Source organism: Dactylosporangium cerinum (assembly GCF_042653625.1).
GTDB classification, from domain to species: domain Bacteria; phylum Actinomycetota; class Actinomycetes; order Mycobacteriales; family Micromonosporaceae; genus Dactylosporangium; species Dactylosporangium cerinum.
Map to the genome: position 1 here is coordinate 1 of NZ_JBHSIU010000060.1, position 57,671 is coordinate 57,671.

The 57,671-nt window shown below is 72.9% G+C and carries 47 protein-coding genes, 1 pseudogene and 1 riboswitch (1 of these 49 running past the window's edge); of the genes and pseudogenes, 21 read left to right on the forward strand and 27 right to left on the reverse strand.

The genetic code is table 11. From position 1 onward, the window contains the following. From ACFPIJ_RS41610 to ACFPIJ_RS41635, 6 genes and pseudogenes are all read left to right on the forward strand, one after another. A pseudogene (locus tag ACFPIJ_RS41610) lies at window positions 1–274 on the forward strand (hypothetical protein); the annotation flags it as partial. A gap of 10 nt (window positions 275–284) precedes the next feature. Beyond that, complete coding sequence (locus ACFPIJ_RS41615) at window positions 285–1,259, forward strand: hypothetical protein (RefSeq protein ID WP_380124073.1); 975 nt, start codon at window positions 285–287, stop codon at window positions 1,257–1,259. Window positions 1,260–1,639: 380 nt separating this feature from the next. Beyond that, on the forward strand, window positions 1,640–1,909 hold the full coding sequence (locus ACFPIJ_RS41620; RefSeq protein ID WP_380124075.1) for a CAP domain-containing protein: 270 nt from the start codon (window positions 1,640–1,642) through the stop codon (window positions 1,907–1,909). 930 nt (window positions 1,910–2,839) lie between these two features. After that, complete coding sequence (locus ACFPIJ_RS41625; RefSeq protein WP_380124077.1) at window positions 2,840–4,090, forward strand: glutamate-cysteine ligase family protein; 1,251 nt, start codon at window positions 2,840–2,842, stop codon at window positions 4,088–4,090. A 57-nt stretch (window positions 4,091–4,147) separates the two neighbouring features. Further along, a complete protein-coding gene (locus ACFPIJ_RS41630) occupies window positions 4,148–5,086 on the forward strand; it encodes a ribose-phosphate diphosphokinase (RefSeq protein WP_380124079.1) in 939 nt (312 codons plus the stop codon). 5 nt (window positions 5,087–5,091) lie between these two features. Next, window positions 5,092–8,712 (forward strand): BTAD domain-containing putative transcriptional regulator, encoded by a 3,621-nt coding sequence (locus ACFPIJ_RS41635; RefSeq protein WP_380124081.1) that lies wholly within the window; start codon window positions 5,092–5,094, stop codon window positions 8,710–8,712. Here ACFPIJ_RS41635 and ACFPIJ_RS41640 read toward each other — a convergent pair. Further along, window positions 8,699–9,334 carry a hemerythrin domain-containing protein gene (locus ACFPIJ_RS41640; protein WP_380124083.1) on the reverse strand — a complete coding sequence of 212 codons (636 nt, stop codon included), beginning with the start codon at window positions 9,332–9,334 and terminating at the stop codon, window positions 8,699–8,701. The two genes, ACFPIJ_RS41635 and ACFPIJ_RS41640, sit on opposite strands and share 14 nt — an antisense overlap. A 78-nt stretch (window positions 9,335–9,412) precedes the next feature. Next, on the reverse strand, window positions 9,413–10,654 hold the full coding sequence (locus ACFPIJ_RS41645; RefSeq protein WP_380124085.1) for an outer membrane protein assembly factor BamB family protein: 1,242 nt from the start codon (window positions 10,652–10,654) through the stop codon (window positions 9,413–9,415). 99 nt (window positions 10,655–10,753) lie between these two features. After that, window positions 10,754–10,820: riboswitch (guanidine-III (ykkC-III) riboswitch) on the forward strand. A 15-nt stretch (window positions 10,821–10,835) separates the two neighbouring features. Between ACFPIJ_RS41645 and ACFPIJ_RS41650 the strand changes: the two genes are divergently transcribed. Further along, a complete protein-coding gene (locus ACFPIJ_RS41650; protein ID WP_380124087.1) occupies window positions 10,836–11,090 on the forward strand; it encodes a CBU_0592 family membrane protein in 255 nt (84 codons plus the stop codon). A gap of 142 nt (window positions 11,091–11,232) precedes the next feature. Further along, window positions 11,233–11,649, forward strand: coding sequence for a cytochrome P450 family protein (locus ACFPIJ_RS41655; protein WP_380124089.1), 417 nt, complete (start codon window positions 11,233–11,235; stop codon window positions 11,647–11,649). Window positions 11,650–11,706: 57 nt separating this feature from the next. Here ACFPIJ_RS41655 and ACFPIJ_RS41660 read toward each other — a convergent pair whose 3' ends face one another. Next, entirely contained in the window at window positions 11,707–12,801 is a 1,095-nt protein-coding gene (locus ACFPIJ_RS41660; RefSeq protein ID WP_380124091.1) for an ROK family transcriptional regulator, read from the reverse strand. 106 nt (window positions 12,802–12,907) lie between these two features. On the opposite strand from ACFPIJ_RS41660, the gene ACFPIJ_RS41665 reads away from it, so the two are divergent. Then, window positions 12,908–14,188 (forward strand): YbiU family protein, encoded by a 1,281-nt coding sequence (locus tag ACFPIJ_RS41665; RefSeq protein ID WP_380124093.1) that lies wholly within the window; start codon window positions 12,908–12,910, stop codon window positions 14,186–14,188. Window positions 14,189–15,139: 951 nt separating this feature from the next. Here the strand turns inward: ACFPIJ_RS41665 and ACFPIJ_RS41670 are convergent. Together ACFPIJ_RS41670 and ACFPIJ_RS41675 are read right to left on the reverse strand one after the other, a co-directional pair. Then, a complete protein-coding gene (locus ACFPIJ_RS41670) occupies window positions 15,140–16,468 on the reverse strand; it encodes an FAD-dependent oxidoreductase (RefSeq protein ID WP_380124095.1) in 1,329 nt (442 codons plus the stop codon). A 58-nt stretch (window positions 16,469–16,526) separates the two neighbouring features. After that, window positions 16,527–17,885, reverse strand: coding sequence for a serine/threonine-protein kinase (locus ACFPIJ_RS41675; RefSeq protein WP_380124097.1), 1,359 nt, complete (start codon window positions 17,883–17,885; stop codon window positions 16,527–16,529). 276 nt (window positions 17,886–18,161) lie between these two features. On the opposite strand from ACFPIJ_RS41675, the gene ACFPIJ_RS41680 reads away from it, so the two are divergent. From ACFPIJ_RS41680 to ACFPIJ_RS41690, 3 genes are all read left to right on the forward strand, one after another. Next, a complete protein-coding gene (locus ACFPIJ_RS41680) occupies window positions 18,162–18,365 on the forward strand; it encodes a hypothetical protein (protein WP_380124100.1) in 204 nt (67 codons plus the stop codon). A gap of 176 nt (window positions 18,366–18,541) precedes the next feature. Continuing rightward, entirely contained in the window at window positions 18,542–19,918 is a 1,377-nt protein-coding gene (locus ACFPIJ_RS41685; RefSeq protein WP_380124102.1) for a condensation domain-containing protein, read from the forward strand. Beyond that, the gene (locus ACFPIJ_RS41690) at window positions 19,918–20,979 is read left to right on the forward strand and encodes a carbohydrate kinase family protein (protein ID WP_380124104.1); all 1,062 of its coding nucleotides are present in this window, start codon (window positions 19,918–19,920) and stop codon (window positions 20,977–20,979) included. Before ACFPIJ_RS41685 ends, ACFPIJ_RS41690 begins: the two co-directional genes overlap by 1 nt. Here ACFPIJ_RS41690 and ACFPIJ_RS41695 read toward each other — a convergent pair. Further along, window positions 20,960–21,769, reverse strand: a complete 810-nt coding sequence (locus tag ACFPIJ_RS41695) for a hypothetical protein (protein ID WP_380124106.1) — start codon at window positions 21,767–21,769, stop codon at window positions 20,960–20,962. The two genes, ACFPIJ_RS41690 and ACFPIJ_RS41695, sit on opposite strands and share 20 nt — an antisense overlap. Before the next feature lie 106 nt (window positions 21,770–21,875). Further along, complete coding sequence (locus tag ACFPIJ_RS41700) at window positions 21,876–24,089, reverse strand: MMPL family transporter (RefSeq protein WP_380124108.1); 2,214 nt, start codon at window positions 24,087–24,089, stop codon at window positions 21,876–21,878. 142 nt (window positions 24,090–24,231) lie between these two features. On the opposite strand from ACFPIJ_RS41700, the gene ACFPIJ_RS41705 reads away from it, so the two are divergent. After that, window positions 24,232–24,960, forward strand: a complete 729-nt coding sequence (locus ACFPIJ_RS41705; RefSeq protein ID WP_380124110.1) for a TetR/AcrR family transcriptional regulator — start codon at window positions 24,232–24,234, stop codon at window positions 24,958–24,960. 5 nt (window positions 24,961–24,965) lie between these two features. On the opposite strand, the gene ACFPIJ_RS41710 is transcribed toward ACFPIJ_RS41705, so the two are convergent. The 6 genes from ACFPIJ_RS41710 to ACFPIJ_RS41735 form a co-directional block, all read right to left on the reverse strand. Further along, entirely contained in the window at window positions 24,966–26,216 is a 1,251-nt protein-coding gene (locus ACFPIJ_RS41710) for a M48 family metalloprotease (protein WP_380124112.1), read from the reverse strand. Between the two features lie 78 nt (window positions 26,217–26,294). After that, the gene (locus ACFPIJ_RS41715) at window positions 26,295–29,795 is read right to left on the reverse strand and encodes an FtsK/SpoIIIE domain-containing protein (protein ID WP_380124115.1); all 3,501 of its coding nucleotides are present in this window, start codon (window positions 29,793–29,795) and stop codon (window positions 26,295–26,297) included. Continuing rightward, the gene (locus tag ACFPIJ_RS41720; protein WP_380124118.1) at window positions 29,792–30,973 is read right to left on the reverse strand and encodes a VWA domain-containing protein; all 1,182 of its coding nucleotides are present in this window, start codon (window positions 30,971–30,973) and stop codon (window positions 29,792–29,794) included. The genes ACFPIJ_RS41715 and ACFPIJ_RS41720 overlap by 4 nt, the downstream gene beginning before the upstream one ends. Then, window positions 30,970–31,920 carry an AAA family ATPase gene (locus ACFPIJ_RS41725; RefSeq protein WP_380124120.1) on the reverse strand — a complete coding sequence of 317 codons (951 nt, stop codon included), beginning with the start codon at window positions 31,918–31,920 and terminating at the stop codon, window positions 30,970–30,972. Before ACFPIJ_RS41725 ends, ACFPIJ_RS41720 begins: the two co-directional genes overlap by 4 nt. Window position 31,921: 1 nt before the next feature. Beyond that, the gene (locus tag ACFPIJ_RS41730) at window positions 31,922–32,881 is read right to left on the reverse strand and encodes an effector-associated domain EAD1-containing protein (protein ID WP_380124122.1); all 960 of its coding nucleotides are present in this window, start codon (window positions 32,879–32,881) and stop codon (window positions 31,922–31,924) included. A 6-nt stretch (window positions 32,882–32,887) separates the two neighbouring features. After that, window positions 32,888–33,895 carry a trypsin-like peptidase domain-containing protein gene (locus ACFPIJ_RS41735; protein WP_380124124.1) on the reverse strand — a complete coding sequence of 336 codons (1,008 nt, stop codon included), beginning with the start codon at window positions 33,893–33,895 and terminating at the stop codon, window positions 32,888–32,890. 83 nt (window positions 33,896–33,978) lie between these two features. On the opposite strand from ACFPIJ_RS41735, the gene ACFPIJ_RS41740 reads away from it, so the two are divergent. Next, the gene (locus tag ACFPIJ_RS41740) at window positions 33,979–34,908 is read left to right on the forward strand and encodes a hypothetical protein (protein WP_380124126.1); all 930 of its coding nucleotides are present in this window, start codon (window positions 33,979–33,981) and stop codon (window positions 34,906–34,908) included. A 3-nt stretch (window positions 34,909–34,911) separates the two neighbouring features. Here the strand turns inward: ACFPIJ_RS41740 and ACFPIJ_RS41745 are convergent, their stop codons facing one another. The 6 genes from ACFPIJ_RS41745 to ACFPIJ_RS41770 all read right to left on the reverse strand — a co-directional run bounded on the left by ACFPIJ_RS41745 (window position 34,912) and on the right by ACFPIJ_RS41770 (window position 40,622). Beyond that, window positions 34,912–35,529 (reverse strand): hypothetical protein, encoded by a 618-nt coding sequence (locus ACFPIJ_RS41745; protein ID WP_380124128.1) that lies wholly within the window; start codon window positions 35,527–35,529, stop codon window positions 34,912–34,914. A gap of 18 nt (window positions 35,530–35,547) precedes the next feature. Next, window positions 35,548–36,360, reverse strand: a complete 813-nt coding sequence (locus ACFPIJ_RS41750; RefSeq protein ID WP_380124130.1) for a GMC oxidoreductase — start codon at window positions 36,358–36,360, stop codon at window positions 35,548–35,550. Next, window positions 36,357–36,995, reverse strand: a complete 639-nt coding sequence (locus tag ACFPIJ_RS41755) for a response regulator (protein WP_380124132.1) — start codon at window positions 36,993–36,995, stop codon at window positions 36,357–36,359. The genes ACFPIJ_RS41750 and ACFPIJ_RS41755 overlap by 4 nt, the downstream gene beginning before the upstream one ends. Then, entirely contained in the window at window positions 36,992–38,983 is a 1,992-nt protein-coding gene (locus ACFPIJ_RS41760) for a sensor histidine kinase (protein ID WP_380124134.1), read from the reverse strand. The genes ACFPIJ_RS41755 and ACFPIJ_RS41760 overlap by 4 nt, the downstream gene beginning before the upstream one ends. An 18-nt stretch (window positions 38,984–39,001) precedes the next feature. Further along, a complete protein-coding gene (locus tag ACFPIJ_RS41765; protein ID WP_380124136.1) occupies window positions 39,002–39,694 on the reverse strand; it encodes a hypothetical protein in 693 nt (230 codons plus the stop codon). 124 nt (window positions 39,695–39,818) lie between these two features. Next, a complete protein-coding gene (locus tag ACFPIJ_RS41770) occupies window positions 39,819–40,622 on the reverse strand; it encodes an alpha/beta hydrolase family protein (RefSeq protein WP_380124138.1) in 804 nt (267 codons plus the stop codon). 115 nt (window positions 40,623–40,737) lie between these two features. Here ACFPIJ_RS41770 and ACFPIJ_RS41775 point away from each other — a divergent pair, with 115 nt between their 5' ends. The 3 genes from ACFPIJ_RS41775 (at window position 40,738) to ACFPIJ_RS41785 (ending at window position 42,688) form a co-directional block, all read left to right on the forward strand. Further along, complete coding sequence (locus tag ACFPIJ_RS41775; RefSeq protein WP_380124140.1) at window positions 40,738–41,550, forward strand: hypothetical protein; 813 nt, start codon at window positions 40,738–40,740, stop codon at window positions 41,548–41,550. Beyond that, window positions 41,447–41,929: a hypothetical protein gene (locus ACFPIJ_RS41780; RefSeq protein ID WP_380124142.1), complete on the forward strand. Its 483-nt coding sequence runs from the start codon at window positions 41,447–41,449 to the stop codon at window positions 41,927–41,929. The genes ACFPIJ_RS41775 and ACFPIJ_RS41780 overlap by 104 nt, the downstream gene beginning before the upstream one ends. Window positions 41,930–42,502: 573 nt before the next feature. Further along, window positions 42,503–42,688, forward strand: coding sequence for a hypothetical protein (locus ACFPIJ_RS41785; RefSeq protein ID WP_380124144.1), 186 nt, complete (start codon window positions 42,503–42,505; stop codon window positions 42,686–42,688). A gap of 344 nt (window positions 42,689–43,032) precedes the next feature. On the opposite strand, the gene ACFPIJ_RS41790 is transcribed toward ACFPIJ_RS41785, so the two are convergent. Together ACFPIJ_RS41790 and ACFPIJ_RS41795 are read right to left on the reverse strand one after the other, a co-directional pair. Next, on the reverse strand, window positions 43,033–46,242 hold the full coding sequence (locus tag ACFPIJ_RS41790; RefSeq protein ID WP_380124147.1) for a GH92 family glycosyl hydrolase: 3,210 nt from the start codon (window positions 46,240–46,242) through the stop codon (window positions 43,033–43,035). A 379-nt stretch (window positions 46,243–46,621) separates the two neighbouring features. Further along, window positions 46,622–46,897 (reverse strand): YggT family protein, encoded by a 276-nt coding sequence (locus ACFPIJ_RS41795; RefSeq protein WP_380124148.1) that lies wholly within the window; start codon window positions 46,895–46,897, stop codon window positions 46,622–46,624. Between the two features lie 88 nt (window positions 46,898–46,985). Here ACFPIJ_RS41795 and ACFPIJ_RS41800 point away from each other — a divergent pair, with 88 nt between their 5' ends. Beyond that, entirely contained in the window at window positions 46,986–49,367 is a 2,382-nt protein-coding gene (locus ACFPIJ_RS41800) for a putative bifunctional diguanylate cyclase/phosphodiesterase (protein ID WP_380124150.1), read from the forward strand. 63 nt (window positions 49,368–49,430) lie between these two features. After that, window positions 49,431–50,570 (forward strand): epoxide hydrolase family protein, encoded by a 1,140-nt coding sequence (locus ACFPIJ_RS41805; protein WP_380124152.1) that lies wholly within the window; start codon window positions 49,431–49,433, stop codon window positions 50,568–50,570. A gap of 13 nt (window positions 50,571–50,583) precedes the next feature. Here the strand turns inward: ACFPIJ_RS41805 and ACFPIJ_RS41810 are convergent, their stop codons facing one another. Together ACFPIJ_RS41810 and ACFPIJ_RS41815 are read right to left on the reverse strand one after the other, a co-directional pair. Next, complete coding sequence (locus tag ACFPIJ_RS41810; protein WP_380124154.1) at window positions 50,584–51,843, reverse strand: GDSL-type esterase/lipase family protein; 1,260 nt, start codon at window positions 51,841–51,843, stop codon at window positions 50,584–50,586. 163 nt (window positions 51,844–52,006) lie between these two features. Then, entirely contained in the window at window positions 52,007–52,480 is a 474-nt protein-coding gene (locus ACFPIJ_RS41815) for an RrF2 family transcriptional regulator (RefSeq protein ID WP_380124261.1), read from the reverse strand. 95 nt (window positions 52,481–52,575) lie between these two features. Between ACFPIJ_RS41815 and ACFPIJ_RS41820 the strand changes: the two genes are divergently transcribed. Beyond that, entirely contained in the window at window positions 52,576–53,328 is a 753-nt protein-coding gene (locus ACFPIJ_RS41820) for an SDR family oxidoreductase (RefSeq protein ID WP_380124156.1), read from the forward strand. Window positions 53,329–53,330: 2 nt separating this feature from the next. Here the strand turns inward: ACFPIJ_RS41820 and ACFPIJ_RS41825 are convergent, their stop codons facing one another. Further along, window positions 53,331–55,187: an Hsp70 family protein gene (locus ACFPIJ_RS41825; RefSeq protein ID WP_380124158.1), complete on the reverse strand. Its 1,857-nt coding sequence runs from the start codon at window positions 55,185–55,187 to the stop codon at window positions 53,331–53,333. A gap of 61 nt (window positions 55,188–55,248) precedes the next feature. Here ACFPIJ_RS41825 and ACFPIJ_RS41830 point away from each other — a divergent pair, with 61 nt between their 5' ends. Further along, entirely contained in the window at window positions 55,249–56,085 is an 837-nt protein-coding gene (locus tag ACFPIJ_RS41830) for an alpha/beta hydrolase (RefSeq protein ID WP_380124161.1), read from the forward strand. On the opposite strand, the gene ACFPIJ_RS41835 is transcribed toward ACFPIJ_RS41830, so the two are convergent. The 3 genes from ACFPIJ_RS41835 to ACFPIJ_RS41845 all read right to left on the reverse strand — a co-directional run. Next, on the reverse strand, window positions 56,079–56,552 hold the full coding sequence (locus ACFPIJ_RS41835) for a hypothetical protein (RefSeq protein ID WP_380124164.1): 474 nt from the start codon (window positions 56,550–56,552) through the stop codon (window positions 56,079–56,081). The genes ACFPIJ_RS41830 and ACFPIJ_RS41835 overlap by 7 nt on opposite strands. Window positions 56,553–56,616: 64 nt before the next feature. Continuing rightward, entirely contained in the window at window positions 56,617–57,252 is a 636-nt protein-coding gene (locus tag ACFPIJ_RS41840; protein ID WP_380124165.1) for a DUF998 domain-containing protein, read from the reverse strand. A 346-nt stretch (window positions 57,253–57,598) separates the two neighbouring features. Beyond that, window positions 57,599–57,671, reverse strand: partial view of a hypothetical protein gene (locus tag ACFPIJ_RS41845; protein ID WP_380124167.1) — the 3' end only. 320 nt of this gene lie beyond the right edge of the window; 73 of the gene's 393 nt are visible here — the last part of the coding sequence; its start codon lies beyond the right edge, outside the window; its stop codon occupies window positions 57,599–57,601.

Sequence of the window (57,671 nt, forward strand, 5' to 3'; positions counted from 1 at the left end):
CGCCACCGCCCGGGCCACCGCCGCCGCCACCGGCCGGTCCCCCGCCGCCGCCCGGCGCTGGGCCGCGGCCCGGCGCGGCCCGGTCGCCGCCGCCGCCGTCCGGGGCGGGGCCACCACCTGGGCCGACACTGTCGCCACCGCAGCTGCCCGGGGCGACGCCACCTCCATTGCCCGGGGCGGCGCCGCCGCTGCTGCCTGGGACCACGGCGGGGGATGTGGGGCCGTTCCCGACGTCGGCGGTGGGGGGTGTGTCGGTGGCGGGCAGGGGTGGTGAGCAGGGGCGGATGGGGGCACCGGTGGAGGAGTTGCGGGCGTTGTTGCCGGGTGAGCCGGGGGCGCAGCGGGAGGTGCTGCGGGACGCGCTCGGGTGGCTGGTGGCGCACGTCGACCAGCCGCAGGTGCTGGCGGCGCGGTGTGCGGAGCTCGGGCCGGTGGTGGCGCAGCTCGGGGTGGCGCCGCAGCGGCTGGAGAACCTGGCGGTGCTGTTCGTGGACATGCTGCGGGCGAACCCGCCCGGCGTGGTCGTGCGCCGCGACCAGGAGGAGGCGTGGGCGACCACGGGGCGGCTGGTGTCGCGGTGGATGGCGGACGGGGCCGCGGCCGGGGCCCACGAGCCGGCGTCCTGGAGTGCCACGGTCGTCCGGCATGAGCGGCGGCGGGCGGATGCGGCGGTGGTGGCGGTGCGGACGTACCTGCCGTATCCGTGCCTGCCGGGGCAGCTCGCGGTGGTCGCGTCGGGCCGGCTGCCGGGGCGGTGGCGGCACTGTTGGGTCGGCAACGTCCCGGTCGCGGACAACGTGGTGGAGCTGCACATCGTCCCGCACCGGGCGGACCCGGCCGGGGCGGAGCTGGTCGAGCGGACCGGGGTCGGCGACGTGCTGCTGTTGCGGCCGGCCGTCGGGGTGCCGGCGGCGGACCCCGGCTCGACCAGGCCGCTGCTCGTGGTCGCGGCGCGGGACGCGGTGGCGCCGGTGCGGGCGCTGCTGGGTGCGTTGCGGGCGGCCGGGGACCGGCGGGCGGTGACGGTGTTCTGGCCGGCCGCGGTCGAACGGGACCTGTACCGCCTGGCGGACCTCGCCCCAGAAGGCACCGTCGTGATCCGTGACCGGTTCACCGCCGGGCACGAGGACTGGACGGGCCACGACGCGTTCGTCGCCGGTGACCCGGCCGCGGTTGCCGGCATGTTGCCGCTGATCGAGGCCGTCCGGGTCCCGGCCGACCGGGTCCGGACCGCGGTGGACGGGCCCGCCGACGCATGAGTGCACAACCCAAAGAGGTCACCCGTTCGGGTGACTCCAACGGCCGGTCAGCGCCCGCGCCGAGCGTGTCGTAGCGCACGAACGGCCCGAAAATGCGAGTTTTGTCAGATTGGCAACACTGTCAGGGCGGTCCTCTAGTTTCGGCTCATCTGCCCTACTTCGTGGAGGTGAGATGGGAATCCGAAAGGGTGTCGCCGTCGCCGTGGTGGCGGCCGCCGTCGCGGCCGGTGCTGCGGTCCAGGCCGTTCCCGCGTTCGCGACCGACTACAACTCGGTCCGCGGCGTGGTCGCCCTGACCAACAGCGCTCGCGCCCGGGCGGGCTGCGGCCCGGTCACACTGAGCCCGCGGCTGAGCTACGCCGTGGCTGCACTCGAGGGACATGGCGGGCCGGGGCTACTTCTCCCACGGGTCTCCGGGTGGGGGCTCGCCCGGCTCGCGGGTGAACTCGGTCGGCTACCGATGGTCGTCCTACGGCGAGAACATCGCCTGGGGGCAGCGCAGCGCGAACGAGGTCATGGGCGACTGGATGCGCAGCCCCGGCCATCGGGCCAACATCCTGAACTGCCGGTTCCGCAACGTCGGGGTCGCGGTGGCGTACAACGGCCGGGGCGTGCCGTACTGGACCCAGGATTTCGCCAGCCCCCGCTGAACCAGCCACGCTGAAGCGCAGGACGAGCGTTCCCGCAGGCACCGACGACCGCCCGCGGGAACTCGTCAGGCACGATGTCAAACGACATCAAACGACGCCGAACGACGCCAACTACCGCGTCAATACCCAGGACCAGAACCGCCGACGCCGGCGCCGCGCCCCCTCCACTCGCGGCCAGATCTTCCTGAACGCGATGTCCCGCGCCCGGATCTTCCGGAACGCGATGTCCCGCGCCACGCTCCGGCCCACGGTCGATGCCAAACGGTGAGCGCCGCTCCCGTCGGACTCTCCACCGGCCGCCACGCGGCGATCGAATCGCGGCATGCGACGTCCCCCGGCGTGCAACGCGTCGAATTCGATCTCGCCCGCGTCGCATTCCGCGATCATTTCCGGCAGCCGCTTCGGGCGGGCAGCGCGCCGACGTTCCTGGCCGGAATAGGCATGATCGCTCTTTCCTCCAAACGTCGATGGAATCGTCGGTGGAAAGCGGCGAGAAAACCATAACATTCGATCTTGTTTAAGCGGGACGTCAAATTTGGTGCGGTCCGCAAGATCTGTACGCGAGAAGGGGGGCCTCCGCAGATCTTGCGGGATTCAGCCAGTTCACAGCCAGGGTTCACCACCTGTTGCCCGGCTGGGCTGGACAGAACGGGCGCCGGACCGCCTAATGGAATGCACCCCGCCGGACCCGCAACCCGGCGGCCCGCCGCAGCACCCTGCCCCACCCGCACGTCCCGTCGCACAACGCAACGTCCCGTCGCACAACGCTACGAGCCGCCGTCACTTTCCAGCATTCCCGCACCGCATCCACCCGCCGGGCTGTGCCGCGTCCGCCCACGGTTCGTACAACGGCATCCGGCGCCTCGAGCGTCACAACGTCACCTGCATCACCACCTGGGTAGCTCGCACCCTTCTTCCGGGAGGCCCGCCGTGAACGACACGACTTCCGCCATCCTCACCGAGGCCACCGCCGCCGCGTACGTGGCCGCCGCCGGGTTCCGGGTCGGTCCGGTCGGTCGGGTCGGGGTCGAGCTGGAGTACTGCGTGCGGGACCTGAGCAAACCGATGCACCGGCCCGAGCCGGACCACCTGCTCGATCTGCTCGCCCACCTCGGCAACCCGCTGCCCGGCGGCAGCGGCGTCACCATCGAGCCCGGCGGTCAGCTGGAGCTGTCCTCGGCGGTCGGCGCGTCGATGGCCGACTGCGTCGCCGCCCTCACCCGCGACCTCGCCCTCGTGCGGGGCGTCCTGGCCGGCCACGGCCTGATCCTGGACGGCACCGGCCTCGACGACGTCCGCGCGCCGCTGCTCGTGACCGACCACCCGCGGTACGTGGCGCTCGCCGAGTACCACGACCGGTCGGGGCCGAAGGGGCTCGACGTCATGTGCAACTCCGCCTCGATCCAGGTGTGCCTCGACGCGGGCAGCGACGACGAGGACGACTGGGGCGGATACAAGCGGCGCTGGTGGCTCGCCGACGCGATCGGCCCGGTGATGATGGCCGCGTTCGCCAACTCGCCGCACCGCTCCAAGTCCGGGCGGCGCTGGGTGTCGCACCGGCAGGGGCTGCGCTTCGGCACCGACGCCAGCCGCACCAGGGCGCCGCGCCGCGACGACGACCCCCGCGCCGCGTGGTCCCGCTACGCCCTGGCCGCGAAGGTCGCCATGGTCGCCGGCCCCGGCCGCTGGCACGTGCCGGCCGGGCTGACGATGCGGGCCTGGCTGCGCGGCCACGGCCCCCGCCCGGCCACCCTGGAGGACCTGGAGCGGCACCTCGGCACCCTCGTCCCGCCCGTGCGCCCGCGCGGCTACCTGGAGCTGCGGATGATCGACCAGCAGCCCGGCGACGGCTGGACCGTCCCCGTCGCGGTCGTCACCGCCCTGCTCGACGACCCGCAGGGCGCCGAGGCCGCGGCCGCGGCGACCGAGCCGCTGCGCTCCCCGCTGCGCCGGCACCGCGACTGGGTCGGCGCCGCCCGTGAAGGCCTCGCCGACCCGGCGCTCGGCGCCGCGGCCCTCGCCTGTTTCACCGCCGCGGGTGAAGTCCTGCAACGGCAGGGTGCCCCCCTCGCCGTCCGGGACGCGGTCGCGGAGTTCACCGAGCGGTACGTCGCCCGCGGCTCCTGCCCAGCCGAGGACCGCCGCGTGCAGCGCCGGAAGGTGCGGGTCGGGGCAGGCTAGTGTGACCTTGATCGTGTGGTATCAACACCATGACGACCACACCAAGGAGCAGAGCCTGTGCGGGACATCGCCGTGTTCAGTGGTAGCGCACACCCGGAGCTGGCGGAGGAGATCTGCACCCAGTTGGAGGTGCCGCTGCTGCCCGTGCGGGTCGACCGCTTCGCCAACGACTGCCTCGAGGTGCAGCTGCAGGCCAACTGCCGCGAGCGGGACGTGTTCCTCATCCAGCCGCTCGTGCCGCCGGTCCAGGAGCACCTCGTCGAGCTGCTGCTGATGCTCGACGCGGCCCGCGGCGCGTCGGCGGCCCGCACGACCGTCGTGATGTCGCACTACGCCTACGCCCGCTCGGACAAGAAGGACGAGCCGCGCATCTCCATCGGCGGCCGGCTCGTCGCGGACCTGCTCAGCTCCGCCGGTGCGTCGCGGGTGCTGACGCTGACCCTGCACTCGCCGCAGGTGCACGGGTTCTTCAGCGTGCCCGTCGACCACCTGCACGCGCTGCGGGAGCTCGCCACGCACTTCCGTGGCCTGGACCTCGCCAACAGCGTGGTCGTCTCCCCCGACCTCGGCAACGCGAAGGCGGCCTCCGCATTTGCCCGGATGTTGGGGGTACCGGTGGCCGCCGGCGCCAAGCAGCGGTTCAGCGACGACCGGGTGGTGATCAGCGCCGTCATCGGTGACATCGAGGGCAAGGACGTCATCGTCCTGGACGACGAGATCGCCCGGGGCAGCACCGTCATCGAGCTCATCGACCGGCTCCGCGAGCGCAACGTGGCCAGCATCAGGGTCGCGTGCACGCACGGGCTGTTCACCGACGGCGCCCTGGACCGGCTCGCGGCCCAGCCGGACGTGCTCGAGATCGTCTGCACCAACAGCGTGCCGATCCCGAAGGAGAAATGGGTCCCGAAGCTTCGCCTGCTGTCCATCGCGCCGGCGATGGCGGAGGCGATGCGCCGCATCCACAACGGCGAGTCGGTCAGCTCGCTGTTCCACTGACATTGGTGACGCCAGCCGGCCCGCCGGACGTCGGGGTCCTCGGGCCGTTGCGGGCCGGGATCGACGGCCGGCCGGTGGACCTCGGCGGGCCGCGGCAGCGGGCGGTCCTGGCCCGGCTCGTCGTCGCGGGCGGTCACGTCGTGCCGACCGACCGGTTCATCGATGATCTGTGGCAGGGGGTGCCACCGCCGAAGGCCCTGGCGGCGCTGCAGGTGTACGTGTCGAACCTGCGCCGCGCCCTGGAGCCCGGCCGTGCACCCCGCACCCCGGCGACCGTGCTCGTGACCGCAGCGCCCGGATATGCCCTGCACCTGCCGATTGCGGACGTGGACGCGTGGCGGTTCGAGGCGCTGCTGCGCGACGGCAGCGCGCTCGCGGAGCGGGACCCGGACCGGGCCGACGGGCTGCTGCGGGAGGCGCTCGCGGTGTGGGCCGGGCCGGCGTACGCGGAGTTCGCCGACGAGTCATGGGCGGTGCCGGAGGCGGGGCGGCTGGAGGAGCTGCGGCTGGTGTGCGTCGAGGCGGGCGGGCGGGTCGCGGTGCGCCTCGGCCGGGCCGCGCTGGTGGTGCCGGCCCTGGAGCGGCATGTCCTTGCGCATCCGCTGCGTGAGGAGGCGGTGCATCTGCTGGCCTCGGCGTTGTACGCGGCCGGGCGGCAGGGGGACGCCCTCGCGGTGCTGCGGGGGGCGCGGGAGCGGCTGGCGCATGAGCTCGGCGTGGACCCCGGGCCGGGTCTGCGGGCCCTGGAGGTGGATGTCCTGGCGCAGGCACCGCACCTCGACGCGGGACGGCGGCCCGGGGAAGTCGTGCACGGGACGGGTGGCGGCGCGGGCCAGGCGCCCGCAGACGCAACGCACGGGGCCGACGGCGACGCGGGCCGGACGCACGCAGACGCGACGCATCGGACTGGTGGTGACTCGGCTCAGGTGCACGGAGACGTCACGCATCGGACCGACGGCGACGCGGCCCAGGTGCACGGAGGCGTCACGCATCGGACCGACGGCGACGCGGGCCGGACGCACGCAGACGCGACGCACAGAGACGTGATGCATGGGACCGACAGCGACGCAGGCCAGGCACACGGAGACGTGACGCATCGGACCGACGGCGACGCGGGCCTGGCGGGCGGGCGTGGCTCGCGGGCCGACGCACCGGACCGGCCATGGCGGGAGGCACCTGCGGCCCTTCACCAGTCCCGCCCCGTATCTGGAGACGACCACTCGGAGGGGCTTCGTGGTACCCCCGGAACAAATGCCAACGCAAGGACCTTCGGACGCGAACGGGAGCTCGGGATCCTCGGCCGGGTGGCCGGCGAAGTGGTGCGGGGCGGGTTGCGGGTCGTCTGGGTCGGTGGGGAGGCCGGCGCGGGGAAGACGACGCTGGTGCGGATGTTCGCGGCCCGGCTCGGCTGGCGGGTCGCGTGGGGACGGTGCCCGGAGGTGGACGGGGCACCGCCGGCGTGGGCCTGGCGCGAGGTGCTGCGGGACCTGCCGCACGACGCCGACGTCCGGCTCGCGCAGCTGCTGAGCCCCGGCACCCGGGACGCACCGGCGGGTGGGCAGTTCGCCCTCGCGCAGGCGGTCGGCGAGCACCTCGCCGGGTTCGGGCCGCTGCTCGTCGTGCTCGACGACGTGCACCGCGCCGACGGGGAGACGCTGCAGGTGCTGCGGCACGTGGCGGTCGCGTTCACGGACCGGCCGCTGCTGGTGCTCGCCACGCACCGGCCCGGCGAGTCACGGCCGCACCTCGACCCGGTCCGGGCCGCCCTCGCCGGGCACCGCGCCGTCGACGTCGACCTCGGCGGGCTCGACCCGGACGCCGGGCGGGCGCTGCTGCGCAGCCTCGGCGTGCCCGGTGACGCCGTCGACGTGGTCGTCGAGCGGACCGGCGGCAACCCGCTGTTCCTCACCGAGACCGCCCGGCTCGTGTCCGCCGAGGGCGCCGACAGCGCCGTGCGGGCCATCCCGTCCGGGATCGGGCACGTGCTGCGGCGGCGGCTGACCCGGCTGCCCGCGACCGCGCAGACGGTGCTGCGCCACGCCGCCGTCCTCGGCCGCGACGTCGACATCGACCTGCTCGTCGCCGCCGACGGGTCCAGTGAGGACGCGGTGCTCGACGCGCTGGAGGCCGGGGTCGTGTCCGGGCTGCTCGAGGAGCCGGCGGCGGGCCAGGTGCGGTTCACCCACGCGCTGCTGCGCGACGTGCTGTACGACGACATGCCCCTGCTGCGCCGGCGCCGCCTGCACGCCCGGGTGCTCGCCGCGCTGGAGGAGGCCGGGTCCCCGGACGTCGCCGCCCTCGGCCACCACGCCCTCGCCGCCGCCACCCCGGCGACCGCGACCCGGGCGGCCGGGTACGCCGCCGCGGCGGCCCGGCAGGCCGCGGCCCTGTACGCGCACCGCGAGGCGGCGACCCTGTTCCGCGGCGCGCTCGACGCCGGGCCGCTGCCGCCGGCGCTGCGGCACGACCTGCTGTGCGGGCTGACGTCGGCGCTCGCCAACGCCGGGGACGTGCTCGCCGCCCGTTCCGCCCGGGCCGAGGCGCTGTCGTCCGGGACCACCGTCGAGGCGCTGACCGCGTATGACGCGCCGGTCGCCTGGACGATCCGGGCGGACCGGGCCGTGGACGTCGCGCTCGTCGCCTCGCTCGAGGCGGCCCTGGCCACAGCGGACAAATCGGACCGCTGCCGCCTGCTGGTGGCGCTGGTGTACGAGCTGGAGGGCGACGACCTGGCCCGCTGCGACGCGGCCAGCGCCGAGGCCCTCGCCCTCGCCGGGGACGACCCGCTGCTGCGCTGCCACGCCCTGAACGCCCGCTACTTCGCCGTGCTCAACCCGGCCCGCCGGCACGAGCTGCCGGCCGTCGGCGCGCAGCTGCTGGAGGTGGCGACGGCGGCGGGTCTCGTGCAGTTCCAGGCGCAGGCGCACCACGTGCTGTTCCAGGTCGCCCTCGAACGCAACGACCTCGCCGCCGCCCAGGAGCACGTGGACCGGGCGGTCCGGCACGCGACCGCCGGGCAGCTCGGCGTCGCCCTGTCGGTGCTGGCGCTGTTCGCCGCGGTGCGGGCGGTGTTCGCCGGGGATCTCGGCACCGCCGAACGGCTCTACGCCGACCTCACGGCCCGCATTGCCCGCACCGGCCAGCCGAACGCCGCGCTCGTCGGTGTGGCCGGGGTCTTCTTCGTGCACCTCGCCGCCGGCACCACGAACACGTTGATGCCGATGCTGCAGCCGGTGTACGAGCGGCTGCCCGACGCGCTCAACGACTACCTGGTGCGGGCCCTGCTGGACGGCGGGCAGATCGAGGAGGCCAGGGCGCTGTGGTCGCCGGACGCCGTCGCGGTCCGCGAGGACTACTACTGGCTCGCGTGGACCGGGCTGCGCGCCCTCAACGCCGCCGCCCTGCGCAGCGAGTCGCATTGTCGCGAGTTGTACGCCGTGCTGCTGCCGTGGGCCGGTCAGTTCGTCGGACTGGCCAGTGGCTCCCTGGCCGGCCCACCGGTCGACCTGGTCCTCGCCGACCTCGCCGACGCGCTCGACGACCCGGTGGCCGCCCGGTCGCACCGGGCGGCCGGGCAGGCGCTCGCGGCCGCCGCCGGTGCCGTCCCGTGGCTCAGGGGAAGATGACCGCCTCCCGCCGGGCGAACCCGCGGCGGGTCACGGCGAGCAGCACCTTCAGCACCGGGCCTGCCATCCGCTTGAGCTCGGCGAGCTCGGCCGGCGTGGCGTAGCGCTCGATGCGGGGCAGCTCGAAGCCCAGCTTGCCGCCCTTGCGCACGGCCGCCTCGACCTTCGCCCAGTCGGCGTCGGAGACGTACCGCTGGATCACCGGGAACACGGTGCGCTCCTCGTCGTCGATGTGCTCGTCGAGCAGGTCCCGCAGCGTGCCGAGCACGTCCGCGAGCCGCTGCGCGGCGGCCCGGTCCTGCGGTGCGGCGGCGAGGGTCCGGGCGTCGCGGCGGATCGCGTCGAGCAGCGGGTCGAGCTGGCGGTGGTCGTCGGTGAGCTCCCGCAGGTCGATCTCCGCGCCGGCGCTGGCCGCCAGCACCGGCCACAGGACGTCGTCCTCGGCCTGATGGTGGTGGTGGATCCCGTCGCAGAGCGTCTCCAGGTATCCGGCGATCGCCCTGGCCCGCTCCGGCGGGTTCGGTGTGGCACCGCCGGCGATGTCGCGCAGCAGCGCGGCGAACCGGTGCGCGTCGCCGCGCATGGACCGGTGGTTGACGGTGATCCCGACAAGGTTCGGCATGGTTCGTTCTCCTCAGGTCAGTGGTTCTGCCCTGAGGACACCGCCTCCCACTTGGTCGCTACTTAAAGACTGGTTGTCCTATCCAAATGCGCGGATGGTGTGGTCGCCGATCAGCAGGAGGCGGCCGGAGGCGAGCATGAGTTCGGCGGCGGTGTCGTCGTACCCGGCCAGCCGCAACCGGCGCACCACGTGGCCGTCGGCGGCCCGCAGCACGACGATCTCGGTGAACTCCGACTCCGGGGTGAAGTTGCCGTGGTGCACTGCCGCGTAGACGAACCCACCGCCGCTGACGAGCGCCGCGTGCAGGGCGTTGTACTCGTGGCCGGGCAGCGCGAGCGGGGTCGACCACGCCGTGGCCCCGCTGGCCGGATGGTAGCGGCGCACGGTGCCGGTGAGACCGTAGCCGAACACGGCGCCGCCGCCGGCGGACAGGCCGTCGACCCACTCGTCGGCGGCGGGGGTGCCCTGGCACCAGCGGGCGCCACCGGTGGCCGGGTTGAGCGAGCAGAGCGCGTCGGGGCCGAAGCCGGAGACGAGCAGCGAACCGCGGTCGCCGGCCACGGAGAAGCCCGGCCGGATGCGGGTCCACTGGCGCACGCCGGTGCGGACGTTGAACGCGAACAGCAGGTTGGCCCCGCCGCTGCCGTCGCCGGTGCCGCGGACCGGGCCGTAGGCGCCCTGCACGACGGTGTCGCCGACCACGGCCGGAGCGCCGCCCGCGTCGCCGTCGACCGCGCCGGACCAGGCGAGGGTGCCGTTGCGCGTGCGGTACGCGCGCAGGTGGTAGCCGGTGCACAGTTCACGGCACTTCGGGCCGCTGGTGACCAGGACGAGGCCCGCCGCGACGGTGAACGGCAGGATCGCGTCGTCGGCGGGCAGCGTCACCTCCCAGCGGCGGGTGCCCGCGCGGTCGTACGAGGCCAGCCGGCTGCGGGTGCCGTCGGCGTCTAGGCTGCGCAGGTACAGGGCGCCGTCGACGTCGGCGAGCTGCTGCGGGCGCCGGCCGGCGAGCTTCCCGACGACGGTGACCGCGCCGGTGCGCACGTCGACGCGGCGCAGGGCGCCCTTGCCGTATGCGACCGTGAGCTTGCCGCCGGCGACGGCCGCGCCGCCGACGGTGTCGTCGCCGCCCGCCTGCCGCTGCCAGACCTGCCGGCGCACGTCGAGCCCGCCGGCGTCCGGCTGGTAGTTGTCGTTGGCGGCGCCGCCACCGTGCTGCGGCCAGTTGCCCGGGGTCGCGGCCGCCGCGGGGCTCGCTCCGCCGGCGAGCAGCGTGCCGCTGACACACGCGGCGACGACCGCCGCCATCCTGCTGATCATGGGATCAGCGAAGCAGGGTGAGGTTGCAGGGTGGTGAGAACCGCCGCACCTCACCCGCCCGTGTGGCCGTTGACCTGGGCTGCGTGCCATAGTCGAGGCGTGGCGGTGCGCACTGGCGCCGTCCCGGACGAGTCACGTCGTACCCGGCCCGACAAGACGACGTGGTGTCCGGGAGTGCGCCATGTTCGTCCAGGTCCTCGGTTCGTTGTGTGTGCTGGTCCCCTTCGTGCTGGTCCAGCTGGGCAGGCTGACGTCCGCATCGCTCTGGTACATCTCGCTCAACCTCGCCGGTTCCACCGTCCTGGCCATTGAGGCCGCGATCGGGCACAACTGGGGCTTCCTGCTGCTGGAGGCGGTGTGGGCGGTCGTGTCCCTGCGCTCCCTGCTGACCGCCCGTCCCGTTCGGGTGAAGCCCGTGCCGCCCCGCGACCGGTGAGCATTACCGTCGATGAATAACGTCGCTCGACCTGTACAGTGCGGCGTTCCGCACTGACCCGCACGCCGAGCTCGCCCGGCTGCGGGACCTGAGCTGGCACGCGCAGACGGCGATCGGCACCGCCGTCCTGCGCCACGCCGAGGTGCAGCAACTGCTGCAACTGCGCGAGCTGCGCACCCCGGGCGCGGACTTCCTCGCCCTGCAGGGCATCACCGAGGGCCTGCTGGTCGACACCATGCACGGTTTCCTGCTCAACACCGACGGCGACGACCACGCCCGGGTCCGGCGCCTCGTCAGCGGGGCGTTCACGACCCGGCGGGTCGAGGCGTTCCGGCCCGTCGTCGCGAGGATCGCCGCGGAGCTGGTGTCGGCCCTGGCCGCGACGGGTCGTCGGCACCTTCCGTGCCGGGCAGCGCGCGACCCCGATCTCCGGGATTTGGACAAAAAACGAAGGCGTGTCCAGGTCAACGATGCCTTCGGACCAGCCAGGGGCGGTTCGGCCACCTCACCGTCCGGGACTTCGGCCTCCACTCGGAGGGCGAGCGTGCCGGGACGCTGAGCTCGCTCACACTGGCGTACCTGACCTGGAAGAAGCGCGGCGACCGAGGCAGGCCGGTCAGGTCCGGGCGGCGACGATGGCGTCGCGCAGGGACCGCAGGGCGTGGGCGCGGACGCCGGCGAGGGAGGCCTCGTCGGCGACCGCGGCGGGGCGGACCGGGACGTGCCGCGGGAGGTGGGCGAACGCGGCCCCCACCGCGCCGGTCACCTCGCTCCCCCACGGACCGCCGAGCACGATGTGGGCCGGGTCGGCGAGGGCGACCGTCGCGGCCAGCACGCCCGCGACCGCCGTGCCGATCACGGCGAGGACGTCCGCACCGGCGGCGCGCAACGCCGGGACGTCGATCGCGGTCGAGGACGGCTGCCGCAGGTGCAGCGCGGCGAACACCTCCGTGAACGGCATCGCGCGACCGCCGGGGCCGGTGGTGATCAGGTGGGCGATCTCGCCCGCGAGGCCGGCGTGTCCGCGCAGGACCTCTCCGGCGCTGACGACCGCGCAGCCGAGGCCCTCGCCGAGGTACACGTAGGCGAAGTCGTCGCCGGCGGCGCCCTGGTCGCGTTCGGCGCGGGCAGCCCAGTTGACGTCGTTGTCGACGGTGACGGGACCGGTGACGTACGCCGCGAGCAGGTCGACCGGGTCCAGCTCGCCGACGAGGAACGGGGCGTCCGGCAGGTGCACGAGCCGCCCGGTGACCCGGTCCACGGGGTCGGCGGCGCTGACCGTGGCCACCCGCGCCGGACCGACCGCGGACCGGACGGCCTCGACCGCGGCGGTCAGCGCGGCGGCCACGAGCTCCGGCCGGGCCGGTCGGGTCAGCGGCCGGGTGGTCCGGGTCAGGACGGTGCCGTGCGCGTCGAGGCGCTCCGCGACCACGCCGGCGGAGGCGATGCTGATGGCGAGCGCGGTGCCCGCGGACGGGGCGAGGCCGTAGTACGTGCCGATCCGGCCACGCCCGGTGGTGCGGTCGCCGGTGTCCACGACGAGCCCCGCCTCGGTGAGCCGGCGCATGCTCTCCGACACGGTGGGCTTGGAGATCCCCGCCTGGACGGCGAGCTCCGCCCTGGTCAGCCGGCCGGAGCGCATCAGGGCCCGCAGGACGTGCTCGTCGGACAGGGAGCGCAGCAGCTCCAGCGAGGGTTTGACCGGCGTCACGCGCCAACTCTAGTCAGGACTCTTGCCCAAATCAGCGACCCGCCGTATCGTCTTCTAGTAAGGAGTCCTGACTAGAAGCTTTCTTGACGAGAAGGAGCGCGAGGCCATGCCGGTCCAGACCGCACTGCCGCACTGGGAGACCATGCCTGCCGATCTGGGCGCCGCGACCCGCGAGGTCAAGGCGGCGATCCGGGCCCGGATCGCGGCGTCGGGCCGCACCGTCGAGGAGGCCTTCGCCGTCGTCGAACGGGGCATCGAGGCCGAGGTCCAGGCGATCGAGACGGCCCGCAAGCGCGGCGAGGCGGTCTGGCCGGTCATCGACTACGCCGACATCGCCGCTGGCACCGTGTCCGCCGCCGATCTGGCGCTGCTGCGCCGCCGCGGATGCCTCGTCGTGCGTGGCCACTTCGACCGCGAGCAGGCGCTCGGCTGGGACCGCGAGATCGTCTCGTATGTCGAGCGCAACGCCTTCTTCGAGCACTACCGCGGCCCTGCCGACGACTTCTTCAGCAGCGTGAGTTCCAAGCCCGAGATCTACCCGATCTACTGGTCGCAGCCGCAGGTGCAGGCCCGGCAGAGCGACCGGATGGCGGCCGTGCAGACCTTCCTCAACCGGCTGTGGAAGCACGAGTCGGAGGGCGTCCAGTGGTTCGACCCGGAGCGCGACGCGATGTATCCCGACCGCATCCGGCGCCGCCCGCCGGGCGCGACCTCGGGCGGGCTGGGCGCGCACCTGGACCCCGGCACGCTCGACCTGTGGATGACGCAGGCGTATCAGCAGGCGTTCCGGCACCTGTTCGACGGCAGCGTCGAGCAGTACGACCCCTGGGACGCCGCCTACCGCACCGTCGGCCCGCAGTATCCGGGCTCGACGATGTGCTCCGCGTTCCGCACCTTCCAGGGCTGGACAGCGCTGTCGGACATGGACCACGACCAGGGCGTGCTGCACACGGTGCCGATCCCGGGCGCGATGGCGTATCTGATGCTGCGCCCGCTCCTGGACGACGTCGCCGAGGACGACATGTGCGGCGTCACGGTCAACCGGGCGTTCCCCGCCGACGACGAGCGCCGTCACGGCCTGCTGCTGCGGGCCCTGAGCGGCATCCCCGACGTGCGCGCCGGCGACTCCGTCTGGTGGCACTGCGACATGATCCACTCGGTGGCACCGGTCCGCGACCAACAGGGCTGGGGCAACGTCATGTACATCCCCGCGGCACCGTGGTGCCCGCGCAACGAGGCGTATAGCGGATCGGTGCGCTCGGCGTTCCTGACGGGGTCCAGCCCGGCAGACTTCCCGGAGGAGCACTACGAGCGGACCTGGGCGGGCAGGACCACGGTCGAGCAGCTCAACGCGACCGGCCGCCGCGGCCTGGCCATCGAGGCCTGACCCACCGCGAGCCCGCTGGCTCGCGGGCGCCCGCTGGCCTGCAAGCGCCTACTAGCTCGCGGGCACCCACCGGCTCGCGGGCACCCACTGGCCTGCAAGCGCCGACTAGCTTGCAGGCACCCACCGGCTCGCAGGCGCTGGCAGGTGGCCTGGCCCGCGCCGCGTGGAAGACCGGCCGCCGCGGCCTGGCCAACGAGGCCTGACCCACCGCGAGCCCGCTGGCTCGCGGGCACCCGCTGGCCTGCAAGCGCCGATTAGCTCGCAGGCACCCACCGGCTCGTGGGCGCTGGCAGGTGGCCTGGCCCGCGCCGCGTGGAGGACCGGCGCCCGCAGGCCAGTTGGCGCCCGCGAGCCTCCCCGGCTCAGCCGCGGGACAGACCGGTTGGGGCGCGGTCATGCCGCCACCCCACCCCGCCCCTTCGGCGTCAGTCGAGCACAGCACGAGCAGGTCCAGGACGACGAGCCGCTAACTCACTCAACGCCAGCCCGGCGCGGACGAATCGCCGGCGCAGCCCAAGTCCACGCCAAGCCAGGCCTCCGTTCAGCCAGCGCGGCGCGGGTCAGGGTCAGGGGCACGGGCGAGCCGCGAACCCACGCCCACCCCGACGCAAGCTCGACGCAGGTGAGCTGTCAGCACAGATCAACACCACGCAGCAGTTCGAACTGCCACAAACACCGGAACGACTCCGATCACGGCCACCATGATCGGAGGCGTGGGCCGGCCGGGAGATGGGCCGGGGAGCCGTCCGGGCAGTCGCGTGGGTGGCCGTAGAGTGACGTTGGCCTGCCGGGCCGTGATCGAGGTCGTGGATTGGTCTTCCGCGCGGTTGCCGGATTCCCACAAGCCGAAGGATCCCCGGTCACCTGACCCGGAGATCGTTCGACTTGTCGCGGGATCGGTTCCTTGGTGGTCGCGGTCCCCAACCGTCACCGGCCGCTTGACAGAACCTTTCACGGATTGACGGCGCGGGGTGGGAAGAACACCCGGCGCAGGATCGCGGGGGCGAACAGGCTCTGCGGCGGGGCGGTCAGGTTCACCGTGCGGTGGAAGGCGATCGCGACCTCCGGCGAGGTCTCCGCGGCGTGGAGCAGTTTCGCGATGTACCAGTTGAAGAACCGCACCTTCGCGGTCCGCTCCCCCGGCACCGACGCAAACGCGAGGTCGCCGCCCACGGCCATGTCCCACGGCGTGTCGATGACGGTGGACGCCTTGGCGTAGAAGCGCTTCGGGAGGCCGGTGAGACCGCCTGTGAGGGCCGCGCGCAGTTCCAGGGCCTCCAGGGCGGCGACGGTCATGCCCTGGCCGTAGATCGGGTTGAAGGCGCAGATGGCGTCGCCGAACGCGAGGAAGCCCTCCGGGTGGTGGGTGAGCCGCTCGTAGCGCCGGCGGACGCTCGCCGGGACGCGGAACGGCCGCGGTGGGGTGAGCGGCCGGGAGCGGTGCACGACCTCGGCGAGGTCGGCGATGGGCAGGCGGGTCGCGTAGGCGGCGAAGCCCTCCTCGTCGGTCGGTGGCAGGTCGTCGCCGAGTCCGGCGAGCGTGAGGATCCAGCGGTCGCCCTCCATGGGCAGCAGGGCCGCGCCGAACGGGTACCGCGGCGTCACGCCGGTCAGGACGCCGAGCATGCCGCTGGCGAGGGGGGTCCGCTCGTATTCGCGGGTGGCGTAGACGACGCCGGCCATGACGCTGTCCTGCTCCGGCGGCACGTAGCCGAGCTCGGCGAGCCAGGTGGTGCCCCGGTTGCCGCGGCCGGTCGCGTCGACGACCAGGTCCGCGGGCAGGTCCTCGGCGCCGCCGCCGGGGCCGGCGCCGGCGGTGACGACCCGGGCGCCGGTGACCGTGCCGCCGTCGTGCAGCAGGCCCGTCGCCTCGAGCCCGCCGCGGATCTCCACGTTGGGCAGCTTGCCGACCCGCGACCGGACGTAGTCCTCCAGCGCGGGTCGGCTGGCGGCCAGGACGATCAGGTCGGAGGCGGCGCGGGCCATCGGGGTCGGGCCGTTGTGCCAGGCGAACCCGGCGTGAATGTCGACGGTGAGGGCGCCGGCGGCGACGAGTTCGTCGGTGAGCCCGGGGAACAGGTCCTCGAGGACCTCGCGTCCCTTGGCGAACAGCATGTGTGCGTGCCGGCCCTGCGGGACGCCCTTGCGGACGCCGGAGCCGGTGAGGTCGTCACGGTCAAGGACGGTCACGGTGTCGAAGGTGTCGCTCAACGCGCGGGCGGCGAGGAGCCCGGCGATGCTGGCGCCGAGGACCACCGCGTGCGTGGAATGGCTTGTCATCCACCCAGACGACCATTGATTCACGACGATTCATAGGTAGAAGTACACGGAGGGCGAATCATCGGGGGCCGCGTGTCACATTCATGACTGGGGCGCTGGAGGGGCAGGTGAAGTCCATTCGGACGAGGTCGTTGCCGTGCCGGAACTCGACGTAGGCGATCGAGGCGGGACCGGTCTGCTGGGATTCCGTCCGGTACGGCTTGCCCGCCACCGACGTGACAATCCTGACCTGACCGCCGCCGGCGCACGCGGCCTGCACGGTGCCGGCCTCGGTGGTGAACGCGACCGGGCCGCCAGGAGTCGGCGGGCCGGCCGGCGGCGTGGTGGACGGGCCGCCACTGCGAGGCTGCGCTCCTGGCGCGGCGCTGGACAGCGGGACGCCCGGCGTGGACCCGACCGACCCGGAAGGCCCGGAAGGCCCAGAAGGCCCAGAAGGCCCAGAAGGCCCGGAAGACCCGGCCGTTGTCGCACCGGCGGCGCCCGCCTCCCGGTCGGCGCGGTCCAGGCCGGCGAGCAGCCACGGCAACACCGCGGCGATGAGCAGGACGAGGGCGGCGAGGGCGTACCCACGAAAGCGGAACCAGTGCGGATCGGGCGGTGGGCCGGGAGGGTGGCCGTCGGGCCCGAGCGGCGGGTCGAACGTGGCAGCGGCTGCCAGTACACCGGCGGCGGCCTCGGCGGAAGGGCGCGCGTCCGGAGCCTTGTCCAGGCATGCGATGCACAGCTGGGCGACCTCGTCGGGCACGCCCGGCAGCGGGGGCAGCGGCACCGGCGGCGTGAAGACGTGGTTGCGGATCAGCTGGGTCGTCGTGTCCGCCGGCCAGGGCAGGGTGCCGGCGAGGAGGAGGTACAGCAGGACACCGAGGGCGTAGACGTCCGACGGGGGCGCGACGTCCCCGGACAGGCGCTCCGGGGCCAGGTACGCGGGCGTGCCGAGGACGTCCTCGATCGGCTGCGGGCCGGCGGGGGCGGCGAGGCCGAAGTCGACGAGCTTCGCGCCGGTCTCGGTGACCATGATGTTGGCCGGTTTGACGTCCTGGTGCACCAGCCCGGCCGCGTGCGCCGCGGCGAGACCGGCGGCGACCGCGGCGCAGACCCGGAGGACCTCCCGCGGGGGCAGCGGGTCGTCGTCGAGGTGCTGCTGGAGGGTCCGGCCCGCGACCAGCTCCATCACCAGGAACGGGAAGCCGTCGTCGCCGAAGTCGTGCACCTGGGCCAGGCTGGGGTGCGACAGCGCGGCCGCGGCGCGGGCCTCGCCCCGGATCCGGTCACGGGCCGCGGCGTCGCGCAGGTGCAGCACCTTGACCGCGACCGGGCGGTCGAGCACCTCGTCGCGGGCCCGCCACACGACCGACATACCGCCCGAGCCGAGCAGCTCCTCGAGGCGGTAGCGTCCCCCAAGCAGCAGCTCACCCATCGGGACATCCTGCACCATCGATGGATGAGGTCCGGCACGGGCCTTCCATCGATCGGGTGGTGTCGCGGCGGTTCGCTCCCGTCCGGCGCACCGGTCGCCGAGACTGGTGCTACCGGAAGCGAAGCATGCGATCGCACAAGCTCACCGGACGCGAGACGGCCGGCCCAGGTGGCCGCGGGCCGGCCGAAGCTCGCACCGCCCGGGCAACGCCTCGGGCGGGTAGCTGGCAGACTTGCCGCCATGTTGCGACGTATGCGGTGGGTTATCGTGCCGGCGGTGGCACTCGTGGTGTTGACGGCGTTCCCCTCGGCCGCCTCTGCGGCCCCGGCGGGCACCTCTGATCTCCTGTCCGACCTCACGCTGCGTGATCTGACGATGATCGTGGCCGGCATCGGCGTGTTCGGCGTCCTGCTGATCGTGATCGGCGTCGTCGGCGTCCGCCGCTCCCGCGCCGCCCGCCGCGCCTCCATCGCCCCCTGACCCGGTTCCATAGCGACGGTGTGCGTTCCACTCCTTTTCGCCAGAGCTGGGTAGATCGCACACCGTCTATGACGGAAAAGGGTGAATGGCGGGCGTCGACCATTCACTGGAAGGCCCATTGACATCTTCGGATGCGCGCCCACAATTTCCATGGGCGGTCTCAGAAGGGAATAGCGATGGGCAGTACCACAAGTCGCATCCTCGTGCCGTTCCGCGGAACAGGTGCCGGGGTCGCCGAGCTGACCTGGGCGCAGCTCGGAATCTGGCAGACGATGCGCGACACCGGGCTCAGCATGAACATCGGCGGGACCGTGCCGATGCCGGCCGGCACGTCGGTGTCTGACATGGAAACGTTGCTGCGGTATCTGGTGGGCCGCCACCAGGCGCTGCGGACCAGGCTGCGGTTCGAGCCCGGCGGCGTCACCCGGCAGGTCGTGTCCGAGGTGGGCGAGCTGACCCTCGAGGTCGTCGACACGGATGACGATCCCGTAGCCGCCGCCGAGGAGGTGCGGCGCCGATACGAGGCCGAACCGTTCGCCTACGAGACCGAGTGGCCGGTGCGGATGGGTGTGGTACGGCACGGCGGCGAGGTCACCCACGTCGTGGTGCTGTACTGCCACGTGGCCGTCGACGGGTTCGGCATCGACGCGATCGTGCGGGACATGGCCGAGCTGGACCCCGCGACCGGGACGACGACCGCGCCGGTGCCGGGCCTGACCCCGCTCGAGCTGACCGCGAAGCAGAACACCTCGTCGGGACGGCGGCAGAGCGAGAAGTCGCTGCGGCACTGGGAGCACCTGCTGCGCACGATCCCGGCGGAGCGTTTCGGCTGGTCCGGTGATCCGCAGACGCCGCGGTACTGGGAGATCACGCACCGCTCGCCGGCGATGCAGCTGGCGATGCGGCTGATCGCGCACCGCACCGGCGCCGGCGTGGGCTATGTGGTCCTCGCCGCCTACGCGGTCGGCCTGGCCCGGCTGACCGGACGCAGCCCGAGCGTGGCGCAGCTGGTGGTGAGCAACCGGTTCCGGCCGGGCTGCGCCGACTCGGTCAGCCAGCTGGCCCAGTTGAGCATCTGCGCCGTCGACGTCGTCGACACGACCTTCGACGAGGTGGTGGGGCGGGCGTGGACCGCGGCGACGAACGCGTACATGCACGGGCACTTCGACCCCGTGGCGCTGACCGCGCTGCTGGAGCGGGTGCGCGCCGACCGGGGTGACGTGGACTTCTCGATCATCGTGAACGACCGGCGGTCCCGCGACGGCGCGGCGGAGGACGGTGAGCTGCCCACGCGGCGGCAGCTGGCGGACGCGCTGCCGCGCTCGACGAGCTGGTGGAACCGGAAGGTCGAGGTGCTGGACGCCGCGCTCAACATCAGCGTCGACGCCGCGCCCGACGCGGTGGACGTGACGATCTGCGCCGACACGCACCGGCTCGCCCCGGCCGACATCGTGGCCCTCGCGCTGGAGATGGAGCGGGTCGCGGTGGAGGCGGCCTTCGACCCCGCCGCACCGACCCGCGTCGGGGCCCGCTCGGCGGCACCGATCGGGTGATGGACTTCCGGTTCGACGTCGTGGGCGTCGGGGCGCTCAACTTCGACTCGATCGCCCCGGTCTCGGCTGCCGCGCGCAACCTGCTGCGCGGCGCCGTCGACTGGGGCGCCGAGTGCCGGGTCGGCGCGGCGACGGTGGACGCGGCGATGCGGACGGTCCACGCCGCCGCGGTCCGGGTCGCGGTCGGCGGGTCTGCGTACAACACGGTCGCCGCCCTGGCGCACACCGGCGCCGGGCTGCGGCTCGGCTACGTCGGCGTGGCGGGGCGGCTGCCGGTGCCGGGCGCCCCGATCCTGGAGCGGCTGCACCGCCTCGGCGTCGACACCGAGCACCTGCGGGTCTCGGCTGGCGAGCTCAGCGGCGTCTGCCTGTCGCTGGTCGAGGACGGCGAGCGGACGCTGCTGGTCCATCCGGGCGCGAACGACCGGATGGCCGAGCACCTGGAGTCGCGGTTCGACGAGGTCGTGGCGTACCTGTCGGCGGCGAGGATCGTGCACGTGACGTCGTTCCTGGACGCGCGGACCCCGGCGGTCCTCGCCGACGTGCTCGCCGCGGTCCGGGACCGCAGCCCCGAGACGGTGCTGTCGTTCGACCCGGGGCACGTGTGGGCGGCGAGCCGATCCGCCCCGGTCGCGGCGCTCGCCGCCATGGCCGACCACGTGCTGCTCAACGAGCGGGAGCTGCAGGCGCTCGGCACGACCGGCGACGACACCTGGGCCGCGGACCGCATCCTGCGGGTCGGCCGGCCCGGCCGGTTCGTGCACGTCAAACGCCCGGCCGGGGTCACCACGTTCACCCGCTCCGGTCCGCTGCTGCGAGCCCGGTTCCACCCGCAGCAGTTCCTCACCGCGGACCTGGTGCTGGACGCGACCGGCGCCGGCGACGTCTACGCCGCCGGCGTCCTCGCCGCGGTCGCCGAAGGCACCCACCTGCACGACGGGGTCCGCCTCGGCATGGCGCTGGCCCGGCACAAGCTGCAGCATCTCGCCGACGGCGGCCACTCGGACTTCCCGGCCGTGCTGGCCGCCTGGCACGAGCGGGCTACGCCGGATCGGTCCTGATCATCCGGACCAGGGCCCGGATGCCGGTCAGCAGCTCCTGGTGGTCGCTGATCCCGTCGAGGGTGCCCTCGATCCGGCGGGCCATCTGCTCGATGCGGGCCTTCAGCGCCTCGTCGCGGTCGCGGGCGGCGGCCCGGTCGACCGCCTGTGCGTCCTCCAGGCGGGTCAGGTCGGTCGTCGCCTGCCGGCGCAGGTTCGCCAGGTCGTCCACGGCGGCCGTGCGCGCCTCGTCGAGCTCCCGCTGGACCTTCTCGACGGCCTCGGTCAGCGAGGTCACGGTCGCGGTCAGGGTCACGACGTCGTCGCGCGGATGGGTGCTGTCCCGGCGCAGCGAGGTGATCCGGTCGCGCAGGTGCCCGAAGTAGGCGACCGCGGGCCGCACCAGCGTGGAGAGCAGGTAGAAGCCGGCGAGGTAGTACCCGGTCAGCTCGCCGGACACGAAGGCGAACACGGCGGTGACGGCGGCGGTGCCGAGGTGCCCGCCGATCGCGAACCGCAGCATCCACCGCGCGATCCGCCGGGCCTCCTCGTCCCGCGAGTCCGGCACGGCGATGCCACGCTCGCGGGAGACCGCGTTCTCGGCGGTGACCTGCCGCGCGTCGAAGTACAGGTTCCACGGCCAGGTGACGAGCACGATCGTCCACATCAGCGCGGCCAGGCCGGCGCCGATCGTCACCAGGGTCTGCAGGGAGACCCCCGCCACCCGGCCCAGCCAGGCGAACAACAACGCGGCCGCGGCGCCCACCACGACCGTCGCCCACCATCGGACCATGAGACGCGAAGAATGCATGCGCACACTCTGCCGTTCCGGGGCCCGATGCGGATGCGCGCCGATACTCACAGCGCCCTGAGTACGCGAGGGTGCGGAGGCGTGAACCTCCGCACCCTCGCGATCGTCAGCTTGCGGTGATCAGTTCCTTCGGCTCGGCCGGCAGGTGCTCGTGGGCCTTGCCCTCGACGTGCAGCTCGGGCAGGACCCGGACCAGCCACTGCGGCATCCACCAGTTGACCCGGCCGAGGATGTGCATGACGGCCGGCACCAGCAGCAGGCGCACGACGGTCGCGTCGAGCAGGATCGCCGCGGCCATGCCCACGCCGATGACCTTCAGGACCAGGTCGGGGCTGGGGATGAAGGCGGCGAACACCGCGATCATGATGGCGGCCGCGGCGGTGATGACGCGGGCGGTGCCGGCCAGGCCGTCGGTGACGGCGCGGCCGTTTTCGTTCGTGCGGGTCCAGACCTCGCGCATCCGGCTGACCAGGAACACCTCGTAGTCCATGGAGAGGCCGAACAGCACCGCGAACATCAGCACCGGGATGAACGCCGGCAGCGGGGTCTCGGTGTCGATGCCGATGAGCTGGCCGGCCCAGCCGCCCTGCAGGACCAGCGCGATGACGCCGTAGGAGGCGGCGACGGACAGCAGGTTCATCACGGCCGCCTTGACGGCCACGGCGACGCTGCGGAAGGAGACCAGGAGCAGCAGCATGGACAGCAGGACCACGCCGCCGATGAGCAGCGGGATCCGCCGGGCGATGTTCTCGGTGCTGTCGATCGCGGTGGCGGTCATGCCGCCGACGTGGGCGCTGGCGCCGGTGCCGGCGAGGGTCTGCGGCAGCGTGTCGCGGAGCCGCTCGACGAGGTCCTCGGTGCGGGCGTCCTGCGGGCCGGTGCGCGGCAGGACGGTGATGACCGCGGTGGTGCCGTCCTGGTTGAGCTGCGCGGGCATGGCGGCCGCCACCCCGTCGACGCCGGGCAGCGTCGCGGCGAGCTTGTCCAGCGCGGCGTTGTCGCCGGCGCGGGGCAGCTGGACGGCGAGGACGAGCGGCCCGTTGGCGCCCGGGCCGAAGCCCTGGGCCACGAGGTCGTATGCCTGCCGGGTGCTGGTCTCCTCGCGGTTGTTGCCGGCGTCGGGGAAGCCGAAGCGGACGCCGAGGAACGGTGCCGCGAGCGCGAGCAGGATGGCGACGCCGAGCAGGGCGGACACGTACCGGTGCCGCTGGATCAACGCACTCCAGCGCAGCCAGCCCCGGCCGGGCTCGACGTGGCCACCGGCCGCGACGGTGATCGGGGCGCGGCGGCCGAGCGGGAGGCGCAGCCGGTCGACGTGCTTGCCGAGGTAGCCCAGCAGCGCCGGGAAGAGGGTGACGCTGGCGGCCAGGACGACCACGACGCCGAGGATGGTGACGAGGGCGGCGCCGCGCATGAAGGACAGGCCCATCGCAAACAGGCCGAGCATGCTGACCACGACGGTGCTGCCGGCGACCATGACGGAGCGGCCCGCGGTGTCCAGGGTCGCGACGGTCGCGGCCTCCGGGTCCAGCCCGGCGGCCCGCCACTCGCGGAAGCGGGTCACCATCAGCAGCACGTAGTCGATGCCGATGCCGATGCCCATCATCGTGGCCAGGGAGGTGGACCAGTCGGGCGCGTCGACGAAGCGGATCAGCAGGCCGGTCAGGGTGCTGCTGACGGCGAGCCCGGCGATGGCGACGAGGACAGGCAGGCCGGCGGCGATCACCGAGCCGAACATGAGCAGCAGGATGATGATGGCGGCGGCCAGGCCGATGCCCTCGGAGCCGATCTCGCCCTGCTCGGCGCGCTGGATGCTCTGCCCGCCGAGCGCGACCACCAGGCCGTCACGGTCGAACTCGCCGGCGATGTCGAGCAGCCGCTGGCTGTCCTCGACCGGCATGTCGTCGGGGTTGACGTAGTCCAGGCGCAGGTCGGCGACGGCGGTGCGGCCGTCGGCGGAGATCCCACCGGGGTTCTGGAACGGGTCGGCGACGCCGGCGACGTGCGGCGCGGTGGCGAGCTTGGCCAGCAGGGCCTGCACGTCGCTCTTCGCGCCCTCGACGCCGTCGCCGGCGCGGACCACGACGGTGACGGTCGCCCCGGACTGGGCCGCGAAGCGCTCGGCGAGCAGCTGCTGTGCCTGCTTGGAGTCCGAGCCCGGCGCAGAGTAGTCGGCGGCGAACTCGCCGCCGAAGTTGATGGACAACGCGACGGCCGCGACGAGCGCGACGACCCACGCGATGATCGTCCGGCCGCGGCGCCGGTACGCCACCCGGGCGAGCCGCCCGAGCGGCCCTGGTTGGGGTTTCTGGTCGGTCATGGGGTTCCCCCGCCTTGTTTGAGCTCAAGGGTGAATGGGCATCAGTAGCGTTACGACTATTAACAAACACGACGCCACATCACTTGTCAAGCGGCTTCACGTCTGTAACGATGCTTAACGCAACGGTCATCTGGAGGACTTCATGAGCACGCCAGCGCGGTCGGCACCACGACGTGAGAAGGCGCGGGCGGCCACCATCGACGAGATCAAGCTCACCGCACTGACCCACATGCGGGAGACGGGCACCCTCGACATCCGCTTCGCCGACATCGCGCGCGCCATGGAGATGACCCCGCCGGCGCTGTACCGCTACTTCGCCGACCGCGACGAGCTGCTCAGCGCGCTCATCGCCGACGCGTACGACGACCTCGCCCGCTGCGTGGCGGAGGCGCGCGACGCCGTCCCGGCCGCCGACATCGGCGCGCGGTTCCTCGCGATCGCCCGGTCCTATCGGCAGTGGGCGCGGCAGGAGCCCCAGCAGTTCGCGCTCATCTTCGGCCTGCCCGTGGCCGGCTACGTCGCCCCGGTCGACGGCCCGACCACCGAAGCCGCCCAGCGGGCGATGTCACAGCTGTCGCAGTTGTTCCTGGAGGCCATCGAGCTCGGCGTGCTCACCCAGCCCCGGCTGCGCGACGTGCACCCGGCGATCGCCGCCTGCGCCGAACAGAAGAACCAGCACCTCGCCACGGAGATCCCCGCGGAGACGTTCCAGGCGATGCTGCACACCTGGTCGACGCTGCACGGCTTCGCCTGCCTGGAGGCCTACGGGCACTTCGACTGGATCGACGAGGCCGGCCGCGACGCGCTCTTCGACGGCCACGCCCGCCTCGCCGCCGAGGTCGCCGGGCTGCCCGCCCCCAAGGACGCCTGAGCGCGTCAGGCCAGCACTGACGCGAGGTCGCGGTCGACCGGGTTCCCCTCCAGGTCGACGAGCTGCGCCGGTCCGGTCCACGAGTGCCGCCAGGTGGCCGCGCCGGCGTCCAGCAAGGTCACCGCGACCAGCCCGCGCAGCGCGTTCGTGGTGCTCGCGTCCCGCGGCAGCCGCCCGTCGGCGAGCAGCCGCAGGACCGCGCGCGCGTCGCCGCCGGCCGCCTCCAGCAGCCGGTTCGCGTCGAGCTGGGCGGCGTTCGTCGCGGCCTTCGCGGTCAGCTCGTGCCACGGCAGGACGCGGAAGCCCGTCTCGTGGAACGCGCCGACCTCCAGCTGGCGCAACACCTCGTCGCGCTCCTCGCTCACCAGGTCCAGGGCCGGCCTGATGTCCGGCGTGACCGTCGCGGACGGGCCGGCCGCGATCGCCGCGACGCGCTGCTGGGCGTCCGCCGGCAGGGCCGGTGCCCCGCGCACGGCCATGAACTCGGCGAAGCCGTCGAACATGTCGGCCGCGACGTACCCCCGCTCGCGCAGCGGGTCGACGTACTCCTGCCGGTACTGCTGCCAGGCCGCTTCGACGAGCGCGGTCCGGAGCAGCGCCTCCGCGGCACCCTCCCGACCGGCGACGGCGACGAGCGTCCCGTCGGCCTCGCGGTCCAGCAGCCGGTCGATCGGTTCGACGACGGCGGTGTACAGCCCGGCGTACGCGAGGAACATCGCCCGCACGAACGGATTGCGCACGGCGGCGGCGGTCGCGTTGACGATCACCTGGCCGCGGTGCGCGACGGCGACCGGGCCCGAGTGCCGCCGGGTCAACCGGCTCAGCTGATGGCCGGCGGTCGCGGCGAGGTCGGTGACGGTCAGCGCCCGCAGCAGCGGCGCCCCGATCTCCAGCGTCCGCCAGCCACCGCGCAGGCCGAGCAGCCCGGCCTCCTCGACGACCCTGACCCGGGGCGTGGCGACGAGCCGGATCTCGTCGGGCTCGCGGGTGCCGGCCAGCGCCGCGAGCCCACGCACGACGTGCCACAGCTCCGGCGCCCGGGCCTCGGTGAGCCGCACCCCGGTCGGCGACGGCGGCCGCGCCGCGAACACCTGCAGCACCGCGAGGAACAGCGCCACCGCGGCCCCGATGGCGATCCACCGCAGCACCCACCCCGCGAAGAACCCGGCGACCAGGATCCCCGCCAGCAGCACCACGGTCATCACGTAGAACCCGACGAGCAGCGCGATGGCCACCCACGCCCGCACAGCGATCATCTTAGACACCCCTCCCCCGATGGCCTTGGAGAGGCTAGTCGATCGGGCGATTACCCGCAGTCCTGGCCGGCCCCGGTCCTAGCCGAGCCGGCGGCTGCGGCGTGCCGTCTTGGCCAGCACGAACTTCTCCATCGAGCCATACACGCTCATGCTCGGGGTCGTGACGAGGCCGATGTCACGGACCTTTGACAACGCGTACTGGAAAGCCTCGTCCGCCGCGATCCGCCCGTCGCCGTCGCTGTCGGCGTCGCCCGTCCGCAAGCCCTCCACCAACGCCGCAGTGAACGTGGAGGACGGCCTTCCCCGCAGATACGTGCTGGTCAGGACCGTTCGACTGCTCCCGGAAGGCATCGGATCAAGCAATGGCTCCAACTCGTAGAGATGCTCACTGCGCAGCTCGGTGCAGCAGTCCACGATCACGATCTGCCGTCGCGCCCGGCAGTTGTTCAGCTGGCGGATCAGCCACGCCAACTCGATGCCGGACTCCGGCAGACGCTCGCTGTCGGTGTCGATGGTCGCGAACACCCGCTGCCCGCGGATGTCGCGGAGGCTGAGTCCGGCCAGATACAGCAGGACATGATCATCCGGTTCACGTGATGTCAGAAACTCCGTGACCGTCAGTTGGAACTCGTACGTCCCACGATCGAACAGTGTGCTGACCGTGAAGCCACCGAGGCCCGGATCGCCGAGGACCCCCGCCAACGCAGCAGCGTGCAGCAGCGCGTCGGGCAGATCGACGAGTTTCCGGTCGCGATACTTGGAGGTTCCGATCACCAACGCACGACGCGGGCCCGGCAAAGGAAAGATGGCCGGCATCTCAGCGAGCCGGCGGGCAGGCTTCGCCTCGGGAACCGGCTGCGCCCGCGCGTTCGCCACGATCTCCTCCGCGAGCCGGCTCACCAGCGCGTGGTGGCGCACGCCGTCCAGTTCCTCGGTCACCACGCGCACTGCGGCGGCGGCGCCATCCCTGGTGTGGAAGAGGTTCCACTGCTGTGCGCAGGCGGGATCATCGAAGTAACCCGCGCCGTCGACGCCGATGAACATCTGGCAGACGCTCAGCGTCTCCTCGATCCGTGCGGCTCCCGCCGTCCCTGCCGGCAGCGCGAACACCGCGGTGCCGACCTCGACGTCGTAGGTGACACCGGCCAGCACCCGCACCTCGGCACTGAGATCGATGTGCAACCGGCGCCCGTAGGTCGACGGTCCTCCGTCGACGTGGCTGATGAAGTAGTAGTTCCGTGGCGCGATCTCGGGAATCCACAGGTCGCGGGCGACCGGGCCGTCCCAGCCGTCGGCGATCCGGGCGGCGAGCGCTTCGGCGGCAGCGGCGTTGGAGAACCCGTCCTCGCCGACGAGCGCGGGAATGAAGTACCTCCCGCCCGCCACCAGACCGGTGTCGACCCGCTCCAACGACAGTTCCGCGGCCCGGGCAGGGTCGATCACCGAACCTGGTGGGTCGTCCAACGCCAGCTCGATCTTGTTCGCGAACTGCTGCAGGATGGTGGACACGGTCCAGGTCCTGGCGGACGCCAGCAGGTGAACCCGCTGTCCGGGTCCGTCACCGGCGATCGCGGCAAGCCGCGTCCGGTCCAGTTTCGCGCCGTTCCAGTCGTCGATGACGAGGAAGACGCGGGCTTCCGGCTCGTCGGTGGTGCTGGCGGCGCGCCGCGTCACCAGGTCCAGCACCAGGTCGACCGCGTCCATGGATTCCATGGCCAGGTTTCCGTCGGCGACGAGCCGGACGTGCGGCAGCCCGGCCAGCGGTGACAGGCCGCCGCTGCCGTCGATGAGGACGAAGTGCGCCTCCTGCGGGGTCCGCGTCAACGCGAGTGACAGCACCGCGGCGAGCAGGACGTCGGTTGTCGCGACCGCGGACGACCCGACGACCGCGAGATTGCCGTCCGCAAGGTCGACCCGCAACGGTGCGTAGTCAAGGCCGTCCGGGCTGCTCACGATGCCCAGCACGGCGTATACGGAACTCCCGCCCGCCGCGAGACCCCGGCCGGGGACCTGCCGCGGCGTGCCGATCAGGTCGAACAAAGCGGGCCTGCGGTCCGGCGTCGGCACCGTGACCCATGCGTTCGGGGCATGTCCGGCCACGAGGCTTGCCGTCAACCACTGCAGCACCGTCTCGTTGCCGTCCGGGCCCCTCCACACGAACGTGGCCGCGGCCGCGAAATCCCGTCGCTGGCCGTCGGCGGACAAGGTGCCGTGTCCGGGCGTCGTCGCGGAGCCGAGGTCGATGCGCCAGTCCGGGATGCTGCCCCCGGGATTCCGCAGCATGGTGGGATCGACGCGCGAGGCCAGCAGCACATGCACCCCGGGATGCCTGCCGATCGCCAGCAGAGGGGCGAACCGGCTGGAGTGGCGGGACAGGTTCTCGAACTCGTCGACGACCACCACCAGCCGAGGCTGTGCCCCGGACCCGGCCCCGGCGCGGCGCTCCAGATACCGATCGATGTCGCTCATCAGGTGGCGGGCACCGATCGGCGTCGCCGGCCCCCGGTGAAATCCGACGACGTGTGGCAACGAGGAGAGCGATTCGAGCGTCTTGGCGACATTGCCGTCGATCAGGAGCAAGTGGAGTTGATCAGGGTGCGCGGTCGCGGCGAGGGCGAGCACGATCGTGCGCAGCAGCTCACGGCGCCCGCCCCCGTCCACGGCGGTCAGCAGACCCAACCCGGGCATGTCGAAGTCGAGCAGGACCGGCACTCCGCCGGCGTCGACGCCGAACGGAATCGACAGACCGGTCCGGGGCGCCCACTGCCGGACCGGGTCGAACCGCTGCGGGAACGGCATGCCGAGCAGGTCGGTCAGCGGCATCGGACCAGCGGCTGCGTCGAAGGCGACGACATCGACGTCGGGCAGCGGACCCAGGACGGCGAGGGCCCCGGCCGCCGCCTCCGAGGTCACGGTCCGCAGCTCGGCGCGGATCAGGTCGACGTCGGCGCCGGGCAGGAGCCCCAGCTCCGCGAGTCGCCGGACCGCCGCGTCGGACGGTAGGCGGTCGATCTCGTCCTGGATCTCGTCGGTGAGGCTGCGGGACGGGTCGGGTTGCCGGTCGAGGCGTCCCCGCATGGCCACGAACCAGTCCTTGGACAGGCCCACCTGTACACCGGAATCCGCCGCCGCGTCCGAAAGCCAGCGGGACGCAGCTGGAGGGTCGATGATGCCGATGGCGGTCAGCTGCTGGGCCTGTGCCAGGAACGGGTGGGCGCTCCACACGTCGGGGCGGTCGCAGTACCGTTCCAGCAGCAGCGCCACCTGCACGGTGCGGTCCGGTGGATACGCGGTGCGCAGGCTGATGAGCAGGTGCCGGCGCAGGTCGTCGTCGATCTCGTACAGGCCGCCGCCGAGGTCGCGGAACAGCGGCGAGGTCAGCAGCGCGGCCTCGACCGTCCATGGCAGGTCGTGTGGCGGGTCGACGAAGAAGTTGATCCGCAGCAGGTGCAGCAGGGTCGGGTCGACGGCGACCGGGACGGCGGCGTGGCAGGCCAGTTCGAGCGCGCCCGGCGGCAGCGTTGCCCGTGCCTGCGCGAGGCGGGCGGCGGCCGTCGACACGTGCCCGTAGGCGCTCACAGCGGACGCTCGACCGGCACGGGGTGGCCGCGGAGGGCGTCGACCGCGCCGTACATGCCGTCGCGGGTGAGGGGGTACATCGGCACGTGCCGGGCGATCTGGCCGGCGGTGGTGTCGGGCCAGCGGTCGGCGTCGACCGGGTTGAGCCAGGCGACGGCCGCGCCGCGGGCGACGACCGCGAGCAGGAGCGCCACGGTGTCGAAGAGCCGCGTCATGACGAACGAGCCGCGCAGCGCGCCCGCGTCGCTGATCACCACCACGGCCGAGCCGCCGGTGACGGCGTCGAGGAGGTCGGCCACGGGCCACGGGGTCAGCATCGCAGGGTCGCGGTAGACCCGGCCGGTGCCGAGGGCGGGGATGCGGTCCAGGATCGGGTCGAGCTCGGCGGTGACCGTTCCGGGCAGGGCCGCGAGCGCGCTGCGGTCGAGGCTCCGGCCGGGTGTGTTGCGGAAGTACGCGACGGTGATGGCGTCGAGGCGCCCGGCCCGGACGATCGAGCTCACCACGTGATCGACGAGACCGTGGTACGGCGTCATCGACCCGTCCCGGTCCACGAGCAGGAGCAGCCGGGCCGTGTTCGCCCGGGGCGGCACGAGCACGGGTGAGGTGACCACGCCGGTGCGGGCGTAGCGGTCCAGGGTCGCGTCGAGGTCGAGCTCGGTCGGCGGCCCCTGACGGACCGGGCGGCGCAGCCGGCGCCAGATCTGCGCGACCTCCCGCTCGGAAACCGGGTACTGCGGCCGGAGGACGAGGAACGGCGACGGGATCCCCGATCGGGGCGGCTCGGTCACGTCGGCGGGTCGCGGCGGCCGCACGATGGCCAGCTCCGCCGACGGCACGGGTGTGATCGGCACCGGATCGGCGGCGGGTCCGGGCTCCGACGGCGCGGCGACCGGCGCCGGCGGGTCGGCCTGGACGCCCGCGGAACGAGCAACTGGGGAAACGACCCAGGCGGGCGGATCCGCCAGGTGCAGCGCGGCGCCGATCAGCTCGGCGTCGCGCGGCGACTTGGCCCACAGCGTGATGCACAGGTCGCGCAGCGCTTCGGTCGACTCCAGGCCGTGCCCGGCGGCGAGCGCGGTCCGCAGCGCGGCGCAGTCGTCGACACCGAGGGGCAGGCCACGCCGGCGGAGCCGGGTGACGAGCCCACGGACGAACGACGGCATCGGCGCGTTCACGGCGTGCTGAACCGTTCCACGGCCTTGATCTGGTCGGCGCGCTGCTTCAGCAACGCGCCGCCGTTCGGCAGGGTTGTCAGAGTGGCCGGGTCGACGCTGTCGGCCTGGAGGCACTCGGCCCAGTCGAGGAGCTCGCTGAGACCCGGTTTGCGGTTGAGCCCCATCGCGTGCAGGCGCTGCACCACGTCGATCGCCTGCTGCCGGAGCTGGGCGCTCTCGATGCCGTGCATGGCGAGGATCTCGTCGAGGCGGTCGCCGGGGAATTCCACGAAGTGGAACACGCACCGACGCAGGAACGCGCCCGGCAGCTGCTTCTCCTCGTTGTTGGTGACGATGATGAGCGGGCGCAGGTCGGGCCGGTCCGGTGGGACCTGGTGCCGTTCGCCGGGGATCTCGTCGATCTCGAAGCGCAGCTCGTCGAGCTCGCGGAGCAGGTCGTTGGGGAAGTCCAGGTCGGCCTTGTCGATCTCATCGATGAGCAGCACCGACCGGCGGCCGTAGGAGGCACGGACGATGGCCCGGCCGAGCGGGCCGAACCGGACGTAGGTGCCCGGGTCCGGCAGCGCCGCGCCGAGGCCGCCGAGCTGCGCGTCGGACAGCCGGCGCACGGCGTCGAAGGTGTACAGCAGGTCCCGGCCGCGGCTGGTCGACTTGATGTGCGCCTGCTCCAGCGGCAGCCCGAGATGATAGGCGACGGCGTGCGCCAGCCGGGTCTTGCCGACGCCGGGGTCGCCCTGCAGCAGCAGCGGCCGGCCGAGCGTGATCGAGACGTTGACCGCCTCGCACAATTGCGGTGTCAGCAGGTATGGCTCGCGGTGCAGCACCCGCGTCGGCGGCTCCGTCTCGACGATCGGGTGGACCTCGGCATCCTCGACCGGCCGCGACGGCGGGGGCTGGGTGCCCACGTCCAGGCGCATCGAAGTGTCGACACTGCGGCGCACGTACACGTCAGCCCACCTTCTCCAGCCAGTGCAGGAATCGTTCCGGGTCCGGGTCCCTGCGCAGGGCCACGATGCTCTTGTCGAGCGCGCCGTAGGTGAGCAGGATGTTCAGGTCACCGGCGACGGCCGCCTCGCGTTCGACGTAGCGGCTCCACGGGATCCGCAGCGCGGCGTCCCAACCGAGGTCCGCGAGCACCTCCCGCGCCCACTTCGACACGTCACGCGGTTTGAACGCGGGTTGGCCCAGGTCGACGACACCCTCGGGACAGGCCCCGCCGGGCACGTCGGTGAAGACCAGGACGAACCACCGCTCCAGCGGGGGGCACCGGCCCCGGACGCCGTCCCAGAAGTCGCGCACCGACTCCGGTGATGCCCGGTCGATGCGCACGGACCAGAGCTTGCCGCCGTCGTCGGGGCCGGGCGCGTGCTGCAGGACCTGCTTGACCCAGGTGTCCGCCTCGCCGTACTCCGGTTGCAGGGTCATCGGGCGCACGGGCTCGACGTCGCCGAGGCAGTCCTGCAGCCACGAGCACAGCTTGCCGACGAGGATGTCGTCGCGGGTGGTGAGGCGCAGCCCGAGCAGGCCTGGCGGGTGGTCGAGTGTCCGCTCGTGGATCAGGTCCCGGGCGGCGTCGAGGTCGAAGTGTGCGGAGTCCAGGCGCCGCACGTTGGTCGGGACCGCAAGCCCGGACGCGACCGCCGCCACCCGCCCGTCCGCGACGGCGAACTGCCGCACGAGCTGGTTGTTGGGCCGGTCCTCGATGACGGCGTGGACGAGGTCGCCGAGCCAGCCCTCCGAATGCGCCGACTGGATCATCCTGAGGACGACTTCCTTGGTGCCGACACCGTCGCCGACAAGCATTGCCCGGCTGCGGCCGAGCCCCAGCATCAGCAGGTCCAGGTCGGTGCGGTCCGGATACGCGTCGATCATCGCGTCCTTCAGCCGGCCGAGTTGGAGGCGCTGCATGCGGGCTCAGAACGCGGCGAGGTCCGGCGGCAGGGCGCGCCGGATCGCGGTGATCGGGACCGCCCGGTTGTGGGTTGGGCGGTGCTGCGGGCGGATGTCGGGGTCGCCGCCCTGGTGCATCGCGACGAGAGCGAGCCTGGTGTCGAAGCACGGCGCGCCGGACGATCCGGGGGCGGTGTTGACCGCGTGGCGCAGCCGGGTGCCGTCGACGTCAACGTCGAGCAGTGGGCCGATCGACATGCGCAGCGGCCCACCCTCGGGATGATGCAGCAGGAACAGGTCCTCGTAGGGCTCGGGCGCGTCGACCCGCACCGACTCGACCCAGCCGCGCGGTTCGCCACCGAGTTTCCCGTCGACCCGCAGGACGGCGAAGTCCAACTGCGGATCGCCGGTGGCGAACCAGTCCTGCTCCAGAGCGAACACGTGCCCGGTTGCGGTGGCGGACCGGTAGTCGAAGCGCAGCCGGACGTCGACGCCCTGGACGCCGGCGATCACATGCTGCGCCGTGAGGCATAACCCGGGTCCGACGAGCACGCCGGTGCCGAGCGGGCGGGGGCCGGCCGGGGTGTCGGTCTCGATCCGGCAGACGCGGCCCTCGGCGTCCTCGAGCCGCCGGCGCAGCACTGCCGGGTCCAGGTCAGGCACGTGGCCGCGGATGGTGCGTTCGAGCCGGACGTCGTCGGTGGCGTAATCCTGCCCGGACGCCGCCACGGACAGCGAGCCGTTGGCGGCGACCCACTCGCGGACCAGGGGGTTGCCGCCGCGGTCGAGGAACACCGCGTCGACGAGCGCCGCCAGCCAACCCTCGGCCCGGGCCGCGGTGATCAGCGCAAACACCGCCTGACGCTGGCCGACGGCGTCGCCGACGTAGTCCGACAGCCGCCGGTCGAGGGAGAAGAAGACCAGTTGATCCAGGTCAGTGCGGTTCGGATACGCGGCCAGCAGCGCCTCGGACAGGTCACCGAGGCGGCGGCCGGTCAGTGGACTGGAGATTGCGGCACCACCTTCGATCAACCGTCCGGAGCGCCTGTCACTGTACGACAACCGTGCGTGTGTCGACTCCTCCCTAACGGTCGACGCATCGACATACTGTCCCGATGACGTCGTACGAGCGGAAGCGGATCACCGCCACTACGGGCCGGCTGTCCGGATGGACGGGCCGCAGGCAAGGCACCGAACTGGTGCTCAGCGGCGCCTGCCCAGCGTGCGGCGACCCGACGGCGGCAAACCTGACGCTGGTGACGACGTCGCTGGAGAGCATCGGCCCGGCGCCCCGGACGTTGACCGTGTCGGTTCCGTGCTGCTGCAGCGGTGCGCACACCGGCCGGCCCGACGGGGTGACCGACGGCTGCGGCCGGGAATGGGGAGTCACAGCAACGATCGCGGACGACGGCTCGGTGACGCTCGAACCGGTCACCGACGCGCACCTGCTCGTCGCCGCCACCGCGTACCGGACGGAGCTGCAGGGGCAGTTACAGGCGGTGCGGGCAGCCGCGGACAAGTGGACGGCAGGCGTGGTCGCGCTCATCGGGCTGGTCGGGCTGGTCGTGCCGGCGGTCGGCCGGGACGCGATCCGGGGCCTCGAACCGTGGGCCCAGTGGCTGGCCGGACTGGCGTTCGCGGCCGCGCTCGGGTGTGCCGCGCTCGCCATCGCCCGCGCGTACCAGGCCGCGCACGGGTGGCCCGTCACCCGGCTGGTGGACGACAACGAGCGGCTGCGGGAGTGGTACGAGCGGTATCAGGGCCGGGCCGTGCTCGCGGTCGACCGGCTCCGCCAGGCGGTCCGCGCCGCGGTCGCGACGGTCGCCGTGCTCGCGGTCGCGGTGGGCGTGACGATCTTCGGCCCGGACACGCCGGCCGCGTCGACCCCGGTGCAGGTCACCCGCCCAGACGGCTCGGTGACCTGCGGCGTGCTCCTGGCGTCCACCGCGGACGGCGCGGTACGGATCCGGCGCGCCGACAGCGGCGACGTCGACGTGCTCACCGGCGCCGACCTGGTCCGGGTGAAGCCGGTCAAGACGTGCTGACAATCAGGCGGGCAGTTCCAGCTCGTAGTGGTCGCCGTGACGCTGGAAGCCGAGACGGCCGTAGTACGGGGCGACCATCCCCGGCGGGGTCAGCACGCGGTGGTAGCCGCGGCCGGTCAGCAGGCCACTGTCGCGGAACACGAACTCGCCGGGACTGAGGTCGCGGAAGCGTTTCGTGACGTAGTCGAGCTCGATCTGCGCGACGCCGTCCCCCGCCGGCCGCAGGAACAGCACCCCGACGACCTCGTCGCCGCGCATGGTGAGGAACGCGGTCCGGTCGGGGGCGTCGTCGAAGCGGAACGACGGATTGAACTTCGCCAGGTCCGCCCAGTGCACGCGCAGCACGTGGGCGAGAAACGTGTCGTCGGTGCCGACCTGCACGACGGTGTACGTCGCCTCGTCGTGCCGGGTCCTCAGCATCTTGTACAGGTGATAGGCGTTGATGCCGGTCATCGCCACGTTGAGGCCGACCATCGGCCAGACACTCAACGCGGCGTTGTAGACCACGAGGACGACGGACCCGATCAGGTTCAGCACCCGCAGCCGCAGGATCCGGGCCTGGGACAGCGACCAGACGAGCACCGCCGAGCCGGCCCAGCCGAGGTAATCGAGCCAGTCCACCGCTGAAGGATAGATGCCCTAAGACATGGTGTACGGGGTGTGCCGCTGTTCGAGGGAACCGTAAGGGTCGCGGACCCGGTTCTTCGCCTCGTCGGTGCGCAGGTCGGCGAGGTGCTGCGCGAGCGCGACCATCGTCATCGTCGGGTTCCACGACCCGCCGCGCGGCCACAGAGAGCGACCCGTGACGTAGACGTTGTCGACGCCGCGGGGCCGGTAGTCCAGGCCGACCGGGGCGTCCTCGTGCTCGCCGATCCACATCGTGGAGCCCTCGTGCACCAGGGCCGGGACCCGGATCTGCTCGGTGGACGGGCGTTGCGGCAGCCAGCGGCCGTGCCGGCCGTCGGGGTCGACGTGCCAGTACTCGACCCGGTCCGGGCCCTTGATCGACAGGACCTCCTCCAGCATCGCGAACGTCGCGGTGTCCATCGTGTCCCAGGTGGACGCGTCGCGGTCGTTCTGCACGACCTGGAGCAGCACGTTGCTCGTCGGGTCCGCGGCGGTGGGGCCGTCGGGGTGCCGGTGCAGCCAGTTGTCGGGGTTGTCGGCGTCGAGCTCGCCGAGGACCGCGCAGACGAACACGACATGATCGGTCGAGGAGCGCAGCTGCTCCGGGGTGGCCGTGGCCACGACGTCGGGCATGTGCCGGGCCGCCGTCTGCGCGTTGCGCTGCGGGTCGCGGTCCGCGAGCACGGTCAGCTGCACGTGGAACTGCCCCTGGCTGCGCTCGTCGAGGCCGGCCAGATAGATCGCGCCGAGCTCCAGGTCGCCGATTTCGCCGTGGTGCGGGTAATCCTGGCGGCACCGCCGCGGAACCGGGGAATAGATGATCACAGGCCGGCCTCGCGGGCCAGGTCGATCGCCTGGGCCCGGTCGGCGACCTGCAGCTTGGCGAAGATGTTGGAGACGTGGTTGCGGACCGTCTTCTGGCTCAGCCCGAGCCGGGCAGCGATCTGCGGGTTCGTCAGGTGCTGGGCGACGAGCGCGAGGATCTCGTGCTCGCGCTGGGTCAGGCCGGGGATGGTGGCGGCGGGCGGCTCCCGGTCGACGTTGGCGAAGTAGCCCATCAGCCGGGTTGCGATCGCCGGGCCGAAGATCGCCTCGCCGTCGGCGACGACCCGGATCGCTCGGATGATCTCGACCCGCCGGGCGCCCTTGAGCACGTAGCCGCGGGCCCCGGCGCGCAGCGCGGCGAAGACCGAGTCGTCGTCGTCGGCCATGCTCAGCACCAGGACCCGCACGTGCGGGTTGGTCTCCAGGATCCGCTGGGTGGCGGCGATCCCGCCCATGCCGGGCATCGCGAGGTCGAGCAGCACCACGTCGGGCTGGTGGCGGGCGAGCGCGGTGAGGGCCTCCTCGCCGCTGGCCGCCTCGCCGCAGACCTCGACCTCGTCGGCGGTGGCGAGCAGCGCCCGCAGCCCGGCCCGGAACTGCGCATGGTCGTCGACGATGAGGACCCGGACGGTCATGGCTGCTCCCCTACCGGCAGGCGGGCGCTCACGGTGGTGCCGGTCTCCGCCGACACCACGTCGAAGGTGCCGCCGAGCTCGGCGGCGCGCTCACGCATCGAGTGCATCCCGACCCCCGTTTCGGTCATCGCGGCCGGGAGGCTTTGTGTCATCGCGGCCGGGGGGCTTTCGGTCATCGCGGGCCGGAAGCGCCCGTTGTCGGTGACTGACAGCCGCAGCCAGCCGCCGTCCAGCCGCAACGCCAGCCGGACGTCGGTGGCGCCGGCGTGGCGGCGGGCGTTGGCGAGGGCTTCGATCGCGATGCGGTACGCGGCGACCTCCACCGCCGCGGGCAGCGCGGGCAGGTCGGATGGCGCCGCGACGACGACCTGCGGGCCGCCGGCCGGCCAGCCCGCCAGGTGGGCGGTGAGGGCACCGGACAGCCCGAGCGTGTCCAGGGCCGGCGGGCGGAGTCCCTCGACGAGCCGCCGCACGTCGGCGACGGCGGTCTCCGCGTCGCGGACGATCTCCTCCAGCAGCGGCGCGGCGGCCTCGCCGGCGCCGAGCGCGAGGGCCGCCTCGGCGCGCATGGTGAGGCCGGCGAGGGTCGGGCCGAGGCCGTCGTGCAGGTCCCGGCGCAGCCGGCGGCGCTCCTCCTCGCGGGCCTGGACGAGCTGCTCCCGGGACCGCTGCAGGTCCGCGGCATAGCGCCCCGCCTGCACGGCCGGGCCGATGTGCCGGGCGACGTCGGTCAGCAGCCGCAGGTCCCGGGGGCCGAGCGCGGCCTCACCGGGGCGCGGGCCGATCAGCAGCTCGCCGACCGTGACCCCGCCCGCCACGAGCGGCAGGCGCGCCGGGTGCGCGGGGCGGGTGCCGGTCTCGGCGGTGCGCCCGCCGTCCGCGTCGATGCGCACATAGGACAGCTGGAGCGCATCGCGGACGGTGGCGGTGCTCGTGGCCAGGACCGCCAGGGGATCCTGGACCTGCGCGAGCCGCTCGCCGAGCCTGGTGAGCACGGTGTACGGGTCGTCGCGCTCGCCGTACACCAGCAGGTTCACGCGACGCTGCACCTGCTGGCGGGCCGTGCCGAAGACGAGGGCGGCAGCGACCGCGGCCACCACGGATGAGGCACCCAGGTAGCCGACAATGACGAGATACGCGCCGCCGACGCCGCCGGTCAGCACGACGAACACCACGGTGCGGCTGATCAGCAGGTCGATGTCGAACAGCCGGTGCCGCAGCACGGCGACGCCGATGCCGGCCGGGACGGACGCGAGGGAGACGCTGCCGGCGAGATCCCACCAGCCGGCCTCGGCGGGCCAGATCCGGTCCGGGTCCGCGTCGGCGAGCCCGGCCGCGAACCGGCCGACGACGACGAGCGCGACCAGCCCGATCGAGTACGCCAGCCAGCGCGCCCGGGCCCGTCGCGCACCGGTCGCCGTGGCCGCCTCGATGACGACCCCGGCCGCGCCCGCGACGAACAGCACCCCGGCGCTGACGGTGAACCCGGCCTCGGCGGCCTTGGCCGCTGCTTCGAACCCCGCGACGCCGAGCGGGTTCGGCAGCCCGTCGGGGCCGACCTGGTCGTTGTGCCCGGGTCGCAGCGCCCCGGCGACCGCCGCGACCACTCCGAGCGCGGCGACGGTCCACAGCGCCCGGGTCATCCACTTCCCGGGCCGTTCGCCGGGGAAGAACGCGGGCAGCGCGGCGAGCGCCAGGTTCGCCGGCACCCACAGCCAGGTCTGCGGCCACGCCGCCGCGGTCGCGCCCGGCAGGCCGCGGATCGCGTACTGGCCGAACGCCTCCAGGAGCGCGAAGCCTGCGGCGCCGAGCAGCAGCAGCCGGCCGAGGGGGTTGGCCGGCCGCTGCCGCAGCACCAGACCGCCCGCCACCGCGCACGCGGCGACGGACAGCAGGTGGCTGACGCCGGCGGGCGGGGCGCCGTTGCCGATGGCCAGCCAGCCCGCCACGCCCGCGACGGCGAGGGTGGCCCAGGCTGCACGGTGCATCGCCTCAGACCCTAACGATCACGGTGTCCCGCCGTCGCGGGACATTGTCCCGCCCGCTGGGTGCGCGCGGGACGTCCCGCCCGCACCCAGGCCGACCCCGGCGACAACGACCCACAGGGCGCCCGGGAACAGCGCGCCGTACTGGGCCGGGAACGCCTGGGTCGCGGCGACGAGCAGCGCGAGCAGGACGCTGACGCCCGCCAGCCACCGGCTCACCGACCCGTGCCGGAACCCGCCCACGGCGACCGCCGCGGCGGCGAGCCCGGCACCCGCCCACAGCCAGGCGATCGTGTTGTAGACCTCGACCATCGCCGCGATCGTGTCGGGGTCCCAGCGGTCGGGTTCGCCGAGCGCCCAGTACAGCTCGGTGCAGATACCGCCGCCGATGAGTGCCACGGCCGCGACGAGCCCCACCCCGGCGGCCGCGACCGCGGGCACGAGGCTGCCGGCCGGCTCCTGCACCGCGAGATGCCGGCGCAGCCCGGCCGCGAACACGACCAGGCAGACCGCCGCGGCCACGCAGCTGACCTGGTACAGCCAGACAAGGTCGCGATGCCCGGCGATCGCGGCGACGAGTTGGGCGTTGTCCTTGATGCCGTCGCCGACATCGGCGGTCAGGTTCGCGCCGAGGAAGAGGCCGACGAGCCCGATGAGCCCGCCGGCGGCGCCGGTGAGCGCCCAGGCCCTGGTTGATCTGGTTCCGTTGTCCATGCCAGTGACCGTGCCGGGCAGGTGTCCCGGGCCGCATGGGTCGCGGCGTCACGGGCGCCCGGGTCGCTGGTACTTGTTGACCTTGGACAATCTGACTGGTCATAGGCAGTCGGATTGTCCAAGGTCAACTGGCGACCTGGGTCAGGAAGTCCGTCACCGCCTTGGTGGCCTCCACGGTGCCGGCGGCGGTGATGGTCAGTAGCGACGTGCCGTGCAGGCTGCCGGGGACGAGGGCGATCCGGCGGCGCGGGTCGGTGGTGGCGTCGTACATCGTCTGGGCCGCCGCGGCGAAGGCAGACTCGCCGGTGGCCGCCACGTACAGGACCGGGACGGTGATCCGGGGCGCCGCCGCGGCGGCACTCTCGCCCGCGTAGGTGTCGGGGGCGGACAGGCTCACCACGGCCGTCACCGGCGGGCTGGCGTCAGCCGCCGCGACGAGGACGGCGGTGCCGCCACGGGAGGCGCCGACGAGGACGACCCGTTCGACGTTCAGGGTGCGCGCGTACGCCACCGCCGACAGCACGTCGGCGGACGCCTTACTGCCGGTGCCGCGCTGCGAGCGGCCCTCGCCGGCGAAGTCGAGCGCGAGGACGCGGTAGCCGGCGGCGGCCTGCTGGCGGGCCCAGGACAGCCAGGAGCAGGCGTCGGCGGAGGCCTGCGGTGCGAGGACGAGCACGGTGCGGCCGGTGCCGAGCAGCAGGCCGGTGAGGAACCCGCCGGTGCCCGGGAACGCCACCTGCTTGTCGTTGAGGTCGGGGTCGGCACAGCGCCGGTCGGTCGGGCTGGGTGCCGCCTGCTGCTGTGGTTCCGCCGCCCGGGTCGCCGTGCCCGCCGCCGGGGTGGCCTGGGTTGCCGCCGGGGTGGCCGGCTTATCGCCGCAGCCGGCGAGCAGGACGATGACGAGCAGGCCGAGCCCGATGCGCTTCATGCTGGTCTGACCGCTGACACGTACCGCGGGTTGCAATGGTGGCGAATGTCGTCCAGGCACGCCGAGTAACCGCTAACTTGCTATCGGTAGGCATATGTCCGAAATAGGAGTTCCTGTGCTGACCAGATCCGTCCCGCGTCCCGTCCGCCGTGGCCCGCTACGAGCCGTGCGGGCCGGTCTCGTGCTGGCAGCCGTCGGGATCGCCGTCGTCGGCGCGACCGGCGGATCTGCGTTCGCGGGTCTCGGCCAGTTCAACCGGCCGAGCCCCGACGGTGGCGCGGAGGTGCGGACGCACGGCGTCCAGGCGGCCGGCGGCGACCGGACCGCCAGCGGCCGCAAGGCCGGCAGGATCGCCGCGAAACCCCCCGCCAAGACTCCGGCCAAGCCCAAGACGACCGCCAAGGCGAAGGCCAAAGCCAAAGCGAAGGCCAAGGCCAACGCCGCGGTCGCGCAGCGGAACCGGGTCACGCCGCAGAACCGGGCGAAGGCCAAGACGAAAGCGACGTGGAAGGCACCACGCACGGCGCCCGTCACCGACCCGGGCGGCACGGCCACCGTCGCGGCAGCCCCGGCCACCGTCGCCCCGCCGGCCGCACCGACGGCGGTCACCACCACGGTCACCCACAGCAGCTCGACCACGTCGACACTGACCGTGTCGTGGACGGTCGACGTCAGCGCGACCGGCATCGTCGACCACTTCGTCGCGACGGCCGCCGAGGACGCCACGAAGACCTGCCGGACCCGCACGAACGCGGCCACGAGCTGCGACGTGCCGTCCGTGGCGCAGGGGGGCCACCTACACGTTCACGGTCCGCGCGATCGGCGTGCCCGGCGCCGGCGACTCGGCGCCCAGCGCCGCCTCCGCACCCGCGACGGTCACCGGCCTCACCGACGGGCTCCTCGCCGTCCCGGGAGCCGCCAAGGGTGACAGCGCCCAGGTCAAGACGGCGCTCGGCGCGCTGAAGGTGGTCCCGCGCACCGGCCCGGCCCGCAACACCGGCACCGCTCGCAAGGCCGACGCGGCGCGGGGCACCGGCAGGTCCCGTGACATCGACAAGGTCCGCGGCTCGGGCCAGGCCCACGACACCGGCGAGGCGGCCGGCAGGGCGCCGAACGGCACGCCCGGCGGCCGGCTGGGCCTGCCCCGCGGCGCCGCCGACGCGCCCACGGCCGCCGCGGCCGGCGACCGGACCGGCGAACGCCGAGACCGGACCAGCACCCTGATGCTGCTCGGCCTCGGCCTCATCGCCGCCGGGCTCACCGCGGTCGGGGTCACCCTCACCCGCCGCCGCCCGATCACCGGCTGACCCCGTTCCGACAGGGCCGCACTCACCGCAGCCCCGCTGATCGAAGTCGCCCACCGGCCGAGCGGGAGCCTGTTGCGTTTTGGCGGAAACCGTCTCGTCGACGGTCGCCGCGGCCCTCGACGGCCGCCGATCGGCCGCGACCGGGCCGCACAGCCGTGTTTCTCTCAGCACGGAACGTGAGCCGGCCATTTCGCAACAGGCTCGCGGACGACCAACACGCGACTTCGATCACCAGCTGGGATCCGTCCGGCAGCGAAGCCAGCCGACGGTCGCGCCCGCCGAGGCGGTAACCGGTAGCGAGGCCAGCCGACGCCCCGTCCGCCAGCGCCGTAACGCCCACCGGCCAACCCGCTCGCGGCACCCACATCGCGGCACCGCAACACCGCTGATCGAAGTCGCCCACCGGCCGCGCGGACGACCAGCACGCGACTTCGACCACCAGACGGCATTCCTCCGGCAGCGAAGCCAGCAGACGATCGCGCCCGCCGGCCCGGGCACGCCGCCGGCCGACTCGCTTTCGGCGCGCACAACCGCGACACGGTGACGGACCCCTGCCCCAATAGTCTTGCGACCATGATCGAAGCCGCGCACCGGCTGCGCGGACAGCCATCCGACGACTTCGATCACCGGGAACCCACTCCCGGCGCAGCACAAGCAGGCAAAGAGGCCGGTCCGGACATCGACAGCGTCGGACCAGACGCCGGGCATGCGGCGGCGTCGCCGGATTGCCCGCAACCCGAAGGATCCCGGGGCACCTGACCCCGGCGATCCTTCGGCTTGTCGCGCCACCACCCGCTCGACAAGACCTTCACACACCGAAGTCGCCAGCCGGCCCCGGGCGACCGGATCTGCTGTCTGATCATGAGGCCTGCCGTTGGGCGGGCGAACCGGGTGGGGGCGGCCGCGCCCCTGCGCTACCCGCTTCAACGACACGGGCGGCTCGGGTCCGGCCCGGGCAACACACGGCCCGGGCAACAAACGGCCCGGGCAACAAACGGCCCGGGTAGCGAACGGCCCGGGTAGCGAACAGGCGCCGGACAGCGAGGCGCCCCGGCACGGTCCCCCAGGAAACCGTGCCGGGGCGTTCCCCCGCCCCAGGGGGCTCAGCCGAACGCGCGCAGCTCGTAGATCCGGGTCGCGGTGTCGGTCGTCTGCGTCGGGGTGGTGATGTTGAGCCGGACGTACCGGCCCGACACCCCGCTCACGGTGTGCGTGGTGTTGGCCGCGGTGTTGCCGGTGACGGTTACCGGTGTGGTCCAGGTGGTGCCGTCGTTGGAGACCTGGATGGTGAACGCCTTCGTGTTGTAGTCCGCCGACTCGCCGCCGGCCTGGGCGTGGGCCACCTCGAAGCGGCTGACCGCCTTGGTGGAGCCGAGGTCGACCTGCAGCCACGCGCCGGCGACGCCGGAGCAGAACTTGTCGCTGTTGCCGCCGGAGGTGCTGCCGTTGACCGCCTTCTCGGGGCCCTCGGTGGCGCCGCAGGCGGTGCTGCCGGTGGCGGGGCGGTTGAGCGCGAGGTTCACGGGTGCCGTGGCGGAGCCATACGCCTCCAGCTCGTAGATCCGCGTCGCGCCGTCGGTGGTCTGGGTCGGGGTGGTGACGTTGATCCGCACGTATCGCGCCGAGGTCGACGCGAACTGGTGGATGGTGACCGGGTCGGCGTTGTTGGTGACGGTCGCCGGGGTCGACCAGCTGCTGCCGTCCGTGGACAGCTGCACGGTGAACGCCTTGGTGTTCAAGGTGGCCGGTTCCGCACCGGCGCCGGCGTGCTTGACGACGACCTTGTTCACCGTCTGGGTGGAGCCGAGGTCGACCTGCAGATAGGCGCCCGCGACGGTGGAGCAGAACTTGTCGGTGTTGCCGCCGGTGACACTGCCGTTGACGGCCTTGGCCGCGGACTCGTCGGCGGCGCACGCGGTGGAGCCGCTCGCGGCCTTGCCGAGGGCCAGGTTCGTCTGCGGGGCGGGCGGCGTGGTGTGGTTCGACGACGGCGGGGTGTCGCCGGCGCCGGTGCCCCACGTGCCCGGCGTGCCCGTCACCGTGTAGGCGAGGTTGCCGCCGTGCGCGATGTCGGCCTGGGACAGCCAGGTGCGGCTGAAGCCGGTGCCGTTCAGCGACGCCGTGCCGATGTAGCGGTTGCTGTCGCTGACCGACGGTGCGGTGATGTTCAGCGTGCCGCCCTGCTGGCTGCCGTACGAGCCGATGGTGACCTTCGCCGACGGGAACTGCGGGGTGCTGATCCCGTAGAAGTTGGCGCCGTTCATCAGCGGGTAGAGGCCCAGCGACGAGAACACGTACCAGGCGGACATGGTGCCCAGGTCGTCGTTGCCGGTCACGCCGTTCGGGCCGTTGGTGAACAGGGTGTACGCGGCCCGCAGCACCGTCGAGGTCTTGTACGGCTGGCCCGTCCACAGGTAGGTGTACGGCGCGAGCAGGTCCGGCTCGTTGTTCGGGTTGTACGTGGTGAAGCTGTAGTAGTCGTAGGCGCCGTTGACCCACGTGTTGTGTGCCGTCCCCGACGGGTCGGTCAGCAGGTTGCTGTAGGCGAAGAAGCTGTCGAGGCGGTTGTTCGCGGCGGTCTTGCCGCCGAGCAGCGACACGAGCCCGTCCGGGTCCTGCGGGACGAGCCACTGGTACTGGTACGCGCCGGCCTCGTGGAACGTGTGCGAGCCGTCCGTCGGCGAATACGGGCTGCCCCAGACGCCGTTGGCGTTGCGGGGGCGGAAGGTGCCGACCGACGGGTCGAACAGGTTGCGGTAGTTCTGGCCTCGGGCCTCGAACATGGTGGCGTCGGCGGTGTTGCCCAGCGCCCTAGCCATGATCGCCAGCGACGAGTCGGCCGCCGCGTATTCGAGGGTGGCGGAGCTCGGGAACTTGCAGTCGTGGTCCATCGGCAGCACCGGGCCGCACGTCACGCCGGTCGGGATGTAGCCCAGCGACGCGTAGTACGGGTTGCCGTTGCGCCCGTTGATGTTCGTCGGCACCGCTGTCGCGTTCTTCCTCAGCGCGGTGTAGATCTGCGACTCGTAGCCGTTGAGCAGCCCCCGCGCCCACAGGTCGACGAGGAACGGCGTGACCGGGTCGCCGGTCATCGTGTTCGTCTCGGTGTTGGCGAGGGACCACTTCGGCAGCCAGCCGAGCTCACGGTCGACCGCGAGCAGCGACAGCCCGTAGTCCCGGGCGACCTGCGGTTCGAGCAGGGCGACCAGCTGGTTCTGCGCCCGATACGTGTCCCACAGCGAGAAGGTCTGATACGGCGTGTAGCCGGTCGCGGTGCGCACCACGTTGTCGAAGCCGCGATACTGCCCGTTGACGTCGCCGGCCAGGTTCGGGTGCAGCAGCGAGTGATACAGCGAGGTGTAGAAGGCGACCTGCCGGTCGGTGGTGCCGCCGTCGACCTCGGCCTTGTGCAGCTTCGCGTTCCAGGTGTCCCGGGCGGCGTTGCGGATCGTGTCGAAGTTGAACCCGGCGGCGCTGGTCTCCGCGGTGAGGTTGGCCTGCGCGCCGGCGATCCCGGTGTAGGACAGCCCGACCTTGGCCGTGACGACGCGGTCCGACGAGGTGTCGAAGCGGACCCAGCCGCCCTTGGCGCCGGTGCCGCTGGAGGTGCGGCTGCCGCCGGTGAACGTGGTGCCCGACCACGTGCCGAACGACGCGAACGGCCGGCTGAACTTGGCCGAGAAGTACACCGTGTGCGCCGGCGCCGAGGCGCAGAACCCGGCCGTCGTCACCGACCCCTCGACGGTGTCGCTGTTGACGATCGAGATCGACGAGGACTGCGCGCCGGTGCCGCTGCCCCGCGCCTGCGCGGTGTTGAACAGCACGTTGGCCTGGGTGCTCGACGGGAACGTGTATCGCTGCCAGCCGCTGCGCAGCGTCGCCGTCAGCTCCGTGGTGACCCCGTTGGGCGTCGCGAGCCGGTAGTAGCCGGCGGTCGCCTGCTCCTGGGCGTGGTTGAGCGTCTGCCCGTAGGTGTTGGGGTCGGCGGAGTTGACCGCCCCGACGGTCGGCATCAGCGGCACCTCGCCCTGCACCGGGCAGCCGACGCCGGACAGGTGGGTGTTGGAGAAGCCCCACACCTTGCTGTGGTCGTAGTTGTACCCCGTGCCGTGGCCGGTGTCCGGGCTGACCTGCACCATGCCGAACGGCAGCGCCGCACCCGGGAAGGTGTTGCCCTCCTTCTGGGTGCCGATCATCGGGTTGACCAGCGTGGTCAGGTCCGCCGGCACGGCCGCGTGCGCCGGCAGCGCGGGCAGGCCGGCGACCGCCGCCGCGACCGCCACCAGCAGTGTGCTGAACCGCAGTCTTCTCACAGACGCTCCGATCAGGTGTCCCAGGGCGAGCGCCACCGCCGGCAGCACCGTCTGGCGGTGCGCCGTTGCGTGGCCGGTCGCTGTGGGGGATGGCTTTGGGCTACTCGGGGGTGGGCGGGCGAGCGAGGGTCACCGCCCTCGGCCGCCGATACCGAGGTGCGTGCTCAATCGAATCTGGCGGAAGGTTGCGAGGCTTCCTGCCGTGAAGGTTCGTCGCTCCACCGAGTTCTGTCAATACTTGACATTTGCCACAGCCGTCGATCCCCGTCATGCCCAGGAACCTATCGCCGGGGTACGACAGAATTTCCCGGCGCCGAACAGCAGAGCGCCCGCCGCAAAATGCGGCGGGCGCGGGGTGAGACGCGGGGTGAGAACAGCGTCAGATGATGGCGCGCAGGATCACGATCGCCAGGAACACCACGATGAACGCCAGGTCGATCGCCATGCCGCCCATGCGCAGCGGGGGCAGGGCCCGGCGCACCGGCGCGAGGATCGGCTCCGTGACCGCGAAGACGCCCGCGGTCACCCGCGACCGGACCGACCCGTGCGCCGACGGGCCGGCGAGCACGACGCTCCAGTCGAGGACGGCGCGCGCGATCAGCAACACCTGCATCAGCAGCAGCACCAGACTCACGATGCCGAGAACAAGACCCATGTGGTGCCTCCAGTGACCGGGTGGGACGTGGATTCAACTGTGCGTCACGGATCTGTGGATCTGCTGAGTGCCGGCTGAGATTTGATTCATGATCGGGGTCGGCGTGCCGATGCCGACCTGTGTGAGCGGTGTGGCTGGCTGGCGTCCGACCCGACTGTTGCTCGCGGCCGGCGCCGTGCTGATCCTCGCCGAGGCGTGGTTCGTGGTGGGGTTGACCCGGCCGACGCCGCAGCTGGTGAGCTGGCTCGCGGTGCCGCCGGCGGTGGGGCTGGCGGTGCGGGCGTGCTGGGCGGCCACCACTGCGGCGGGCCTGGCGACGGGCGCACGGCGGTTCTGGCGGCACATCGGGCTCGGCATGGTCGGCATCGGGCTCGGCGGCGCCAGCAACGGCGTCGACATGCTGCTGGGACACGTCGCGCCGCAGCACGTGAGCGGGGTCACGTCGGTGGTGTACCTGATGGGCCTGCTGGTCATGCTGTGGGGCCTGCTCCGGATCCCCGGCGCCCACCGCGGCCGGGGCGAGTGGCTGAGGTTCGGCCTCGACACCGCCACTGTCCTGGTGACCGTCATCACCTTCGCCTGGCATTTCATCTTCCGCCACTGGGAACGCTGGTCGGGCGGGAACACCACCGGCACCTGGGCGGTCCTGTCGATCATCGCCACCGGGTCGGTGTGCGTGTTCGCCTTCATCAAGGTCGCCTTCACCGGCACCGGCCCGCTCGACCGGCGCGCCCTCTACCTGCTGGCGCTCGCCGGCGGCGGTGGCGCGACCGGCGGGGCGCTGACGCCGCTGCTCACCGACCGGCCATATCTCAACGGTACGCCCGTCGTCCTGCCCCTGACCTGCTTCCTCCTGTGTCTGGCCGCGGACCGGCAGCGGCGCGCGGCCGGGGTCGAGCCGGCGGCGGCGGCCCGGCGCGAGCGGCGGCCGTTCGTGCCGTACCTGGCCGTCTTCGCCACCGGGGTGCTGCTGCTGGCCGATGCGGCCGACCAGGGCGACGACGTGTTCGGCGTGGCCTGCGGCACGGTGGTGCTCGTCCTGCTCGTCGCCGCCCGGCAGGCCGCCGCGCTGCGCGACAACGCCGTGCTCGTCGACACGCTCGACAGCCGGCTGCGGGAGCTCGAGGAGTACCAGCAGACCCTCGCCTGGCAGGCCACCCATGACGCCCTGACCGGGCTGGCGAACCGCCGGTTGCTCATGCAGTACACCGGCGAAACCCTGGAAACAGGTCCGGTCGCGGTGGCTCTGATCGATGTCGACGACTTCAAAGGCATCAACGACGACCTCGGCCACGCCGTGGGCGACGCCCTGCTCAGCGCGGTCGCGGCCCGGCTGTCGCAGCTGCGGCCCGAGGGGGGCCTGGTCGCCCGGCTCGGCGGCGACGAGTACGCGCTGGTCTTCCGCGCCGAGGACGAACCGCGGGCGCGGCAGGTCCTCACCGAGCTGACCACGGAGCTGCGCCGGCCCCTCGACGCCGCCGGGCACGCCCTGGTGGTGGAGGCCAGCATCGGCCTCGCGCTGTCACAGCAGAAGCAGGAGCGGCAGGAACGACAGGAACGGCAGGAACGACAGGAACGGCAGGAACGACAGGAGCAGCAGGAACCCGTGACCGCGGAGGAGCTGCTGCGCCGCGCGGACGTCGCCATGTACGAGGCGAAGGCCCAGGGCAAGGGCCGCCGGGTCACCTACGAGCCGGCACTGGACCAGCACAGCGCCGAACAGGCCCGCACCGCCGCCGACCTGCGCGTCGCATTGGACACCGGGCAGCTGCGGGTGCACTACCAGCCGATCGTGCGGCTGTCCGACGCGCAGACCGTCGCCGTGGAGGCGCTCGTGCGGTGGCAGCACCCGGAGCGGGGCATGATCCGCCCGGACCTGTTCATCCCGGCCGCGGAACGCACCGGCCTCATCGTCCCCGTCGGCCAGTGGGTGCTGACCGAGGCCTGCCGCCAGGCCGCCCGCTGGCGCGACGAGCTCGGCGCGCTGGAGTACGTGTCGGTCAACGTGTCACCGCGGCAGCTGCGCGAGGCCGGGTTCGCCGCGCAGGTCCAGGCCACCCTGCTCCGCTTCGGCCTGCATCCGCGGCACCTCACCGTCGAGGTCACCGAGACGGCCGTGTTCGACGGCGGCTCCGGCCTGGAGGAGCTGCACCAGCTCAAGCGGCTCGGCGTGAACGTCGCCCTCGACGACTTCGGCACCGGCCACTCGTCGCTCGGCCTGCTGCGCACCTGCCCGGTCGACCTGCTGAAGGTCGACAAGTCCTTCATCGACAACATCACCGACCAGGGTGAACGTTCGGTGATCGCCGAGGCCCTCATCGGCATCAGCGACGGCCTGCGACTGCGCGCCGTCGCCGAGGCGTGGAGACCCAGGCGCAGGCCGACGTGCTGCTGCGGCTCGGGTACCGCTACGCCCAGGGCTACCACTTCGGCCGCCCGATGCCCGCCGAGGACCTGCCGGCCCACCTGAACTCGGCCCACCCGGCGACTGTCGGCTGAGCCCGGTTGCCGGCGCTGGGGGAAGATGGCCGGCATGGGCAGGAGCGTGCCGTTTCGGATCGACATCGCCGACGAGGTGCTCGACGACCTGCGGCGGCGGTTGCGGGCGACCCGCTGGCCGGACGCGCAGACCGGGCCGGGCTGGTCGCAGGGCGTGCCCCTGGACCGGGTGCGGGAGCTGTGCCGGCACTGGGCCGACGGCTACGACTGGCGCGCCACCGAGGCAGGGCTGAACGCGCTGCCCCAGTACCGGACCGAGGTCGACGGGCTGTGGATCCACCATCTGCACGTGCGCTCCCCCGACCCGGACGCGATCCCGCTGGTCATGACCCACGGGTGGCCCGGGTCGGTGATGGAGTTCCGGAAGGTCATCGGCGCGCTCACCGAGCCGGCCGGGGATGGACCGGCGTTCCATGTGGTGTGCCCGTCACTGCCCGGGTACGGCTTCAGCGACAAGCCCACGAGCCCCGGCTGGGGGGTCGAACGCATCGGGCGGGCCTGGGTCGAGCTGATGGCGGGGCTCGGCTACGAGCGGTTCGCCGCGCAGGGGCACGACTGGGGCACCAGTGTCAGCACCGCCATCGCCCAGCAGGACCCTGACCGTGTCATCGGTTTGCATCTGGTACCGCCACTCGCCGCGCCCGATCCGGCGACCTTCGACGACCTGACGGACGCGGAACGGCGCAGCCTCGCGGACCTCGAACGGGCCGGACAGGTCGAGGACGGGTACTCCCTCGAGCAGTCGACCCGCCCGCAGACCGTCGGCTACGGCCTGGTCGACTCCCCTGCGGCGCTGTGCGCCTGGATCGTGGAGAAGTTCCGGGCGTGGACCGACTGGGAGCACCGCACGTTCACCGACGACGACCTGCTGGACAACCTGATGCTGTACTGGCTGCCCGGGACCGGGGCGTCTTCGGCGCGGCTGTACTGGGAGAGCTTCAAGGCCGTCCAGCAGCGCTTCGCCGGCGAGACGACGGACGAGGTGAGCGTGCCGGTGGGCGGCACGGTGTTCCCGAAGGAGATCCCCCGGCCGTCGCGGCGGTGGGCCGCCCGGCGGTTCACCGACCTGCGGTACTGGAGCGAGCCCGGGCTGGGCGGGCACTTCGCCGCGTTCGAGCAGCCGGAGCTGTTCGTCGCCGAGGTCCGCGCCTGCTTCCGGGCCCTCACCGCCTAGCGCGTGTTGAGCACTAGAGCGCCGCGTTGACGATCTGGATGTCGTCGATGTAGCCGCGGAAGGTGCCCGTGCCGCCGGGCTGGTCGTAGCCGACGCGGAGCTGGTCGACGGTGCCGCCGGCCAGGCCGGCGAGGTTGACCTGCACCAGGTTCCACTGGTTGACCACGAGCCGCCGGCCGTCGCCCTGGAACTGCGGGTGGGCGCGGACCCCGAACTGGTCGACGGCGCCCGAGTCCCGCAGCGAGCGGCCGTCGGTGAGGGCCAGGTCGATGGCGACGTACGTACCGTTGGCGGACTGCGGATAGATCCAGTAGCTCAGCGTCGTGCCGGCGGTGAGTGGGAGGTGCACGTCGAACACCCGGTTGTACGAATACGATCCGGCCGCGCTGGTGTCGTTGCCCGAGTACATGAGGGCGTAGGTGCCGCCGTGTGCGATCTCGGCCCGGCGGGCGGACTCCATCGAGGTGAGGCCGCAGCAGTACCCGGTGACGTTGCGGGCGGCCTGGACCGTGTTGGTCCAGGTGAGCGGCGGGGCGGCGGCGCCGAAGTCGGTGCGGAACAGCGGCCACGCCCGGCCGGCGCCGAGGACCGGCTGCAGTGCGGAGTACCAGACGTCGGCGAGCTTCAGGTATCCGCCGTCGGTGGGGTGGATGCGGTCGGGACCGATGTCGGCGAGGGTCAGGTTGGCGTAGAAGTCGGCGAGCCGGACCTTCTTGCCGGCCGCCGCCTTGGCCTGCACGATGCCGGGCAGCTGGGCGTTGTACGCGCGGACCCGGCTCTCCACGGTCGCGTCCGGGTTCGGCACCAGCGTCGACACCACGACCGTCGCGGCCGGCGCGGCGCGCAGGATCTGGTCGATGAGGGCGCTGAGGCGGGCGGGCGCGTTGGGCAGGTCGTAGTTCTGCAGCATGTCGTTGGTGCCGACGTTGAGCAGCACCACGTCGGGGCGCGCGGCGGCCACCCAGGCGTCGGCCCCGGCCGCGATGCCGTCGACGCGGTACCCGGGATGGCCCTCGTTGTCGTTGTCCGCGGCGGTGCCGGAGCGCTGCGAGCCGACCAGGTCGACGGTCAGGCCTGCGTCGTCCACGAGGTGCTTGCGCAGCGCCTCGCGGTAGCCGTTGCCGTCGGTGGAGCTGGTGCCCCAGGTGATCGACGCGCCCAGCGGCATGATCCGGACGGGCGTCGCGGCCGTGGCCACGGCGGGGAACAGCACGGCACCGACGGTGGTGGCGGCGGCCACGACGACGGTCATGACGCGGGTGTACGAGCGCACGCGGGCTCCTTGCTCGGGCTGGCTGGCGGACCGGACCGGCGAACTGCGTACAGCTAAGGGCATCAATGCCAGTGTGTCAACGATGTCATCCCGACACCCGTCATGATCCGGAAGACCTTGTGCAGTCGGGGGTGCACAAGGTCTTCCGGATCACGAGAAGGGGTTATGAGGAGGGCGTGAGCCAGGCGCGGATGCCGGTGAATGTCGCCGGGCCGTAGTCGCCGGTGACGTCCCGGGCGAGGTCGTCGATCGTGATTGCGCGCAGCGCCGCCCGCCAGGCCTCGTCGGCGGCGGCCATCGCCCGGCTGATCGCGCACGGCATCGTGCACGCCTCCGCCGGGGTCGCGAGGGGCCCGCGCTGGCGGATCTCCGTGCACACGAACGCCGGCTGCGCCCCGTCGACCGCCGTCACCACGTCCAGCACGGTGATCTCCTGCGGGGGGCGGGTCAGCACGTAGCCACCGGCGTGGCCCTGCACCGAGTGCACCAGGCCGGCCCGGGACAGGCTCTGCAGCTGCTTCGCCAGGTAGCTGCCGGAGACGTCGTGCAGCTCGGCGAGGCGCGCGGCGGGCACCGGCGCCGGTGCGGCGGTGAGCACCACGCAGCAGTGCAGCGCCCACTCCACCCCGCCTGACATCTTCACCCACCCATCCTACTTGACTCGGACACCCCGTGTCCGGGTACAGTCGGTACTCGTCCCGGACAAAACTTGTCCGAGTTAGGAGTACGGCCATGAAGTTCGTCATCATCGGCGGGAGCGGCCTCATCGGCGGCAAGCTCGTCCACCTGCTGCGCGCCGCCGGCCACGACGTCGTCCCGGCGTCCCCGGCGACCGGCGTGAACACGGTCACCGGCGAGGGCCTTGCCGCCGCGCTGGAGGGCGCCCAGGTCGTGGTCGACGTGGCGAACTCGCCGTCGTTCGAGGACGCCGCCGTCCTGGCGTTCTTCCAGGCCTCGGCCGGCAACCTCGTCTCGGCCGCCCGCGCCGCCGGCGTGGCGCACGTCGTCGCCCTGTCCGTCGTCGGCGCCGACCGGAACCCGGACAGCGGCTACCTGCGGGCCAAGGTCGCGCAGGAGGCCGCCGTCACCGCCGGCGGCGTGCCCTTCACGATCGTGCGGGCCACGCAGTTCTACGAGTTCTCCCACGCCATCGCGCAGTCGTCCGTCGTCGGCGACACGGTCCGGCTCCCACCGGCCCTGTTCCAGCCGGTCGCTGCCGACGACGTCGCCGCGACCCTGGCCGACGTGGCCCAAGCGGCGCCGCACAACGGCATCGTCGAGCTCGCCGGTCCCGAGCCCGTCCGCATGGACGAGCACATCCGCCGGTTCCTGGCCGCCCACGAGGGCTCGGAGCCGATCCAGGACGTGACGACCGACCCGCACGCCCGCTACTTCGGCGCCGAGCTCGACGACACCTCACTGACCCCGGGCCCGGGCGCCCGCCTCGGCGCCATCCACTTCGTCGACTGGCTCGGCAAGAGCTGAAACTAGGCCAGTCCGGCGGTGACCTTCGGCTGGGCGGCGCGGGTCACCTCGACGAGCTTGTCGCGCAGTTGCTGCTTCTGCGCGGCGGTCCAGCCGGCCTCGTCCTGCCGGTCGACGGTGAGCCGCAGCTGCCAAGTCAGGTTGTCGTCGCGGAAGCCGAGGATCAGCGTCATGATCGACGTCGAGACGGCCATCTCGAAGATCACCGCCTCCTGTCCGAGGCCGGTGAGCGGCTCCGGACGGGTGTTGAGGGCGGCGGTGTCGCCGACCAACATCCGGTAGTCGGTGGCGGCCTGCTCCCGCGACGGGGTGACCCTGATGGCGGCGGAGAACGTGGCGCGGACGGTGCCGTGCAGGCGCACGGTGCGGCACGTCGCGTCGCTGCCGGTGGACATGATCTGGCGGGTCGGTTTCGGGGGGCTGTCCACCTTCTCGTACAGGGTGGCGAACAGCGTCAGATCCACACTGGCGCAGAGGTCGCCCGGCAGCTTCGTGAGGTCGTAGCGCACGGCCTGGGTGGACGGTCCGCCGCCGTCGGGCGACTGGTCGCCGCCGTCGTCCTGCAGCTGGGAGATGAGCAGGGCGGCGCCGGCGAGCACGACGACGACAGCGGCGGCGGCAAGCAGCCGGGCCCGCCACCCGCGCCGCGCCCGGGCCGGCACGGGCGTGCCGGCGCCGGAACGTTCCGGCGCAACGGTTTCCGGCGCACCGCCGGCAAAGGTGCTGGTGGCCGAGGCGCCCGCGGCCCAGGCAACGGCGGCGGACGCGCCGGTCGCCGGGAGGTCGGCGGCGTCGGCAAGAGCGGCGGTATCGACAGCGGCGGTGGAGGCGGAGACGGCGGCACCGGGCAGGGCGCCCTCCGCCACCACCAGCTCCGGCTGCTCGGCGACCACCGGCGCGATCCCCAGCGCCTCGTGCAGCATCGTCGCCACCAGCGGGATCCGGCTCGAACCACCGACCAGGAACAGCCCGGCGATCTCCGACCGCCCGACCCCCGCGTCGGCCAGCAGCGACCGGGTCATCGCGACGCTCGGCCGCAGCACCGGCCGCATCAGCCCTTCCAGCTGCTCCCGCCCGAGCGGCACCTCCCGCCCGAGCGCCGGCACCATGACCACGGTGCCGCTGGCCCGCGACAGCATCTCCTTCGCCGTGCGCACGTCGTCCCACAGCTGCCGGCGGGTCGCCGGGTCGGTCCACAGTGTCCCGTACGTCGCCTGGAGGAACCCGACCACTGCCGCGTCGACGTCCAGGCCGCCCAGGTCGTTCAGGCCGCCGGACGCGACCGGTGTGAAACCCGACCGGTCCCGGCGCAGCAGCGTCACGTCACAGGTGCCGGCGCCCAGGTCGTACACCACGACGCACGAACCGGAAGGCACCTCCTGCGTGGCGGCGAGGTAGGTGGCGGCGGCGACGGGCTCCGGGACCAGGTCGACGTCGGTGAACCCGGCCAGCCGGGCGGCCTCCACCAGCAGCGCGCGGCGACCGGAACCCCAGTCCGCGGGGTGGGTCAGCGTCACGGTGCCGACGGGGCCGGCGACCCGCGCGGCCTCGACCGCCACCCGCCGCAGCACTGCCGCGATCAGGTCCCGGACGTCGACCTCGCTGTCGCCGAGCAGGACCGTGGCCTCGTCGGCGCGGCGTTTCGGGTTGGGCTCGAGGCGCTCCGGGGCGCTGCGGGCCAGGTGCGCGGCGTCCCGGCCGGTGTGCAGGCGGCCGTCCGGGCCGAGCAGGACCGCGGAGGACAGCAGCGGCGAGCCGTCGAACAGCAACTGCTGGACCCGCCCGTCTGGGCGGCGCAGCACCGCGATCGTCGTGGACGTGCCGAAGTCGATGCCCAGCCGGAACCGCGCACGCGTCATGGCGCGCGACAGTAACGCATCGGCCCGGGGCCGCCACCACCGAACCGGGCATACTTCGGGGATGGATCATGTGGCGCAGCGGCAGGCGATGCTCGACGCGGTCGGCGAGCAGGTCGGCCCGGTCCGGGCCGTGCGGATCGTGCGGGACCTCGACGCGGACGGTGTCCCGGTCCGCCTCTACCAGGACGGCACCGACCCGGTGACGCCGGTGCTGCTCTACGCGCACGGCGGCGGCTGGGTCCTCGGCGACCTCGCCACCCACGACGGGCTGTGCCGGCTGCTCGCCGCGGAGACCGGTTGGGCGGTCCTCGCCGTCGACTACCGCAGGGCCCCGGAGGCACCGTTCCCGGCCGCGTTCGAGGACATCGACGTGGTGATCGGCTGGCTGCGGGGGCACGGCCAGCAGTACGCCCTGGACCCCACGACGGTGGCCGTCGCCGGCGACTCGGCCGGCGGGCTCCTCGCCGCCGTCACGGCCCGCCGGGAACGCGACGCCGGCCGGGATCTCGCCGCCCAGGTGCTCATCTGCCCCGTGCTGAGCCCCGTGACGGACTACCCCGACCTCGGCAACGAGTGGCTGCAGCCGCAGGAGATGACCGACTTCTGGGACGCGTTCGCCCCGCCCGGCGTCCAGCGGCACCAGCCCGACCTGGACCCGTTCCTGGCCGACCCGGCGGGCCTGCCCCCGGCCGTCATCGTCACTGCCGAGCTCGACATCCTGCGCGACGAGGCGGAACGGTACGCGGCGCGGCTCGCGGCGGCGGGCGTGCCGGTCATCGCCACCCGCTATCAGGGCACCTTCCACAACTTCCCGAGGAAGCTCGCCCTGACCCACGACGCGGCGGTCGCCGTGGCCCAGATCGCCGCCGCGCTGCGCGCCCTCACGCGCCGTCAGTAGGTGCCGTAGCGGCACCAGGAGCGGGCGGCCCGGGTGTTGAGCAGGAGCAGGAACAGCACCGGCAGGGCGGCGCTCACGATCGTGGACGTGGTGAGCAGGGACGTCTGGTACACCTGCCACACCACCGACACAAGACTGAGCGTGTTGAGGATGATCAGCACCACCCGGGCCCAGTTGCGGCCGCGCTGGACCTTGCGGCCCAGGACGATGGCGATGAGACCCACGACGGCGAACACGGCACCGATCGCCACGATGATCGGGGTCACGTCCACCGAGCGGCCCAGGTAGGCGGAGTCCAGCGCGGACTGCCAGCGGGGCACGACGTCGAAGGCGGCGAGGCCGAACAGCGCGCCGATGCCGAGCGTCACGAGCCCGCCGAGGTACTGGAAGATCGCGACGACGTGAAGGGAGACGGGCGCCGTGGTACGCATCGCGTACGCCGGCTGCGGAGGGTATGCGTAAGCCATACCGGACAGCCTGCGCCGGCCCAATCGCCCGCGAATCGCACGTTCATGCCAACCGGGCCGCCCGTCAGCAGTTCGGGGTAGCGCGGTAGAGGTGCACCGACACCGTGGCCAGCCAGGCCCAGATCACCAGGACCGCGGCGACGAACCCGAGCGTGAACCCGGGGGCACTGTTGCCGGACGCGATCCCCACGAACCCGGCCAGGAACAGGACGCCGGAGACCCACGAGTGCACCGCCAGCCCCCGCCGCCCGTCCCGCGCGAAACGCCGCCCCATGACCAGGCACGCCGCGATGACGCACAGGAACCCGATCCCGCCGGCCGCGAAGTGCCCGATCCCGTGCCAGCTCACAGCGCCGGGGCCGGCCGGGGTGCCGGCGGGGAAGCCGAGCCCCGGATCGGCCCGCAGGGCACCGGCCGCGACCAGGCTGGCGCCGTACACCCCGACGAGCCGGCCGACCCAGGGCGAGGAGGGCAGCGCCCGGTGCAGCCCGACGGCGGCGGCGATGACCATCAGCCCGGTGAGCACGAAGTTGGTGATCTGGATCCAGCCGAGCCCGCCGTTGGACAGCAGGCTCCACGCGTGCCGGGTCAGGTCGAAGCCCTCGCGGGTGAACGCCTGCGCGAGGCTCACGGTCACGTAGAACGGGCCGGCGATGACGCCGTAGCCGAGCAGGGAGCGGGTGACCTGGTTGGGAAGCATGGCGATCGGTCCTTCCGGGGGGCGGTGCGCGGATGTGGTTGCCTTCACCGGGACCTCGAACGGGCCGCCCGCGATCCGACATCGCCGGCGAAACTTTCTGGAGCGGTGTTGGGCGCGGTCGGTTACTCACTGAAGGTGACGGACGGCGGCGACGTCCCCGCGCTGCGGGCCGGCATCTGGCGGGAGGTGCGCCGGTTCGCGGCCGCGTACACCGACGGCCCGGTCTACTCCGGCCTGGCAGCGCTGGTGGGCGGCCGGCGATCGCGCCGCCTACACGGCCGCGCTGCGGGCGGCGGAGGAGCAGGGCAGCGACACAGCGTGCTATCTGCTGCGGCAGACGCGACTGTCAGGCTGAGTCGAACAGGTGCGCGGTCGGGCTGTAGTCGATCTTCCAGTCGGTGTACACCCCGCAGCGGCCG

Coding starts and splice junctions, on each gene's coding strand:
- ACFPIJ_RS41765 (WP_380124136.1), bottom strand. CDS start 39,694: ATGGACAACGGAACCAGATCAACCAGGGCCTGGGCGCTCACCGGCGCC.
- ACFPIJ_RS41670 (WP_380124095.1), bottom strand. CDS start 16,468: ATGACAAGCCATTCCACGCACGCGGTGGTCCTCGGCGCCAGCATCGCC.
- ACFPIJ_RS41805 (WP_380124152.1), top strand. CDS start 49,431: ATGGGCAGGAGCGTGCCGTTTCGGATCGACATCGCCGACGAGGTGCTC.
- ACFPIJ_RS41825 (WP_380124158.1), bottom strand. CDS start 55,187: ATGACGCGTGCGCGGTTCCGGCTGGGCATCGACTTCGGCACGTCCACG.
- ACFPIJ_RS41620 (WP_380124075.1), top strand. CDS start 1,640: ATGGCGGGCCGGGGCTACTTCTCCCACGGGTCTCCGGGTGGGGGCTCG.
- ACFPIJ_RS41815 (WP_380124261.1), bottom strand. CDS start 52,480: ATGTCAGGCGGGGTGGAGTGGGCGCTGCACTGCTGCGTGGTGCTCACC.
- ACFPIJ_RS41675 (WP_380124097.1), bottom strand. CDS start 17,885: ATGGGTGAGCTGCTGCTTGGGGGACGCTACCGCCTCGAGGAGCTGCTC.
- ACFPIJ_RS41640 (WP_380124083.1), bottom strand. CDS start 9,334: ATGCCGAACCTTGTCGGGATCACCGTCAACCACCGGTCCATGCGCGGC.
- ACFPIJ_RS41830 (WP_380124161.1), top strand. CDS start 55,249: ATGGATCATGTGGCGCAGCGGCAGGCGATGCTCGACGCGGTCGGCGAG.
- ACFPIJ_RS41650 (WP_380124087.1), top strand. CDS start 10,836: ATGTTCGTCCAGGTCCTCGGTTCGTTGTGTGTGCTGGTCCCCTTCGTG.
- ACFPIJ_RS41710 (WP_380124112.1), bottom strand. CDS start 26,216: ATGATCGCTGTGCGGGCGTGGGTGGCCATCGCGCTGCTCGTCGGGTTC.
- ACFPIJ_RS41770 (WP_380124138.1), bottom strand. CDS start 40,622: ATGAAGCGCATCGGGCTCGGCCTGCTCGTCATCGTCCTGCTCGCCGGC.
- ACFPIJ_RS41785 (WP_380124144.1), top strand. CDS start 42,503: ATGATCGAAGCCGCGCACCGGCTGCGCGGACAGCCATCCGACGACTTC.
- ACFPIJ_RS41665 (WP_380124093.1), top strand. CDS start 12,908: ATGCCGGTCCAGACCGCACTGCCGCACTGGGAGACCATGCCTGCCGAT.
- ACFPIJ_RS41760 (WP_380124134.1), bottom strand. CDS start 38,983: ATGCACCGTGCAGCCTGGGCCACCCTCGCCGTCGCGGGCGTGGCGGGC.
- ACFPIJ_RS41685 (WP_380124102.1), top strand. CDS start 18,542: ATGGGCAGTACCACAAGTCGCATCCTCGTGCCGTTCCGCGGAACAGGT.
- ACFPIJ_RS41820 (WP_380124156.1), top strand. CDS start 52,576: ATGAAGTTCGTCATCATCGGCGGGAGCGGCCTCATCGGCGGCAAGCTC.
- ACFPIJ_RS41730 (WP_380124122.1), bottom strand. CDS start 32,881: ATGCAGCGCCTCCAACTCGGCCGGCTGAAGGACGCGATGATCGACGCG.
- ACFPIJ_RS41690 (WP_380124104.1), top strand. CDS start 19,918: ATGGACTTCCGGTTCGACGTCGTGGGCGTCGGGGCGCTCAACTTCGAC.
- ACFPIJ_RS41645 (WP_380124085.1), bottom strand. CDS start 10,654: ATGATCAGCAGGATGGCGGCGGTCGTCGCCGCGTGTGTCAGCGGCACG.
- ACFPIJ_RS41615 (WP_380124073.1), top strand. CDS start 285: ATGGGGGCACCGGTGGAGGAGTTGCGGGCGTTGTTGCCGGGTGAGCCG.
- ACFPIJ_RS41795 (WP_380124148.1), bottom strand. CDS start 46,897: ATGGGTCTTGTTCTCGGCATCGTGAGTCTGGTGCTGCTGCTGATGCAG.
- ACFPIJ_RS41700 (WP_380124108.1), bottom strand. CDS start 24,089: ATGACCGACCAGAAACCCCAACCAGGGCCGCTCGGGCGGCTCGCCCGG.
- ACFPIJ_RS41800 (WP_380124150.1), top strand. CDS start 46,986: ATGATCGGGGTCGGCGTGCCGATGCCGACCTGTGTGAGCGGTGTGGCT.
- ACFPIJ_RS41835 (WP_380124164.1), bottom strand. CDS start 56,552: ATGGCTTACGCATACCCTCCGCAGCCGGCGTACGCGATGCGTACCACG.
- ACFPIJ_RS41840 (WP_380124165.1), bottom strand. CDS start 57,252: ATGCTTCCCAACCAGGTCACCCGCTCCCTGCTCGGCTACGGCGTCATC.
- ACFPIJ_RS41755 (WP_380124132.1), bottom strand. CDS start 36,995: ATGACCGTCCGGGTCCTCATCGTCGACGACCATGCGCAGTTCCGGGCC.
- ACFPIJ_RS41705 (WP_380124110.1), top strand. CDS start 24,232: ATGAGCACGCCAGCGCGGTCGGCACCACGACGTGAGAAGGCGCGGGCG.
- ACFPIJ_RS41695 (WP_380124106.1), bottom strand. CDS start 21,769: ATGCATTCTTCGCGTCTCATGGTCCGATGGTGGGCGACGGTCGTGGTG.
- ACFPIJ_RS41740 (WP_380124126.1), top strand. CDS start 33,979: ATGACGTCGTACGAGCGGAAGCGGATCACCGCCACTACGGGCCGGCTG.